Here is a 55826-nt window from a genome sequence, read left to right as displayed (position 1 = left end):
CGGCTCCTCGCACGAACATGTCCAGACGCCTGCTGTACCAGGGCTTCAGCGCATAGAGTCCGCGCACGCGATCTCCTCTCCGTCCCGGACCGCATCGTACGCGACGGTCGTCTCAGAGCGACGGAGCCCGCGGCACGACGAGCGGGGTCCCGGTCTCCGGATCGTCGATGACGACGCACCGGAGTCCGAAGACCTCTTCGACCAGGTGCGCGGTCACGACCTCCCGCGCCACGCCGGACGCGCGGATCTGACCGTCTCGCATCGCGATGACATGGCTGGCGTATCGGGCCGCGTGGTTGAGATCGTGCAGCACGGCCACCACCGTCACGCCGCGGCGGTTGAGAGCCGCGAAGAGATCCATGAGCTCGACCTGATGGGCGATGTCGAGGAAGGTCGTGGGCTCGTCGAGCAGCAGGATGCCGGCCTGCTGGGCAAGTGCCATCGCGACCCACACGCGTTGACGCTGGCCGCCCGACAGCTCGTCGACGCGGCGATCTGCCAGTGCAGTGGTGTCCGTCTGCTCCAGCGCGAGATCGACGGCCGCGGCGTCCTCGGAGGTCGACGGTCGCCACCAGGTCTGGTGCGGGAATCGGCCCCGGCCGACGAGCTCGCGCACGGTGATGCCGTCGGGGGCCGACGCCGTCTGCGGCAACAACCCCACCTGCCGGGCGAAGTCCTTCGGTGGATGGTCGCCGGCGGCCCGGCCGTCGAGCACGACGGTGCCCGCCTTCGGGCTGAGCAGACGCGCCAGAGCACGCAGCAGTGTCGACTTACCGCACGCATTCGGACCGACGATCGCCGTGAATCCTCCGTCGGGCACCGCTACGGACAGATTCTCGGCGACGATGCGGCGCTCGTAACCGAGGGTCAGCTCCTCGGCGACGAGACGAGCGGGTGACGAGGACATTCAGCGCCTCCTGGTTTCCGCGGCGAGCAGCCACACGAGGTAGCAGCCGCCGATGACGACGGTGACGGTGCCGACGGGAACTCCCCCAGGCAGCGCATGCTGCGCGACCCCATCGGCGAGCACCAGGACGAGTGCGCCGACGGCGGCCGATGCGATGAGCGGAAGCCCTGCCGAGCGGGTGATGCGTGCGGCGACCTGAGGTGCCGCGAGAGCGATGAAGGCGATCGGTCCGACCAGCGCGGTAGGCACCGCCACGAGCACGACGCCGATGACGAGCAGCGCGAGACGGGCTGGTTCAACCCGCACGCCGTGGGCGCGCGAGGTGTCGTCACCGAGTTCCAGCTGTCGCAGGCTCGGTGCGACGGCCCGCAGTGTCGCGGTCGCCAGCAGAAGCGTGCCGCCGAGCACCCACGCATCGGTCGCATTGGTGAGCGAGAAGGAGCCGGCTCCCCAGATCGCGGCACCCAATGCCACCTCGAGCTGGGCGCGCATCAACAGCCAGGTGTTCAACGCCGACATCATCGCGGTGACGCCGACGCCGACGACCACCAGCCGGAAGCCGAGCACCCCCTGGCGGAAGGCGAGGACATAGACGATGGCGGCCGTGCCGAGACCGCCCACGATGGCCCCGACGGTGGCTCCGCCGAGGCCCAGGCCGAGCACCGTCATCGCGATCAGCGCACCGGTGTAGGCGCCAGTCGAGAAGCCGATGACATCCGGGGACCCGAGCGGATTGGCCGTGAGGCTCTGGAAGATCGCACCCGACACCCCGAGACAGGCACCGACGAGCAAAGCTGAGACCACACGTGGAAGCCGCCACTCGACCACGACGGTGTGATCGAATCCCGTCGACGGGTCGACGAGTGCCCGCACCACCTGGGGCACCGACATCGGATAGTCGCCGAGGCCGAGCATCACGATCGCGGCCACCAGCGCCACGCTCAACAACAGGGTGGTGGCCGCTCGAGTGCGCAGCAGCGTGTTCACAGCGAGACCACCTGACGGCGACGGACGATCGCGATCAGCACAGGCGCTCCGAGGAAGGCGGTGACGACTCCGACAGGCAACTCGCCATTGGGCAGCGCGATCCTGCCCAGGATGTCCGATGCCAGTACCAGGACCGGTCCGAGCACGGCGCTCACCCCGATGATCCAGCGTTGATCGAGCCCGACGAGCGCGCGTGCCGCGTGGGGGATCATCAGTCCGACGAACACGATGGGCCCGGCCACCGCTGTCGCGCTCCCCGCCAGCAGGGTGATGGACAGGAGGGACACCACGCGTGTCCGCAGCAATCGGGCCCCGAGGGCACGTGCCGTGTCGTCCCCGAGGGCGGTCGCATTGAGGCTGGGCGTGATCGCCATGGCCATGGCGAGACCGAGCAGGACGAAGGCGATGACGGGAGCAGCGTGCTCCCATCCCCGTCCCTCCAGCGATCCGGCGTTCCACGCACGCATCGTGTTGAAGGCCTTCGGGTCGCTCAGCACGATCGCTCGGGTGATGCCGGCGAGAACGGCTCCGAAGGCGACGCCGGCGAGGACCAGACGAGCCGAGGATGTCCCCGATCCACCGATCGCGAAGACCGCGACCGCGGTCACGAGCGCCCCGGCGAAGGCGAACGGCAGGGTGCCGAGGGTGCCCGAGACGCCGAGGAATCCCACCCCCAGGGCGACGGCGAAGGCCGAGCCCGCGCTGACACCGAGGATGCCGGGGTCGGCGAGCGGGTTGCGGGTCATCGCCTGGATCACCGCGCCGGCGACAGCGAGACCGGCACCCACCAGGATCGCCGCCACCGTCCGCGGCACCCGGGACTCACGAACGATCGTCGTGGCCGTCGGGTCATCCGATGCTCCCGAGAGCGCCTCGATCACCCGCTGCACCGAGAGAGTCTCCGCACCAACCGCGATGCTCACCGCCGCGGCGGCCGCCAGGGCTGACATCGCCACGACGACGGCGAGCCACCGGCGCCGTCGGCTGGACGGTCGTCCGGTGGCGATGGGAGGGGACGAAACAGACATCAGGCAATGAGTTTAGGCTTGCCTACGTCAGAGTTCGCTCCCGGGCAGTCTCCAGGGCGAGCTATCACCCCATCGGAGGGAAACCCGCACCCATGCACTATCGACTCACGGCGGTTGTAGCCGGACTCGCCCTCACCCTCGGACTCGCCGCCTGCGGCGCTGAGGACAATGACGAGAGCGCGAGCGCCGGCGCGGCGGGCGACGCCTTCCCCGCGACCGTCCCCACCGAGTTCGGCGATGTCACGGTCGAGGAGGCGCCCGAGCGAGTCGTCGCCCTCGGCTGGGGCGATGCCGAGACGGCTCTCGCCCTCGGCGTGCAGCCGGTCGGCGCCTCGGACTGGCTCGGTTTCGGGGGCGAGGGTGTCGGCCCGTGGGCGGACGGTCTGTACGACGAGGCTCCCGAGATCATCGAGACCCTGGAGCCGTCCTATGAGCAGATCGCGTCGCTGAAGCCTGATCTCATCCTCGATGTCAAGAGTTCCGGCGAGCAGGAGCGCTATGACCGGCTCTCCCAGATCGCGCCGACCGTGGCGATCCCCGAGGGCAAGCAGTCCTACCTCACCTCGATGGAGGAGCAGGTGACCATGATCTCCACGGCCCTCGGGGCGCCGGAGAAGGGTGAGGAGCTGCTCGCGGACGTAGAGCAACAGTTCGCCGATGCGGCCGAGGACCATCCGGAGTTCGACGGCAAGACCATCTCCGTCGCCGCCTTCACCTCCGAGGGATGGGGCGCCTATATCGAGGGCAATGAGCGGGTGGCCTTCATGGAGCGGCTGGGCTTCGAGCAGAACCCGGCCATCGAGGAGCTGACCCCGGAGGGCTTCACCGCCAAGATCGCCAATGAGCACATCGGGGTGCTCGATGCGGACCTCGTCGTGGTGTTCCCGATCTGGTTGCCAGCCACCGATGTGACTGATCAGCCCCTGTTCCAGCAGATCCCGGCGGTGCAGGATGGTCGTGCCATCGTCTTCGATGACGATGACGAGGACATCCGGCAGTCGTACTCGGCGAACACTGTGCTGTCGGTGCCCTTCGCCTTGGAGTCGGTGGTGCCGATGCTGGCCGAAGCCGTCGACTGACGGATGGGCGACGAGCCGTCGACGAGCGTTCGGGCGCAAGCCGGCGGCCGCTCGCGTCCGTCGAGCCCGCGTAGTCCGTCGTGAGGAGGTGTCCCCTTCCTTCCTCCGGTTGACCCTCGGACCGGACGAGCCGGGTGCGCCTCCTTCCCTGACGCCGGTCGGTGCCGACCAGTGGTTCCGGCTTCCGACGGCTCTGTCTTGCGCCTGCCGGCGTGCGGTGCCGACGGCTGGTACGTCCGATGGCAGGAGGTGCTCGATGACGAGCGTCCGGCGGTGCGTAACTACACCGCTCGCCGGGTGGGTCTGGGTGACAGCGGTTGGTGGATCGAGGTCGGCTTTCTCTTGCATCGTGACGCTGAGGGGACTTCGAGGGGTTGCGGCGCGGTGGGCCACGGTCGAGACGGCGCTCCGCGAGCTTCTGGTGTCCGCCGAGGCGACAGTGGTGGCCGATGTCCCCAGCGTCGCCCGCGACGGTGCGGGAGAGGTGGGCCGTTCAGGAGGACGGAACCGGCTGGTCCGATCTGATCGGGGAGGTCGATCTCGAGGTCGACTATGTCTATGCCGTCGGCAGTTCCACGCTGACTCTCGACATCCGCCCGAGCGCTCGCGGCCGGCGTGGACCCTCAGCGTGTCGACTTCTGTAGCTACTGGCGCCCGCCCAAGGCTTGAGACTCCCCCAGCCTGGCCGTGATGCCCGCGCGCCACGTATCGTGCTGGGGTCCCAGCGCGAACCATCCTCCCACGCATGGCGCGGCCAGATGTGGGCGTGGAGGAACGGATTCGGTATTGCCGAGGATCTCGATACTCACTCGAAGGAAGGCCCCGTCGAGGGCTCGGAGGTCGAGGTCGTCCAGGCAGGTCCGTCGCCGGCGGCGAGGCAGGTCGGACAGGCGCTCAACCGCGGGGTCGTCAGTGAGCAGCACACTGTATCCGGGCAGGAACTGCACATCACCGATCGCCGCGAACTCGCTTTGAGACGGGTGGGGTTCTCCTCGCGGAGGGCGCTTCCGACGCAGTCGGACCGCCAATCACTCGTCATGAATGCCAGCAGATCAGCTGGGTCGGTCAGCTGGCGTGGGGGTAGGTCTGGTGGCGGAGGACGCGTTGGGGCTCGAGTGCTCGTCGTCGGTGGCGTGGGTGGCTGCCGGGCAGGGTCCGGTGGTGCTTGTCGACGAACTCATGAGTCTCGGGTTCGATAACGATATCGCCCGCATGAACGCTTCTGTGCTCCATCGCGGCTATGCCCCTGGTGCGATGGCTCCATTTCGGGGACAGAGCCCGATCAGATTCGCGAGGTCGGTCGTGCCGCCGTGTGACCACCAGATCACATGGTGGATGTGGATGACGGGTGCCCGACATCCCGGGGAGGCGCATTGATGTCCTTGTCGAGCCAGGATGGCGGCGCGTTGCCTCGGTGTGGCGAGTCGACTCGATCTGCCGACGTCCAGGATGCCGGTCTTGCCTGCGGTGGCGATGGGGGTGAGGTCGGCTTCGCAGAGCATCTCCTGCAGTTGCCGTGTCCCGATAGTCCCGAATCCGATGAGTTCGCCGGTCCCGGCATCGTCCATCAGAGTGCTGGCGTCCACGGTGAGGGTCAGGTGCGGGCGGACGCCCTTGTCCCCGGGAAGGCCATTGCTCAGCACCGAATCCAAGAGTCGCTCGAGGCCGTCGACGCGGCGTTGCGCACAGGTGCGGGGATCCTGCGCACCGGCAGGCGCGGACAATGCCTGCAAGAGCGTGTTGAGCTTGGCGCCGGTGGTCGAGTTGAGGAAGCCATGCACATGGAACCCGTCAGGGACCGGACTGACCTGGAAATCTTCTCTGGCCATGCCGTCGATCCATGCCTGATCGAGTTCATCCGGGTAGACCGCATCGCGCAACGTCTGGACCACCTGCCGCAACGCCGAGGGTTCATTCGTGACGGCAACGTCGAGGAGTTGAGGTAGCAGGTCACGTGTGTGGGAAGCGCCCACATGCGTGACCGCATAGGACAGGTGTTTGACATGGTCCAGGGACATCTGCCCCGCCTCCGCGAGTGCAGATGCCTCGGGGATCTGGCGCAACGTCACACCGGTTCTCACCAGCTCGTTCGCACGACGCGAGCTCAACCGCAGCTGACCGCGCAACCACGCCTTAAGCGTCGAATACCCCTCGGACTCATGCTCCAAGGTCTCGGCCATCTCAGCGGTCAACTGAGCCTGCGCCGCCTCGATCGCGTTACGTGTCTCTTCCAGCACCCGCAACGCGTCCGTCGATGGAGGGAAGGCATCGAGCAATGCTGCGATGTCCCGCAACCGCTGCGCCAGATCCCCCGAACTCATACCCCCACCATATCGAACACATGTTCGACACGATAGGAACGACACGCCCGCCCGTTGCACACGCGCGCCACCGCCACGCACTTCGCTCTCACACTCCCCAGCCGCGCGCCCAGGCCACCACTCGGCGCACCTGCGGATCGGGGTCGCCGGCGAGACGGTCCGACAGCTCGGCCGGGATATACGGCTGTGCCGCGACCCAACCCCGCACGTGGGGATCGCCGTCATCGGCCAGCCGGGCGAGGGACGACTCCGGCGTGCCGGGATTGCGGGCGACGCAACAGCGCACGCTCGGCACACCATCGTCGGTCAGCGCCCGCAGCACGTCCGGCGGCGCGTGGACCGCGAGGGCGGCGCTCTCGCGGATGCGGTGGTCCGGGTCGAGCGCCATCAACCGGATACGCCGCAGCTTGCCTTCGGTAGCCGGCGGGGAGATGAACCGCGAGAGCGGTCCGCCTCCCCCGGCACGCCGCAGGGCGGCTCGCTGCCCGGGCGTCAGGAAGGAGACACAACTCATCGTCAGGCCTTCGCGTTGACCTCATAGGAGGTGTTGATCGACTCGAAGAAGTTGACGAGCTGCAGCGTGTCGTTGGCCGTCGCCATCCACTTGGCCGGATTGCCGACACCGTAGTGCGGCTCGAAGCCGAGCTCCTCGAGTCGGCGGTCGGCCAGGTAGCGGACGTATTGATTGATGTAGTCCGCGTTGAGACCGAGGATGCCGTTCGGCAGCAGGTCGTGGTTGTACGCCTCCTCCATCTCCACCGCATCGAGCACCATCTGCTGGATCTCCGCAGCGAACTCCGGGGTGGCGACATCGGGATTCTCGTCGAGCACGGTGAGGATCAGGTTGATGCCGAACTTCAGGTGCAGACTCTCGTCACGCACGATCCAGTCGATGAGGGATCCGAAGTTGCGCAGCAGGTTCCGTTGCCGGAAGCTCAACGCCACCATGAAGCCCGAGTAGAACCAGATGCCCTCCAAGATGACGTTGTAGGCCACCAGATTGCGCACGAAGTCCTGTTTGCCCTCGGTCGTGGTGATGTCGAGGGTCTGCTCGGTCATCCGCTTGATGTAGCGGATCTCGAAAGCCTCCTTTGCCGCCATCGACGGCACCGTCACGTGGGACTCGTAGGCCGCCTCGCGGTCGATCGGGAAGGTCTCCAGCACGTACTCGAAGCTCATGCAGTGGTTGGCCTCTTCCCACATCTGCTTGGCGAGGTAGAGGTGGCACTCAGCGGCGTTGACATACGGATAGACGCCGAAGGCGAGCGCCTTGTTGACCAGCAGCTCGTTCGGGTTGAAGTAGCTCATCAGGTGGGTGAGCGCGTGCCGCTCGTCATCACTCATCCGCTCGAAGTCGCCGAGGTCCTCCCCCAGCTGCACCTCATTGGGGAACCACGTGTTCGCCACCGCCTGGTCGTACAGCTCCATCGCCCACGGATAGGTGACCGGCTTGAGCAGCAGCCCCTCCTCGATCCCCGTTCCCAGGATCCCTCGCGTCATCATGCCCTTACTTTCACGGTGAGTGTGACGTTTGGACGGCGAAAAGGCCCATTCCACCGTCCAAACGTCACACTCAACGCGGGGGTGGGCCGGAAGTTCACTGGCAGGAGTCGCACTGGAGGCGCTCTTGGGGGTCGATGGGGCAGGCGGCACCGTCGACGACCTCGAGCTCCTGCACCTCCTCGGGCACCACGGGCTCGACCTCCGCCACCGGCGCCGCGACCGCGCCGAAACCACGACGCGCCGGGGCCGCGGCACCGAAGCCACGACGCTGTGCACCGCTCGATACAGACGCTACGGCCTCGGACTTGTTGACCTTGACCGTGCTCTGCTCCGCGGTATGCCGCGGCATCATGTGCAGGTAGTAGGTGGTCTTGACACCTTTGCGCCACGCCGCGCTGTAGAGGTCGACCATGCCGTCGACCTCGCGGCTCGCGAGGTAGATGTTGCGGCTGATCGCCTGGTCGATCCATTTCTGCGCACGCGCCGCGACCTCGACGAAGGCATGGGGTGTGAGTTGGAAGCTCGTCTGATAGATCTCCACCAGGTCCGTCGGAGCCCCTTCGACCTGCGACAGATCGCCCTGCTGGCGCAGCAGCTCGTCGCGCAGCTCATCCCAGAGCCCGCGCTCACGCAGGTCCTCCACCAGATTGCGGTTGACCTCCAGGAACTTGCCCGCGCTCGTGGCACGGCTGAAGATCTGGCTGAACTGCGGGTCGAGGCCCGGCGTGGTGCCGGCGACGAGTCCGATCGACGCGGTCGGAGCGATCGCCATCAGCGTCGAGTTGCGCATCCCGCCGGCCACCTTGTGGCGCAGAGCGTCCCAGTCCAGACGAGTCGTGCGGTCGACCTCCAGCGGCACACCGCGGTCGGCCTCGAGGCGGTCGAGCGTGTCGACGGGCACGAGCCCCTTGCTCCAACCCGACCCGGCGAAGTTCGGGTACGCCCCGCGCTCTGCGGCGAGATCGGCCGAGGCATCGATCGCGTGCCAGCTGACGAACTCCAGCAGCCGGTCGATCAGCTCATAGGACTGCTCGCTCGCATACGACCAGCCGAAGCGCTCCACCACGTCGGTGAAGCCCATGACGCCCAGGCCAAGGGCCCGGTTGCGCTCATTGGAGTGCTCCGACTCGGGCACCGAGCTGATGGTGATGTCGATGAGATTGTCGAGCTGGCGCACGGCACGCCGCACCGAGGCCGCCAATCGGTCCCACTCGACCACCGCGTCGCCGCGACGGCCGGTGACGTGCCGAGCGAGGTTGATCGAGGCGAGATTGCACACGGCGATGTTCTCGCGATCCTGCGGAAGGGTGATCTCGGTGCAGAGATTAGACAGGTGGATCGTGCCGGTGTTGTCATTGAGGGCACGGGTGTTGATCGTGTCCTTCCAGGTGATCCACGGGTGCGAGGTGGTCTGCAGGCTGATGAGGATGGCCCTCCACTGCTCGCGCGCGCTGAGCTTCTTGTGGCGCAGCTCCCCCGCCTCGGCCTTGGCGGCGTACTCGGCATAGCGACGGCTGAACTCGCGACCGGTGAGCTCGACCAGATCGGGTACCTCGAGCGGATCGAAGAGGTACCAGGGTTCGTCATGCGCGACCCGCTTCATGAACTCGTCGCTGATCCACACCGCGGTGTTGGCTGTGCGGGTGCGTCGATAGGGATCGCCGGAGTTCTGCCGCAGGTCCAGGAACTGGGCGAAGTCGAGGTGCCAGTTCTCCAGGTAGAAGCACAGGGCGCCGAACTTCTTGCCACCACGGCTGACGGCGCGCAGCGTGGAGTCGATGGTGTGCATGAACGGGATCGGGCCCGTGCTGCGCGTGTTATTGGAGCGGATCGGCGAGCCCTCCGAGCGCAGCTTGGTCATCGACAGGCCGATGCCCCCCGTGCCCTTGGTGAGCCACATGACATCGCGCACCGTCTTGGCGATGTGCTCGATATCGTCCTCGGTCTGCATGACGAAGCAGTTCGAGAGCTGTGCGTAGGCGGTACCGGCGTTGACGAGGGTCGAACCGGCGGCAAGGTACTCCAGCCGCGACATCGAGTCGTAGAACGCCAAAGCCGCCTGCGTGGGCTCATCCTCATTGAGTGAGAGACCCATCGCGACCCGCATCCAGAAGAACTGCGGGGTCTCCAGCGGGGTGCCGTCGGGCTCGGTCATCATGTAGCGATTGCGCATGGTCTGAGCCCCGATGTAGCGCAGCAGGTCGTCGCGATCGGGATCGAGCGCGGATCCCAGCAGGTCGAGGTCGAACAGCTCTGCGAGGCGCGAGTCGAGCAGCCCGAGCTCGACGCCCCGCGTGATGGAGCGGACGAAGGCCGGACCGCAGAGGGCGTACACCTCGTCGCGGGTGACGCCTTCGCCGAAGATCTTCTTGTAGAGGCTCTTGATGAGCAGTCGTGCGGCGATCGTGTCGAAAGCTGGATCGTCCTTGACGTTCTGCAATGCGACACCGATGACGGCCTCGTCGAGCTGCTCGCTCGTGATGCCGTCGAAGAGCGTGATCTCCAGCTCCGAGCGCAGCTGCGTGGCGCGGGTGACGGGATCGGGCAGGCCCGTGGCAGCCTCTTCGATCGACTGCGCGATCTGGTAGCCGTCGTAGGGGACGCGGGTGCCGTCGCGCTTGACGACGGTGAGTGCAGTGGACATCGGTTCACCCCTCGTGAACGAGTACTCGCGGCGATCCGCTCACGGAGGGTAGGGACGACGGCCGTGCCGTTTCGAGCCCTGGATCGTCCCTCGCGATCGCGGACCCTCGGCATCATCGGGATGCCGAGGCACTGGCAGGTCTTCGGACTCGTGGGCACTGGTGTTCCTACTGGGTGTCGCTTCCCAGGCCGTCGGCCCAGTGCTGATGACACCGGTCGTTCCCACTCACCGCTGCGGGGCAGTTCCGGTCTCTCACCGGATTCCCTCTTACGACGACCCCTCCGGGGAGGAGCCGAACCAGCTGCGGACATCACTATATACGCAAATCACATGCATGTAACCCCCAACATCTTGTGGTCGCGCCATGCCAGGGCGAACTCACCGTGCCACCTGCTTCGGGGCGGTCGGGGAGCCTCCGTCACGACGTGACATGGACGCTCGTGTACCGCCCAGGCCGAGGAACCTGCTAGCGTGCGCTACGCCAGTCGTACCCCTCTGGGGTCAGGGAACCCGGTGCGAATCCGGGACTGACGCGCAGCGGTGAGGGAGACGGGGTGTGCACGATGCCACTGGACGGGTTCCGGGAAGGCGCACGCCTCGGACGACCCCGAGTCCGAAGACCTGCTGGCCCTCACGGCGACCGCCGGGAGGTCTCACCGGGCTCCGCGACAGAGCCCCGACCTCGAAAGGTGCTGGCCCATGCCCGCCCCCGTCCGCTCATTCACGTCCCTCGCGCTCATCGGCTCGCTCGCCCTGGTGGCATGTTCCGGCTCGACCGATGACAGCGACTCCACCTCATCCGCCGACGGCTATCCGGTGACGATCGACAACTGCGGACGCGAGGTGACCGTCGACGCGCCGCCGGAGCGGGCGGTCTCCCTCAACCAGGGATCGACCGAGATCCTGCTCTCACTGGGACTCGCCGATCGCATGGTCGGCACCGCGACCTGGACCGATCCCGTCCGTGAGGGACTAGAAGAGGAGAACGACAAGGTCGAACGCCTCGCCGACAACGCGCCGTCCTATGAGCGTGTGCTGGAGACAGAGCCCGATCTCGTGACCGCCTCCTTCCTCGGCACGCTCGGCGAGGGCGGCGTGACCACACCCGAGGCGCTGGAGGAGCTCGGCGTCCCTTCGTATCTCTCCCCCGCCGAGTGCGGCAAGGGCGATGCGACCAGCGAGGACGGGTCCCGTGACGATGTCCTCGAGATCGACACCGTCTACCAGGAGATCTCGGACCTCGCCGAGATCTTCGGTGTGCAGCAGGAAGGCGAGCAGCTGGTCGAGGAACTCCGCTCGCGCATGGAGGCCGCCGCCGAGGAGGCACCCGGCGGCGATGTGAGCGTCCTGTACTGGTTCGCCAACAGCGAATCGCCCTATATGGCCGGCTGCTGTGGCGCCCCGGGCATCATCAACCGGACCCTCGGGCTGGACAACGTCTTCGACGACAGCCAGGAGGAGTGGCCTCAGATCAACTGGGAGACCGTCGCCACGCGGGATCCCGATGTCATCGTCATCGGCGATCTGACGCGCAAGAGCCAGACGGCCGAGACCGCCGAGGCCAAGATCGACTTCCTGAAGAGCCATCCGGTGACCAGCGAGATGACGGCGGTCAAGGAGGACCGGTTCATCGAGCTGACCGGTGCGGCGATGAATCCCTCGATCCGCACGGTCGACGGTGTCGAGCAGGTCGCCGCCGGTCTGCGCGAGCTCGGCCTCTCGCAGTGACCCTCACACGGCGCGCCTGGCTCCTGGGCGCCGTCGGCATCACCGCGCTGTTGTGCTCGATCGCGGTCGCGGTGACGATCGGGCCCTCGCAGATCAGCCCCCGCGAGGTGCTCGATGTCGTGTGGTCGAAGCTCGCCGGGGGTCCCTCGGGGCTCAGCCGGATCCAGGACGGCATCGTCTGGAATCTGCGACTGCCCCGGACACTGCTCGCCGCTGCGTGCGGGGCAGGACTGGCCGTGTGCGGGGTGATCCTCCAGTCGCTGCTGCGCAATCCGCTGGCCGATCCCTTCATCCTCGGAGTGTCCTCCGGCGCATCGACCGGTGCGGTGCTCGTCGTGGTGCTCGGTATCGGTGCGGGGAGCATCGGCTTGGCGGGCGGAGCCTTCCTCGGCGCGATCGCAGCCTTCGCACTCGTCCTGCTTCTCGCGACGGCCGCGGGTGGCACCACCGACCGCGTGGTGCTCGCGGGAGTGGCGGCGACGCAGCTGTTCTCAGCGCTGACGTCGTTCATCGTCTTCACCGCCGCCGATGCCGAGCAGACCCGTGGCGTGCTGTTCTGGTTGCTGGGGTCCCTGTCGAGCGCTTCGTGGCGCGACGTCACCGTCGTGTCGCTGGTCGTGGTCATCGGGCTCGTGGCGTGTGTCGCCTGTGCGGCTTCACTCGATGCCTTCGCCTTCGGGGAGAAGGCCGCGGCCTCCCTAGGTGTCAATGTCACGGCGATCCGCCTGCTGCTGTTGCTGTTGACCGCACTGATGACCGCGGTCGTCGTCAGCACCTCGGGCGCGATCGGCTTCGTGGGCCTCGTGCTGCCGCATATCGCGCGCGGCCTCGTGGGCGCGGGGCATCGACGGCTCGTGCCGATCGCCGCCATCACCGGGGCCGTGTTCCTCGTCTGGGTCGATACTGCCGCACGGACTCTGCTCGATCCGCAGGAACTCCCTGTCGGCGTCGCCACCGCCCTCATCGGCGTGCCGGTGTTCGCCGTCATCCTGCTGCGGCGTCGAGCGACGCGCTGAGCGACGACTGCCAGATCGTACGGTCGCTGGGAATCCCGAGTCGGCAGTGACAGGGATGAGACGGTAGAGCCATGACGATCGACGACATCATCGCCCACGTCACCGCCCACGAGAATGTCGTGACCATGCGGCCGCGGGAGGGTGACGGCACACCCGAGCTGGCCTGGGGCGACGTGTTCTTCTTCTACTCCCCCAGCGGCAGCATCCCGCCGACCCAGCCCTTCGCCACCATCGTCACGAAGGACTACCCCGACGACACAGGTTCACGGCTCGATCCTCCCGGCCGCTTCCGGCTCAACATCGCCGCCGGGCGAGAGGCCTTCGAACGGCACGTGGGAGCCGCTCCGCGCGAACACATCCCCGAGCCCATTCCCCACGGCGAGGACCGGATCTTCGCTCATCCCGTGTACGGCGCCCACGGGTGGCTGGCAGTCGTGGAGCCGGGAGAGGCCAGCGACGCCGCCGTCCGCGATCTGCTGGACACGGCCTACGAGGCAGCACGACGCCGCCGCGAACGACGCGACGACACGGGGGCTTGAGACGCGGCGACCGGTGAAACACATGCGCCGGCAGATCGGGACCCGCGGAAGCGATCGAGGGCGGTGACATCGGCCCCTGGCAGCCTCCTGACGGGGGTCGTTCACGAGCCGAGTGCGAGCGCAACGGCGGACGCGGCCAGCAACGCGCTGGTCGGCGTCATCGCCCAGCGTTCGGCCGGACTGCGTGAGAACGCATTGAGCGGCACGCTCAGCGCGAAGAAGGCGGCCGCCGCCCAGGTGAGGACGACCACCGCGGTGCTGTCGCCGCCGGGAAGGGCACGCCCGCGGCTGAGGAGCACGACCGCGATGACGGCGTAGACGAGCACGGATGTGGCGCTGGCGAGCCGGAGCCGGCGGGGCAGAACACGATGTGCGCCGCTCCACATGACGCGGCCGACCGGCAGGCCGGATGCCGCGAGCAGCTGAAGCACGGCCAGTGCGGCCAGCACCGCGAGCGCGACGCCGAGAGCGATCTCAGTCATCGTCGCTCCAGCTCATCGAGCCACTGCGTCATCAGCGTGTGGACACGGATGCCGTAGTCCAAGGTGGCCCTCCGGTATCGGTAGACCTCGCGGAGGTCACCGGGGATCTCCGTCTCGTCGAGCCCCGTGGCGAGCGATGCGAGCGCCTCCTCATCGCCCACGATCCGCTCACGCAACAGCCGCAGGCACTCACCGCGGTCCTGGTCCGGAAGCCTCCCGAGGAGGTAGACCTTCGCCAGCATCGTCGGCTCCGGATCCGTCCCGGTGATCGGCGAGAGCATCCATTCGCGCCAGGCGCTCCGCCCCGACTCCTCGATCACATAGAGCTTCTTGCGACGACGTGAGTCGTCCGCATCCACCCGTGTCGCCCAGCCATTCGACTCCAGATGCCCCAAGGCTCGCTGGATGCTCCCGAAGCTGGCGGCATAGAACAGCGAGATGCCCGACGCGAACCGCTTGCGCAGATCGTAGAGCGAGAGCGGCCCGTCCAGCAGAAGTCCGAGGATCAAGAACTGCATGACCAGCAATATACCTCAGAGGTATATTGCTGGTCCACCCTTCGCGCGGCGGAGCTGCACGGACGAGGACGGATCACCGTCGCCCTCTACGCTCGGGATATGGCCACCCCCGATTTCGTCCTCGAGCTCCGCGACAAGATCGGGACCGCGCCGTTGTGGCTGTGCGGGGTGACGGCCGTGGTCGTCAAGGGCGACCAGGTGCTCATGGTCAAGCGCGCCGACAATGGCGCGTGGACCCCGGTCACGGGCATCGTCGATCCGGGCGAGCATCCCGCGACCGCGGCCATGCGTGAGACGCTGGAGGAAGCCGGGGTCGTCGCCCAGGTCATCCGTTTGGCACGGGTCGGCGTCACCGATCTGGTCACCTACGACAACGGCGACCAGACCCAGTACGTCGACCTCACCTGGCGGCTGGAATGGCGATCGGGGGAACCGCATCCGGCCGACGGAGAGAACACCGAAGCCCGGTGGTTCGCCGCCCGGAGCCTTCCACCCCTGAGCGATGACATGGCTCGGCGCATCGGCGCCGCACTCCTCCCACACGGTGAAGCCGAGTTCTGATCACCCGCTTCACCCACCGCCCGGCCATCGCCGCGCCCGCGACATCACGCGCGAGACCCTGACGTGAAACGCATGACAGCGCCCGCCTCGCCGGCTGGCGTCCTCCGGCACAGGTGGGACGCTGGACCCATGAGCGAGTACACCTGGAACGAGCTGCTCCGCGACCAGATCGACTGGCATTGGACGCATCAGCTCCGCGCGCGCCTCCAGGGGTTGTCCGATGACGAGTACTTCTGGGAGCCGGTGCCGGACTGCTGGAACGTCCGCCCCCGCGGCACGGGCACGGCCCCAGTGCAGGCCGGTTCCGGCGAGCTGACCATCGACTTCGCCTTCCCGGCCCCCGAGCCCGCACCGTTCACGACGATCGCCTGGCGCCTCGGGCACGTGATCGTCGGCGTCCTCTCGATGCGGAATGCCTCGCACTTCGGCGGCCCGCCCGTGGACTACGATTCCTTCGAGTACGCCACCACCGCGCAGGCCGCCCTCGACCAGCTGGACCGCGAGTACGCGTCCTGGATCGCCGGCGTGGAGTCACTCGGCGAAGACCGGCTCTCCGATCCGTGCGGCGATGCTGAAGGGCCCTTCTCCGAGGACCCCCTGGCCCGGCTGGTGCTCCATATCCACCGCGAGCTGATCCACCATCTCTCGGAGGTGTGCCTCCTGCGCGACCTGCATGTCCACACGCATCATTGAGCACCCTCGCCAGTCTGGGTTCTGCGCCGATCCCGCGAACGCATCGAGAAGGTGATCGGCGATCCGCTCAGGGACTGGTCATCGGCCGGAGATAACCGTAGTTGAACAATCCCAGGATGCCCTTGACCAGGACCGGGCTCACTCAGTGGACCCCCGTCGGGGATCGCCTGGTCGATCGCGTGCCTCCAATGCGCTTCATAGCGCTCGCGCCCCGCCAGCACGACGTCTCGCCGCTACCTGCGAGGGCATAGAACACTGGAAGAAGACGGTCCGCTCGGTCCAATGCTCGGCGATATTGCACAGGAGAGACTCAGCCAGGACATGGAGCCGCTTCACCGGATCCGACCGCCGCGCCGCGTCCGCGACTCACCCCACCACCTCCAGGTGAGAGACCCCTGGGGGCCGCGTCGCATCTCATAAGAACACGATATGAGCCGATCGCACGCAGGCTTTTGGACCTTTCGGTACGGATCATGCTTGTCCTGTAGAGCCTTTGTCGCAGGCTTGAGTCAGCATCAAGCACTTTTCAAACGATTCGGTATCGCGATTCCCCTCAGCGATGCCGCCACCGCGGAGAACGCCGCTCCGCAAAGGCCGCCATTCCCTCACGCTGATCCTCCGTCGCGAAGAGCGAGTGGAAGATCCGTCGCTCGAAGACGAGTCCCTGTTCCAGACCGGTTTCGAAGGCTGCGGACACGGCCTCCTTGGCCATCTGCGCGGCAGGTTTCGACGCACCGGCGATGGCCGCGGCCACCGCGCGGGCCGCCTCATCGAGCTCGTCATCGGCGACCACCCGAGAGACCAGCCCGATGCGCTCGGCCTCATCCGCGTCGATCTGGCGACCGGTGAGGATCATGTCCATGGCCTTGGCCTTGCCCACGGCGCGCACCAGCCGTTGCGTGCCACCCATGCCAGGAATGACCCCCAGAGCAATCTCCGGCTGCCCGAAGCGCGCACTCTCGGCCGCCACGATCACATCGGCCATCATCGCCAGTTCGCAACCGCCCCCGAGGGCGTAACCCGCCACCGCCGCGACGATAGGAGTTCGCAGCCGCCCGAGCAGCTGCCAGCGGGAGAACCAATCCTGGGCGTACATCGCCGCGAACTCCTTCCCGGACATCTCCGCGATATCGCCACCCGCGGCGAAGACATTCGGCGAGCCCCGGAGGAGGATCACGCCCACCGCAGGATCGGTGTCCATCCGCTCGGCGACCGAGACGAGTTCCTCCATGACCTGGCTGTTGAGGACGTTGAGCGCCTTCGACCGATCCAGTCCGATCCTCCCGATCCGGTCCTCCACGGAGACCGTGATGGTCGCATAGTCACCCTCGTACACCGATGTCGTCATGTCATGCCCTCTCGTCGCTGAAGTCTCGGCAACCGGTCAGAGTGACCAACCGCCGTCCACCGACAGGACACTGCCGGTGCAGTAGGTGGCGTCCTCGGAGAGGAACACCGCGGCCTTGGCGATCTCGTCGGCCGTGCCGAAGCGCCGCAGGACCGTCTCGTCGTAGATCCGCTCACGAGCCGTGTCGGGCACGGCCGATGTCATATCGGTGTCGACGAAGCCCGGTGCCAGGACGTTGACGCGGATGCCGTCGCGCCCGACCTCCTTCGCCAGGGAACGCGCGAAGCCGACCATGGCCGCCTTTGCCGCTCCATAGGCCGTGTCCCCGGCGTGACCGATCAACCCCACGACGGAGGCCACCAGAACGATGCTGGGATCCTTCGCTTGCCGCAAGGACGGCAGGACGGCACGTGCCATATACGACAGCGAGCTCACATTGGCGTCGATGACGCTCCACCATTCCTCGTGGGAGACCCGCTCGATCAACCCGCCCTTCCAGAACCCGGCGTTCACGATCACCGCGTCGAGCCCCCCGAAGGTCGATGTCATCGCGGAGACCGCATCCCGCGCGGACGACTCCGAACCGAGACGGTAGTGGACCGGAGCGACGCGATCGCCCAGTTCCACCGCGAGCTCCTCGGCCTGCTGGGGACTGGAGTTGAAGCTGGCGCCGACCTGAACGCCCCGCTCGGCCAGGCGGCGGACGATCTGCGCTCCGATACCACGGGAGCCGCCCGTGACCAGGACCGTTCGGTGTTCGCCACCGGGATGTGCTGACGATGATGGGTTCATGAAGGTAGTGTATCGATCGGTACATTTTTACGATATGCGACTGCGATGGGAACCGCGATGAGCACTGCAGGGACCGACCACGCCACACCTCCTCCAGGCCCCCTCAACGGCCTACGGGCCCTCGAGCTAGGTGGGATCGGCCCGGGGCCCTTCTGTGGCATGCTGCTCGCCGACCTGGGCGTCGAGGTGATTCGCGTCGAGCGTCCCGCAGACGCCGGCACCGAGCAGCGCGAGGAAGTGCTCAACCGCGGGCGCCGCTCATTGACACTGGATCTGAAAAGCGACTCCGGCCGCGAGATCGCCTTGGACATCGCCGCCCGCTGCGACATCGTCTTCGAGGGGTTCCGTCCGGGGGTCGCCGAACGGCTGGGCGTGGGACCTCATGACTGCGCGGCGCGCAACCTGCGGATCGTCTACGGGCGGATGACCGGATGGGGCCAGGACGGCCCCCTCTCCTCGCTCGCCGGACACGACATCAATTACATCGCGATGACCGGCGCCCTCGACGCGATCGGCGAACGCGGCGGGCCTCCCGTCGCTCCGCTCAACCTGCTGGGCGACTTCGGCGGCGGTGGTGCCTATCTGGCGCTCGGTCTGATCAGCGCTGTCTGGGAGGCCGCCCGATCCGGGCACGGTCAGGTCGTCGACGCGGCGATCGTCGACGGCACTTCGTCGTTGATGGCCATGCTGCTGGGGATGCGCAGCACCGGACGATGGGAGGGACGGCGCGGCGAGAACCTGCTCGACGGCGGGGCCCACTTCTACGGTGTCTACGAATCCGCCGACGGACGATATCTCGCCGCCGGGCCCATCGAACCACAGTTCTACGCGCAGTTCCTCGAAGCGCTGGGATTGGAGGACCCGCCCGGGATCGACCGGCTCTCCCCCGCCCAGTGGCAGCGACTGCGAGGAGAGGTGGAACGTGCCTTCCTCGGTCGCACCCGCGAAGAGTGGCTGGAGATCTTCTCGACCCGCGACGCCTGCGTGACGCCGGTGCTCACCATCGAGGAGGCACGGGACCATCCACACAACCACGCACGCGGCTACCTTCAGGAGCATGAGGGCGTTCTGCAGCCAGGAGCGGCACCGCGGTTCTCCCGCAGCCAGGCCCAGGGCGCGCGGTCGGTGCCGCACATCGGCGAGCACACCGACGAGGTGTTGCGATGGATCGGCCGGACGGACTCCCAGATCGATGCGTTGCGATCCTCGGGCGTCATCGGCTGACGAGGACGACCTCCGCTCGCACTCATCGCGTGGACGGGGCCGTCCTCGGCCGCTACTTCGGTTCCAGCCGCACCGCACCGTCGAGACGGATGACCTCACCGTTGAGCATCGGATTCTCCGCGATATGGCGGACCAGCAGCGCGTAATCCTCGGCTCGACCGAGGCGCGCCGGGTGCGGGGTCTTCGCGGTGAGCGCCGAACGCGCCTCCTCGGGCAGACCGCTCATCATCGGCGTCTCGAATAGGCCAGGAGCGATCGTGACAACGCGGATCTGCGAGGACGCGAGCTCGCGCGCAGCGGGCAGAGTCAACGCGGTCACCCCGCCCTTGGACGCGGCATAGGCGATCTGTCCCACCTGTCCGCCGAAGGCCACGATCGAGGCGGTGTTGATCAGCACACCGCGGTCCTCCCCCGCGCTTCATTGGTTCGCATCACCGCGGCGGCATGGGACATCACATTGACCGTGCCACCGACATTGATCGCCAGGACCCGCATCACGGTCTCACAACACAGCGGCTCTACACGGCCTACCAGCTTGCCGGGCGTGGCCACTCCGGCACAGCTCACCACCGCCCGCAGCGGTGCCAGCACCGTCGCCTGGTCCACCGCGGCCGCGGCGGTCACCGGATCGCTCACGTCGCCGGGGCGAAGCGAGCCCGCGCGCCCAGCGCTACCACCGTGTCGGCCCTGCCGCTCGAGGCTTCATCGGGCAAGTCGACGACCACCACCTGCGCGCCCGCTTCCAGCAGTACCCGCACCGCGGCCAGGCCGAGGCCGGAAGCCCCGCCCGTGACGATCGCACTGGCATCGGAGAGACCGATGGACATCCGTGTTCCTGCTGTTGACGTTCGTGTCTCGACCCGGGGGTCGCACACCCGGGCTCAACTGGCGGCACGCAGCACGAGCGCCTGCCCCTGGCCGCCTCCGCCGCATAGCGCCACCACACCACGCGAAGCGCCGCGGCGGCCCAGCTCACGGGCCAGATGCAGGCTGATCCGGGCACCGGATGTGCCGATCGGGTGACCTAGCGCGATGGCTCCGCCGTTGACATTGAGCTGATCCTGATCCAGTCCCAGACGATCCCGGGATGCCAGCACGACAGCCGCGAATGCCTCGTTGATCTCCACGAGATCCACATCGCCGACAGCGAGGTTCTCCCGTGAACAGGCCTTCGCGATGGCATTCGCCGGCTGCTCGTGCAGGCCCGAGTCGGGCCCGGCGACCACCGCACCGGCCCCCAGTTCCGCGAGCCAGGGGACACCGAGCTTCTCAGCGACGCTGCGCCGCGCGACGACCACCGCGGCCGCGCCGTCGGAGATCGGCGAGGAGTTGCCGGCGGTCAACGAGCCGTCCGGCGCGAACGCCGGGCGCAGCCCGGCCAGACCCTCAGCCGTGACATCGGCGCGGATGCCCTCGTCGGCATCCACCACCTGGTCGCCGCCACGACCGCTGATGGTAACCGGCACGATCTCCCCGTCGAACAGTCCCGCCGCCGCGGCCTGTGCCGCTCGCCGGTGTGACTCGACGGCGTAGGCATCCTGCTGTTCCCGCAAGACACCGTACTCGGCGTTGCGCGACTCGGTCAGTGCGCCCATCGACTGTTCGGTGAAGGCATCCTGCAGTCCGTCGAACTCGAGATGGTCGATCAGCGGCGCGGTACCGTAGCGGAACCCACGGCGGCTGCCGGGAAGGAGATGCGGAGCGTTGCTCATCGATTCCTGGCCCGCCGCAACGATCACATCGGCCTGGCCGGTGGCGATGGTCTGCTGCGCGAGCATGATCGCGTCCACCCCGGACAGGCACATGCGATTGATATTGAGGGCAGGCGTGCCCATCGGAATACCGGCCTCCGTGGCGGCCACCCGCGCCGTGAGCTGACCACCCCCGGCGGTCAGTACCTGACCTACGATCACCTGGTCGACGCGGGCCGGATCGATCGCCGCGCGACCCAAGGCACCCGCGATGGCCCGCGCACCGAGCTGCTGGGCACTCAGGCTCGACAGCGCGCCGCCGAAACGGCCGAACGGCGTACGGGCCCCATCGATCAAGACGATCGCATCATCCTGCGACGGCATCAGCGGGTCTCCCCGCCGAAGGAGTCGTCGAAGGTGTAACCGTCCAGCAACTCGCGTGCGGCCACCGCGTACTGGATGGTGGGGGTGCCCTCCTCGAGCCAGTTCAGTCGCGCGTCCCGGTACAACCGCTCGATCGGCAGGGCACGGGTGTAGCCGATACCGCCGTGCACCAGGAGCGCACGATCGGTGACTCGACCTACCGCCTCGAGGCCGAACAGCTTGATCATGCTGGCCTCCGCCGGGATGCGGCGTCCGCCGTCCCATTTGTCGGCGGCATCGGCGAGGAGGTTGCGCAGTGCGTAGACATCGGTGGCCATCTCGGCGAGGTAGCGCTGCACCGCCTGTCGCGCACCAATCGGCTTGCCGAACGTGACCCGTTCCCGGGCGTGCTTCAAGGAGAGCTCCAGAGCACGCTCGGAGGTGCCCAGAGAGCTGGCGGCGATGAAGACCCGGCTGATCTCCAGCGCGCGTTCCAAGTGAGCCCCGCCCTGGCCCTCCGCGCCGATCATCGCGGAAGCCGGCACCCGCACGCCGTCCAGGGTGATCCGTCCGTGCTCACCGCCCTTGCATCCCATGGTCTCGGGAAGGCGCTCGATCGACAGGCCACTGGTCTCACGAGGAACGAGGAAGGCGGAGACTTCCTTCTGGGCGGTCTTGGCGAAGACGATGAAGTGCGAGGCGATATCGGAGTTGGTGATGAGCCACTTCTCACCGCGGATCACGTACTCGTCACCGTCACGCTCAGCGTGGGAGCCGAGGTCGGCGCCGGTACCGTGGTCCGGCTCGGTGAGCGCGAAGGCGACCGACTTCTCTCCGGTCGCGGCACCCGGCAATACCGCCGCGCGCTGCTCCGCGTTGCCGATCTCCGAGAGCGCATGAGCGAAGGAGTTGTGCACGTGCACGATCACACGGATCCCGCCTTGGATCTTGGCGAACTCCGCGAGGATCGGCAGGTACTGGCGCATCGACAGTCCACTGCCGCCGTACTCGCGGGGCACCAGCAGGCCGAAGGCGCCGATACGACTGAGGATCGGCAGCACCGTCTCGTTGGGGATGCGCTCCTCGTCCTCGATCTGCTGTTCCAACGGATCGAGATCGGTCCAGATCGCCTCGAAGATCTGCTCACGCAGTACCTGGTAATCGTCCTCGCGAAGGCCTTCGGCCTGGCCGCTCGTCGTCATTCTCATCACGCCTCGGATTTCGTGGATCAACGGTCGTCGGGGTTCGCCCCTCGAGCGCGACTATACCGATCATTCCATTCTTTTAACAGCTCTCACCCCTGTCCCATGCACAACCATTGCAATAGCAAGCTTTGGAGAATCAGAGCAGTCGACAAATATCGTACCTAACGATCCATTCCTCTTGACACCCCCGTGATGAAAGCTCAGGATGTGATGCACGGCACAACGCCTCACGCGGCCGCGGCTTCCCCCCATCGAGGCCGGGAACATGAAGCAGCCCGGGCATCCAGCGAACGGAGACATCCACGTGACGACCAGCAACGACCCTCAGGTTCAGGACGGGCGGGCCGGTATGCCTACCGTGAGTCCCCGCCGGGTCGCCATCGCCAGCTTCTCGGGGACTGCCATCGAGTGGTACGACTTCTTCATCTTCGGCACGGCGGCGGCACTCGTCTTCAATACGGCGTTCTTCCCCGACCTCTCACCGGTAATCGGCACGCTCGCCTCCTTCGCCACCTTCGGCGTCGCCTTCTTCGCCAGGCCCGTGGGAGCCATCGTCTTCGGCCACTTCGGCGACCGCATCGGACGCAAGCGGATGCTCGTCCTGTCGCTCCTGTTGATGGGAGCGGCGACGGTGTGCATCGGACTCATCCCGACCTACCACCAGATCGGCATCGCGGCCCCCATCCTCCTGGTCATCTGCCGGATGATCCAGGGATTCGCCGTGGGCGGCGAATGGGGCGGAGCAGTCCTCATGGCCGTGGAACACGCTCCCCCGCGCAAGCGCGCCTTCTACGGCAGCTTCCCCCAAGCGGGCGTCCCGGCTGGCCTGTTGCTGGCCACCGGCGCCTTCCTCCTCGTGGAGCTGATGCCCGAGGCCGAGATGATGTCCTGGGGGTGGCGCATCCCCTTCTGGGCGAGCGGCCTGCTGGTGATCATCGGCCTCTATGTCCGACTGAAGATCGTGGAGTCCCCGGAATTCCAAAAGGTCAAGGACGAGAACCGGGTCGCGGACTTCCCGATCCTCGAGGTTCTCAGGACCCAGCGGCCGGCCTTCCTCGTCGGTGTGTTCACCCAGGCGACCTCACTCGTGCCGTTCTACCTCGTCACGGTCTTCCTACTCTCCTATGGCCCCAGCGACCTCGACCTCTCCCGACAGACGCTCCTGCTGTCGTTGCTGGTCGCCTGCGCAATCGACATCTTCACGGTCCCCGCCGCTTCTATCCTGGCCGACCGCATCGGCCCGCGCAGGATGCTGATCTACGGCGCGGTCTATATGGCTCTCATCGCCTACCCGTTCTTCTGGCTGCTGGGCACAGGTAGCGACTTGGCGGTCCTCGCGGCCATGATCCTGATCGTGACGATCGGCCACGCGGTGACGTACTCGGCCGTGGCCGCCTATGTCAGCGCCCTCTTCCCGGCAGCCGTCCGTTACACGGGTGCCTCGGTGGCGTACCAGATGGGCGGCGTCGTGTTCAGCGCGACGGCACCCTTCATTGCCGTGGCTATCTCCTCGGCGACCGACGGCGAGTGGGCCCTCGCGGTCTATCTCGCGGCCGCCTGTGTGGTGTCGATCATCGCGCTGACCGTGCCGCCAGCTGCGAAGGTCCAACACCACTGAGTCCGTGACAAGGACGCATCGGTGCCGTCGCACCTCTCTATTGGACCTAACGGTCCGATACAGAGGTGCGACGCGCTCCTCCCGGACCGCGGCATCTGAGCCCTCGGGAGCCGGCTCCGGCATCGGTACGATGACGACGCCGTCCGTCATTCATCGCCCCAGTCCAAAGGAGCACCCATGAGCACCGACCCCGCGCCGGCCCCACGCTCACATTCGCGGACCCGCAAAGGTTCACGGACCAAGCAACGAATCCTGCGCACCGCAGCCGATCTCTTCGCTCGCCAGGGCTACCACGCTACCGGTCTCAGCGAGCTGGGCGATGCCGTCGGCCTGGGCCGGGGGGCGCTCTATCACCACATCACCAATAAGGAACAGCTCCTCTACGAGATCAGCATCGAGCATGTCCAGGAGATGGTGGATTTCGGCGAGGAGTTGCTGAGCTCCCCGCTCGGTGTCGAGGAGCGCTTCCGGCGCATGAGCCGCAAGCTCATGCGGGTGATCGCCGACAACCGCGACGAATGGACGGTCTACTTCCGCGAGGCGGACTCATTGAGTGGGGAGCGCCGGGAACGCGTCGTCGAGCTCCGCTCGCGTTTCGAGGATCTCTGGCGGCAGATCCTCGACGAAGGGGAGACGGCCGGACTGTTTCACCACGGCGATTCCCTCGCCGTCAAGGCCGTGCTCGGCATGCACAACTACAGCTACCTGTGGATCGATCCCGAAGGCGACCTGTCCCCGGAAGAGATCGCCGATCGCTTCTGCGACATCCTGCTCCACGGCATCATGACGGCCCCACAACGCTGACGGTGACCTGCTTCACAAATCTTCCGCGCGTGAGTAACATACCGATCAGTCTGTTTTTGACGCATTGATATACGACTCCCCCGAGGAGGGCGGACCGTGGAGCAGAGGACGACCGACGAGGTCTGGCGCCAGATCACCGAGCGCCTGAACCAGGATTCAGACCACAGGTTCAACACATTCGACGAGGTGTGCGGCAAGTGGGCCCACGATCGCAGCAAACTCGCTCTGATCGTGCGTCACCCGGACGGCAGCACCGAGCATTGGACCTATCACCGGCTGGCGAAACAGGCCGCGAAGGCCTCGCGCATGTTCGCCGAAGCCGGGCTCAAGCCTGGCGACCGCGTGGCGGCGATGCTGACGCGCCAGGTCGAGGCGTGGGTCACCGCGCTGGCCGCCTGGAGGTCCGGTCTCGTCTACGTTCCCCTCTTCGTCGGTTTCGGCGCCGATGCGGTGGCGGACCGGTTGACCGCGGCAAAGGCGACGGCGGTCGTGGTCGACCACCGTTGGCGCGACGTGGTCGACGAGGCGAGTGAGCGCCTCGATGCCGACTTGGACGTCTTCACCGTCGCGGGAGGGCGCGGAGCCGGACTCCGCCGCGGAGACATCAGCTTCTGGGCGGAGATCGAGCGAGCTGCGCCCGACGGCCCCGTCGCCGACACGACCGGTGACACCCCGGCGACCCTGATGTTCACCAGCGGGACCACCAGCACGCCCAAAGGCTGCATCCTCCCGCATTCGGCCTTCGTCGCGCTGATGCCCTATGCCCTCGAGGTCTTCGGCGTCGATGAGAACGACCTGGTCTTCGCCACCAGCGACCCGGGTTGGTCCTACGGCCTCTATACCACCGGTGCGACACTGATGGCCCTCGGCGTGCCGCGCATCGTCTACACCGGCGACTTCGACCCCAAGGCATGGCTGCGCCTCATGGACGAGGAGGAAGTGACCTTCATCGCCGGGGCGCCCAGCGCCTATCGGCGGGTGCTCGAGGCCGCTCGACGTACCGGCTTCCCCGCCAGCCTGCGCGGCGCGAACACCGCCGGCGAGCCGCTGGATCGTGAGACCGCTCAGAAGTGGTCGGAGCTGGCGGGTTTCCCCCTGAGAGACGGTTATGGTCTGACGGAGGTCGGCATGGTGCTCGGCGACACGATCGGGTCGCCGGTCAACGAGCACGGGACGCTCTCGGGAACGGTGCCCGGCTTCGAGGTCGCCCTCGTCGACGACGATGGCGCGCCCGTCGAGTCGGGACGCGGGCGGGTCGCCGTCCGTCGGCCCCCCTTCCAACTCTCAATCGGCTACGCGAACGCACCGGACGCCTGGCAGCGGCGATGGATCGACGACTGGTTCGTCACCGACGATCTGATGGAGCGCACCGAGCAGGGAGGCTGGCGCTTCTACGGGCGCGCTGACGATGTGATCGTGACCTCCGGTTACAACGTAGGTCCCGCCGAGGTCGAGTCCACGCTACTGGAGGACCCTGGCGTGGCCGAGGTCGCGGTAGTCGCCGCGCCCGATGCGAGCCGTGGTCAGATCGTCCGGGCCGTTGTGGTCAAGTCGCGCGAGGCACCCTCCGACGATGAACTGATCAAGCGTCTTCAGGACCGGGTGCGCACCCATATCGGCCGGCATGCATATCCGCGCATTGTCGAGTTCCGCGACGAGCTTCCCCGTACGGCCACCGGCAAACTCCGCCGGGCCTCGCTGCGCCCCACGGAGTGACACGGTGGTGCTGTGGGGGTCGTGATCGCGACCCCTACAGCACCACCGTGCGCGATATACGTACCTCGACGAGCCATCGAGGGAGCTCAGCGGCAACTGTCGCGGCAATGCCGGCGTCTCACGGCCGAGGAACTTTGTCCGGGAGTCCCCGGCGCTCCGGGTAGACGTATGCGGGCGGAGACCGAAGAACCCTCCGACCTGCGTTCTCGCTGGCCGAAGGGTTCCTCACTGGGTGGGCGATACTGGGTTCGAACCAGTGACCTCTTCGGTGTGAACGAAGCGCGCTACCACTGCGCCAATCGCCCATCAGTGCGTTGGCAACTCTAGCGCATCCTCCCCCAGCGACCGTCAACCGGCCTCCACCTCCCGATCATGGCTCCCGCCGCAGCCCATCGCCGACCGGGGCGTCCAGGCTGATCCGCTCGCCATAGCGCTCGGACGCGCCGAAGTCGATCACCAGCACGGTGACCCGCTCCGGACTCGCCTCGATGATCTGCACGGCGAGGTCACCGTCGGTCAGCCGCCAGCGGTCCACCAGATAGGCCAGCCCCGAGGCGGCCAGGGAGGTCTCGGCGTCCGCCCGATAGTCGAATCGGTCAAGCTCGTGGCCGAAAACGGTCTCGGTCACCCAGCCTCCTCCGGCGGGCCTTACGAAGCCGACCAGCTCCCCGTCGTCGCGGTGGACCTCATGTCGCGTGTTCATGTCCAGGAACGTAGGACCTCACGCCACGTCAGGTGCAAATGTCACGGGTCGATCTGCTGGGCCTGCGCACGCGCCCAGATCTCCTGTGCGGCCCTGGCGAGTGGACCCGGCGCCGGCACCTCGCGATCGTCGACCCGTTCGATCGCCTGCACATTGCGTGTCGTACCCAGCAGGATCACCTCATCGGCCTCCTGGAGCACCTCGATCGGCGCGTCGCGCTCGACCACGTCGAGTTCGGCACCGAGCCACTCGATCGCGAGCGCCCGGGTCACCCCGGCCAGGCACCCGGACTCGAGGGTGGGCGTCACCAGCTGCCCGTCGATGGCGTACATGATGTTCGATCCCGTGCCCTCGCACAGCTCGCCACGCGTGTTCGCCATTACCGCCTCGGAACCGCCGCGCGCTCGCGCGTACTCCACCATGAGCGCGTTCTCGGCGTAGCTCGTGGTCTTCAGCCCAGCCAGCGCGCCCCGCTCGTTGCGCACCCAGGGCACCGTCACGATCGAGCTCACCGATGCCGCACGCTCCGCGGGTTCGGTCACCACGATGACGGTCTGCGGGCCGTCCCCGCGCGGCGAACCGAGCGGCCCCTCGCCGGAGGTGACCGTGATACGGATCCTCCCGAAGGGCATGTCCTGACCCTCACAGGTGGCCGCGACCCCCGTGCGCACGAGGTCGAGGTCGGGGCGGCCGATGCCGAGCCCCTCGGCCGAACGCATCAGTCGCTCGAGATGGCGCGTGAGCGCGAAAGGGCGGCCATCGACCACGGCCACAGTCTCGAACACCCCATCGCCGACGACGATGCCGTGGTCGAGCACATTCACCGCGGGATCGCGGGGAGAATCGAGCAATCGTCCATTCAGCCAGGCCTTCATGCTCCGACCCTACGCCGACCCCGCGTTGGGGGCTTGGGGGTGCTCGTGTAATGTTCTCAACGCCTGCTGATGAGGCAGCGCGGATGTGGCTCAGTGGTAGAGCATCACCTTGCCAAGGTGAGGGTCGCGGGTTCGAATCCCGTCATCCGCTCGGAGCGGGTCTCGCCGGACCCATCCAGTGGTGGGTTGGCCGAGAGGCGAGGCAACGGACTGCAAATCCGTTTACACGGGTTCAAATCCCGTACCCACCTCGCAGGACAACTCAATAGCACGGGCGATTGGCGCAGCGGTAGCGCGCTTCCCTGACACGGAAGAGGTCACTGGTTCAAACCCAGTATCGCCCACCATCGAGCGGCCCCCGGATTCGTCCGGGGGCCGTTTCTCGTCTCTTCGACCGGACCCGGCCTGGACCGACACGTCCTACCCTCGACCTCCTCGACAACCCGCCGAGTGCCACCTCGTCGACCGCGTTGTCCTGACACTCGTACGATCGACCCATGTCGCTGGAGATCGCCCGCGCCCACCTCGCCGCGCACGGACGCGCCGAGGACATCATCCTCACCGCCGAGTCCAGCGCCACGGTCGAACTGGCCGCCGCCGCGCTCGGTGTCGAACCGGCCCGGATCGCCAAGACGCTGAGCTTCCGCGGCCCCGAGCCGGACACCGCGATCTTGGTGGTGATGGCCGGCGACGCCCGGCTGGACAATGCCGCCTTCAAGCGCGAGTTCGGGCTGAAGGCCTCGATGCTGAAGGGAGACGACGTGGAGCGCCTCACCGGGCATGCGCCCGGCGGCGTGTGCCCCTTCGGCAATCCCGACTCCGCGACGGTGCACCTCGACACCTCGATGCGGCGCTTCCCGAGCGTCTTCCCCGCCTGCGGCACCGGCAACTCGGCCATCGAGTTGACCTGTGAGGAGCTCGAGAAGGTCACCGACGGCGCTCCCTGGGTGACCGTCTCCAAGCTCCCGGAGTAGTCCCGCTGCGTCTCACGGGTCGGATACCTCCCGCAGACACGCGACCTTTGTCCGATTGTGGCCCTTCGGACCTCCGACAGAGGGGCCATAACCGGACACATCTCGGACCCGGAGGGTCAGGTCGGACCCGGGTGTCAGACGCGATCGGGGCGCTCGTGGAGGACACCGGACACCGACGCATTGAGAGCCGCGCCGATGAGCACCGAGATCGCGATCACGAAGAGCCACAGCAGCAACGCGATCGGCGCCGCCAGCGGGCCGAAGATCGACATACCCCCGTCGCTGAAGTCCAGGACCCAGCGCACTAACCAGCTTCCCAGGATCCACATCGTGACGGTGAACACCGCACCGGGCAGAGCCACGCGCCAGGGCTGCCGCACGGGCACCGAGACGTGGTAGAGCAGCGCGAGGAATCCCGTCGACAGCAGGAGGACACCCGGCCAGTAGAGGACGCTGAGCCAGCGCCAGTTCTCCGGTATCCACTGACCCACCAGGACCGGGCCGACCAGCACGAGCGGCACCAGTACGATCCCGATCGCCAAGGCGACGACGTAGAGCCCGAAGGAGAGCACTCGTGTCTTGACGATCCCGCGGTGACCACCGAGCCCGTACATGATCGAGATGGTGTCGATGAAGACGTTCAGGGCTCGCGATCCCGACCACAGCGCCAGCACGAAACCCACCGAGATGACATCGATCCGCCCTCCCCCGCTGAGCACCTCGTCGAGGGTCGGGACGATGATCGCATCCACCGTCGGGTCATTGAGAGCCTGCGAAGTCAGGTCGATGATCCGCTGGCGGAAGAGGTCCAGCTGCGCCACGTCGTAACGAGCGGCGATGAAGCCGATCGACCCGGCGAGGCCGAAGATCAACGGCGGCAACGACAAGATCGCGAAGAACGCCGCCTCGGCCGCCATCCCGGTCACGCGATAGCGGATGCACGCGGCGAAGGTACGCGCGACCACACGTTTGAGGTCGTCCACCACACCCGGGCGGCCGACCGAGTCGCTGGTGGCCATGGCTCCCACGGTAGCGAGGCGAGGAGCACGAATCCGGCAGGCGCGATTCGATCGCGCATCGAGGCGCGAGGGCCGTCTACGGTGTGCGGTATGGAAACTCAGTCCCGCCGGCTGCCACGCCGTTCGTTTCGGACGGTCGGCACGTGATCGCGCCACTCGGTCGCCGGCTCCTGATGGCGGGCACGACCTCCTTCGTGCTCACCATCGCCGCGATCCTGGCGCTGCACGCCGCCTCGTCCGTGCTCACCGTGGCTGCCGTCGCAGCGACCACCGTGCTGCTGGCCTGGTTCGGACATAGCGCGAGCAGTGCCGAGCACTCGGGATTGGCGGAGGTCAACGCCGCCTGGGCGCTTCCCCTCGCCCTGGTCGGCCGGGCCCGGTTCGGTGAGTTCCTGCCCACGCTGGTTGTGCAACTCGGTGCCGCACTCGTGGCCGGGTTCGGTGCCTCAGCCCTCGGTCCGCGGATCGGGGAACCGCTGCTGTTCGCCGATCCGACCTTCTGGCATGTGGGCCTGATCACACTTCTCACTGGCGTGCTCACGGCCTGGGTGGTCCTCGCGGTCGACGGTGCGGCAAGTGAAGCACTGATAGCCGTCCCGGCCATCGCGGCCGGCTCCGGACCCTCGATCGTCCTCGTCATCGCAGCGAATCCGGCGGTCACACTGGGCGCGGCGGCGGGCGGACTCCTGCCCTGGACGATCGCGGCGATAACGGCCGTCGGACTGCTGGCCGTGACCGCGGCGGCCGCCTTCGCGATCTCGCTCGTGGCGCCGGAGACATCCAGCTGATCTCATTCTTCGGACATAGTGTCCACAATGTGAGAGTCGAGTTTGTGTCGGACCCCCGGCGGCAACACACTGGTCCCATGCTCACCGCACAGACCGTCTGGCTCGTGGAACGCCTCCACGTGGACCTCGGCCGTGCGCGTTCGATGATGTGTCGCTGAATCCAGCGACCCCTTCTGCCTCCCCGCAAACCGGTCGCGCGGCATCTCCCCGCGTCTGAGCCCTGCCGTGCGCTCCTGTCCCGAAAGAGACTCATGGCATCTGCATCCGGCACCGACACCCGCCCCCGCACGCCGCGCCGCAAGCGTGGCGAGGGACAGTGGGCGCTCGGCTACCGCGAGCCCCTGAACGCCAACGAGCAGTCCAAGAAGGACGACAACCCGCTCAATGTCCGTGCTCGCATCGAGAACATCTACGCACACCGCGGCTTCGACTCCATCGACCCGGGCGACCTGCGCGGACGCTTCCGCTGGTGGGGCCTCTACACCCAGCGCAAGCCCGGCATCGACGGCGGCAAGACCGCGACCCTCGAGCCCGAGCAGCTCGATGACCGCTACTTCATGCTCCGCGTGCGCATCGACGGCGGTCAGCTCACCGTCGCCCAGTTGCGCACGATCGCCGACCTGTCGACGCGCTACGCCCGCGACACCGCGGACCTCACGGATCGCCAGAACATCCAGTTCCACTGGATCGACGTCCGCGACGTCCCGACGATCTGGCAGGAACTGGAGGCCGTCGGGCTCTCCACGCAGGAGGCCTGCGGCGATTGCCCCCGGGTCATCCTCGGCAGCCCCGTCGCGGGCGTCGCCGCCGACGAGATCATCGACGGCCGGCCCGCGATCGACGCGATCGAGAGCCGCTACATCGGCGACCAGGCCTTCTCGAACCTCCCCCGCAAGTTCAAGTCGGCGATCAGCGGCCACCCCGGCCACGATGTCGTCCCCCAAATCAACGACATCGCCTTCATCGGCGCCGTGCACCCCGAACACGGGCCCGGCTTCGACCTCTGGGTGGGCGGCGGTCTCTCAACCAATCCGATGCTCGCCAAGCGGCTCGGCGTCTGGGTCCCGCTCGACGAGGTCCCCGAGGTGTGGGAGGGCGTCACCAGCATCTTCCGCGACTACGGTTACCGCCGCCTGCGCTCGCGCGCCCGGCTGAAGTTCCTCGTGGCCGACTGGGGCATCGAGAAGTTCCGTGAGGTGCTGCAGGACGAGTACCTGAAGCGCGAGCTCATCGATCTCGACGATCCGGGCGCCCCCACCACCCCGTCCGATCACGTCGGCGTCCACCAGCAGAAGGACGGACGCTACTACGTCGGCGCCGCGCCGAGCGTGGGCCGCGTGTCGGGCACGCTGCTGCGACAGATCGCCGATGTCGCCGAGGCCCACGGCTCGGACCGCCTCGCGACGACGCCGATGCAGAAGCTGCTCGTGCTCGATGTCGAGGAGGACCGTGTCGAGTCCCTCGTGGCGGCCCTCGACGAGCTCGGCATGCGGGCACGCCCCTCGCAGTGGCGGCGCAACACGATGGCGTGCACCGGCATCGAATACTGCAAGCTCGCGATCGTCGAGACCAAGCAGCGCGCCGCCGAACTGGTCACCGAGCTCGAGGACCGCGTCCCGGAGCTCGACAGCCCGATCACGGTCAATGTCAACGGTTGCCCCAACTCCTGCGCTCGCATCCAGACCGCCGATATCGGCCTGAAGGGTCAGCTCGTCGTCGACGAGAACGGCCAGCAGGTCGAGGGCTTCCAGGTCCACCTGGGTGGAGCGCTCGGACTCGACGCGGGCTTCGGTCGCAAGCTGCGGGCCCACAAGGTCACCGCCGACCAGCTCCCGGACTATGTCGAGAAGCTCGCGCGCACCTATCTGGAGCAACGCGACGGCGATGAGACCTTCGCCGGCTGGGTCGCCCGAGCAGATGAGGAGCTCTTGCGATGACCACGAGGGCCATGCCGTACCACTGCCCGTACTGCGCCGACGAGGATCTGCGTCCGCACGGCGAGACCCACGGGGCCTGGGAGTGTCGCAGCTGTCTGCGCGCCTTCAGCCTGAAGTTCATCGGACAACTCAATCCATCCACCATCACCACCCATCCCGGAAGGAGGGAAGCATGACCGCACCAGCACTCGTTGCTCTTGCCCACGGCAGCCGCGATCCCCGATCGGCCGCCACTATCAATGCCCTGACGGAGCTCGCCCGCTGCATGCGCCCCGATCTCCGGATCGAGACAGCCTTTCTCGACCTGTGCGAGCCCGGTTTCGACGAGGTCGTCGACGGACTCGTCGCCGAGGGGTACTCGGAGATCGTCGTGGTGCCGCTGTTGTTGACCGAGGCCTATCACGCCAAGGTCGACGTGCCCCAGGCCGCGCAGGCGGCCACCGATCGCCACAGCGGACTGTCCATCCATGTCACGAAGGTGCTCGGCATCGAGTCGGCCTTCTTCCATGTGCTGGACCGGCGGCTGCGCGAGTCGCTGCGGAAGAACCGGGTCCGCGAGCTCGACGCGCTCGTCCTGGCCGGCGCCGGCTCCTCCGATCCGCTCGCGAATGCGATGATCTCTCGCGCGGCGCGCGCGTGGGGCGCCCATCACCGGCTCCCGACGATCGCCGCCTTCGCGTCGAGCGTGCCGCCCGCCGCGGGTGAGGCCGTGCGCCAGCACCGTGCGGACGGACGCCGGCACATCGCGGTCGGCATGCTGTTCCTCGCGCCGGGCGTCCTGCCCGATCGCGTCGCGGAGCTGGCCACCGAGGCCGGAGCCGTCGCGGTCGCGGAGCCGCTCGGGGCCGAGCAGGAGATCGCTCAGGTCCTCCTGGCCCGCTACGCCGTCGGCGCTGTGGAGTTGGTCCCGCTGGAGGCCATGTTCGCCTAAGCATCACCCGGCGAGCCCGTCGTACCGGGGCACCTGTGCCCTGGTACGACGGGTTCGTTAGTTTCACCGAGTGAGACGTGTCGGGAGGGTGCTGCTGCTCGCGGCGATCGTCGCGGCGCTCATCGGCATCCTGGAACTCCTGCACGTCTCGGCCGCCATGCTGATCGGCGCCCTCGGCGGCGCTCTCGTCTTCTCGCTCCTCCTGCGCCAGGACCTGCGATTCCCCGAGCCGCTCTACCTGCTGGGGCAGGCGCTCCTCGGGGCCTCTATCGGCGCCAGCATCGACCTCGACACCCTCCGCAGCATCGGCGGCGACTGGCCGATCGTCCTGCTCGTGAGCCTAGCCACGATCATCGGCAGCGTCCTCCTCGGACTCATGCTGAGCGCCCGCGGCACCATCACCCCCGAGACGGCGATCTTCTCCTCTGTTCCCGGCGGTGCCTCGGGTCTGACCGTCATGTCGCGGGATCTGGGCGCCGATGACCGGGTGGTGACCGTCCTGCAGTACCTGCGGGTCGTCATCATCGTGGCATCGCTGCCGTTCATCGTGAACCTCGTCTTCCACCCGTCGGGCGCGGGAACCTCGGCCCGGACCCCCAGCACCGAGCACCTCGTGCCGGCCCTCGCCTTCACCGCCGTCAGCGTCGCGGTGGGGTTGCTGCTGGGACGGTTCGCCCGGCTGCCCGCGGGAGGAGTCTTCGGGCCGATGATCGTCGCCGCGGTCACACACGGCTGGTTCGGCACCGTGGGCGTGCCGCAGGTGCTCCAGCAGGCGGCCTTCGTCTTGATCGGACTCTCGGTGGGCCTGCGGTTCACCCGTGCGGCCTTGGCGACGATCCGATCGCTGTTGCCGCTCGCGCTGCTGAACATCGTCATCGTCATGACCATGTGCGCGGCGATGGGCGCATGGCTCGCCCAGATGACCGGGCTGAATTCTCTGGACGGCTATCTCGCGACCACCCCGGGTGGCTTCTCCGCCGTGCTCGCCATCGCCACCACGACCGGCGGCGATCTCACCTTCGTGACGGCGGCGCAGCTGGTGCGGCTGCTCATCATCCTGGCGGGCGCGCCAGTCTTCGTCTGGTTCCTGCGTCGCCGCTGATCCCACGCCTTCGACGGCGGTACCCCAGCAACCTCTCGCCTCCCCTAGCGGTACTCCATCAACCCGACCGACGCCCGATAACGTTGACCAGCTACCGCCACCCGGGAGGCCACGTTGACCAGGCACCGCTGCGGACGGCGGGGCGCGCTTCTAGGCTGTCCTCATGCTCGACACGGTCGATCTGGCACGCCGCTACGCCTATCCCGAAGGCCTGGACCGTCCCTGGGTCCGGATGAACTTCGCCTCCTCGGTCGATGGCTCGGCCACCACCGAGGACGGAGTGTCCGGCGCTCTCGGCGGGGACCCTGATGCCACCGTCTTCGCCCTCCTGCGATCGCTGTGCGATGTCATCCTGGTGGCTGCCGGGACGGTGCGGGCGGAAGGCTACGAGCCGGTCAAGCCCGACGAGGTGCATGCGGAGCTCAGGGCAGAGCTCGGCCTCGACCCCGTGCCGCCGATCGCGGTCGTGAGCCGAAGTCTCGACCTGCCCGAGGCTCTCATCGCACCCGGGCAGATTGTCATCACCTCCGCCGCGTCACCCCCGGAGCGCCGCTCGGAACTGGCCGAGGTGGCGGAGGTCGTGGTCGCCGGCGAGGAGGTGGTCCACCTGCCGACCGCGCTGAAGGCACTGGACGACCGCGGCCTGCGCCGCGTGCTCTGCGAAGGCGGGCCTTCGCTGCACGGGGCACTCGCGGACGAGGACCTCATCGACGAGCTGTGTCTGACGATCGCCCCGGTGCTCGCAGCCGGTCACGGGCCTCGTATAGCGCACTCCGACCATTTCGCCGGAAGATCGCTGACACTCGGTCATCTATTGGAGGCCGAGGACGTCCTGCTCACCCGCTGGCTCCGCCGCCGCGGCTGAGCCTTGGCTGGCGGTCATTCCCCTTCGGCGTCCAGCCGCTCCGCGAACTCGTCCCAGAACGCCAGCGCCGCCTCCGTCATGGCGATACCGAGGTCTAGCGGCACCAGGCGGGGAGCCACGTCCTCGCGTCCGCCGAAACGCTTCTGGATCGCGCGGTACTCCTCCAGCCGCTCGGTGTGCTGACGGATCTGATCGCGCGCCATACGGCGCTTGGTATCAAGACTCAGCAGTTCGCTGAAGAACAGCTTGAGCTCGGCGACATCGCGGATCTGCATGGGCTCCGTGATGGGCTGATCGAGCCACTCGGCCAAGGCCTCGCGCCCCTCGGCGGTGATCGAGAAGGTGCGTCGCCGGCGGCCGTCGGCTTCCTCCTGCACGGTCAACAGGCCCGCCTCGACCAGGCGCCGCGGTTCCGAATAGAGCTGGGCATGCGGAAATGGCCAGAAATAGCCGATCGAGTGCCCCGTGGCCCGCTTCAGGTCGTACGACGTGGACGGTCCGCGTAACGCGATCAAGCCCAGGACCACGAACGAGGTGGCACTGAGGCGTTCGGTTGACATGCCATCATCCTAGGCCTACGGTCTTGTTCACACCGTATGTTTCAGACGGTGTGAACAAGACGATGAAGGATGGTGCATGAACCCCGTGAGCACGATGGCCAGGCTCGAGGATGCCCGACTCGTCACCGGCAAGGGCGCGTTCCTCGACGATCTGGACCCCTTGCCGGGCACGCTGGTGGCGGCCGTGGTCCGCAGTCCGCACGCTCACGCCTACATCACCTCGGTCGATCTCACCCGCGCTCGCGAGCACCCGGGTGTCGCGGCCGTGATCGGGCCGGAGGAGGTCGCCGAGGCCTTGAGCCCCTTCCCGCTCTCGCTGCGAGCGCCGATGGACTACTACCCCACCGGCACCGACAAGGTGCGCTACGTGGGAGAGCCGGTGGCGGTCGTCGTCGCCACCGATCGCTATACGGCCGAGGACGCCGCCGAACTGGTGGACATCGGCTACGACCTGGAACCCGTCGTGGTCGACGCGCTCGAGGCCACCGCGCCCGACGCACCCCTGCTGCACGAGGGTGCCGGCACCAATGTGGCCAGCGACCGCACCTTCGTCTTCGGCGAGGTGGACGATGCCTTCGCCGCCGCCGAGCACATCGTGGAGGGCGACTACTACTTCCCGCGGTACTCCTCCACCCCGATGGAGTGCTACAGCGTCGTGGCCACCTGGATCGACGACCCGGAGCGGCCCGAGGTCGAGATCTGGTCCAACTTCCACGGCCCCTTCTCCATGATCCCGGTCCTGTGTGGCGCTCTCGGCGTCACCACCTCCCAATTGCGGCTCCACGTGCCGGCCGACAACGGAGGATCCTTCGGCATCAAGTCCGGGATCTATCCCTATATGGCCCTCATGGCGCTCGCATCGCGTCACGCCCAGCGCCCGGTGCGGTGGTCCGAGGACCGCTCGGAGCACCTGCTGTCCAGCTCGGCGGGATCGGACCGGCACATGAAGGTTCGCGCCGCCGTCGACGCGGACGGGATCATCGAGGCGATCGACATCGACTTCGTCGAGAACGTCGGCGCCTATCTGCGTCCCCCGGAGCCGGCGACGCTCTACCGCTGCTTCGGCAACATGACCGGCGCCTATCGCATCGACACCGTCCGGCTCCGCTCCCGCGCCGTGGTCACCAATAAGTGCCCTACGGGCCTGAACCGGGGATTCGGCGGGCAACAGCTCTACTTCGCGCTGGAACGGATCATGGACGCCGCGGCGCGCACCATGGACATGGACCGGCTGGACTTCCGCAAGCGCAACCTGATCCACGCCGATGCCTTTCCCTATGCCACACCGACCGGTGGCATCTACGACTCCGGCGACTACCAGCGCGCGGTCGAGCTGCTGGAGGAACGGTCCGACTATCGTGCCCTCCTCGCGCGGCAGGAGGAGGCGCGATCCCGTGGCGAGCTGGTCGGAACCGGTGTCGCCCTCATCGTCGAGCCCTCGGGAACCAATATCGGCTACGTGGGCCTCGCGACACCCGCCGAGAACCGGCCCCCAGGTCGCGGGAAGTCCGGCTCCACCGAGCACGTACACCTCAGCGTCGACCCCCAGGGCATCGTCGGCATCACCCTCGGCACCGTGCCTCAGGGCCAAGGCCACGCCACCGTCGCACGACAAGTGGTCGCCAAGGAGCTGGACCTGCCCGAGGGTCAGGTGGTCCCCACCGTCGAGATGGACACCGCGACCACCGCGTGGACGATCACCTCGGGCAGCTACTCCTCGCGGTTCTCCCCGCTGCTCACCTCGGCCCTCGTCGACGCCTCGCGCGAGATCGCCCACCGCATCAAGAAGGCCGCCGCGGTGATCCTCGGCACCACCGAGGACGTCCTGGAGCTGCATCAGGGCACCGTCCGCGTCATCGGCGACCCCGACAAGTCCGTGCTGTTCAAACACGCGGCAGGCCTCATCCATTGGGATCCGGGCCGCCTTCCCGAGGGCGAGGAGGCCACGCTCGAGGTCAACGTGGCCTTCACTCCCCCGCAGGCGAAGGCGCCGTCGCGCACCGACCAGGTCAACTCCTCGCTCTGCTACGGCTTCGTCGCCGACCTTGTCAGCGTCCGGATCGATCCGGAGACGCTCGACATCACGATCGACGATGTCGTCAGCATCCACGATCCGGGGACGATCCTGAACCCGACCTTGTTCGAGGGACAGGTGCACGGCGCCATGGTGCAGGCCCTGGGCGGCGCCATGTACGAGGAGATGGCCTACTCCGACGCCGGTCAGCCGGTGTCCACCTTCATGGACTACCTGATCCCCACCACGGCGGAGTCGATGTTCCCCCTCACGATGGCGCATCTCGAGACCCCGTCACCGATGACACGGCTCGGCGCGAAGGGCGCCGGCGAGGGCGCGAGCATGAGCTTCCCGGTCGCCTTCGCCAATGCGGTCGAGGACGCCTTGCACCACCGCGGGGTCCGGATCGACTCGCTCCCGCTCCATCCGAATGTTCTCCACGAACTGCTGCATCTCAACGACTGAAAGGACCAGCATGCCCACCACCGGAGGCACCATCCATTTCGAGCGCAGCCACGACGGGCGCGTGGCCAATCTGACGCTCGACCACGGACGGCTCAATGTCGTGACGATGGAGATGCGCGCCCTGATGGCCGAGCGCTTCGCCGAGATCGACGCCGACCGGGACATCCGCGTCGTCGTGATCCGCGGCGACGGCGAGCACTTCACGTCCGGCGGCGATATCGCTGGTTTCATGGAGGTCGCCCCCTTCGACCTCACCGATCTCGGCCACGACATCACCGCGGCCTCGCGCTCGCAGAAACCCGTGATCTCCGCGATCGACGGCTACTGCTTCGGCGTGGGCCTCGAGCTCGTCCTCTCCACCGATATCCGCCTGGCCACCCAACGCTCCTCCTTCGCTCTGCCGGAGATGAAGCTGGGCATGATGCCGGGGTCCGGCGGCACCCAGCGGCTCTCGCGGCTGATCGGCCTCTCGCGCGCCAAGTACCACATCCTCACCGGTGAACGCTTCAGCGCGCAGCAGGCCTTCGACTGGGGTCTCGTCGCCAGCGCCCCGGAGGACCGCGAGGGGCTGGAGAGCGAGGTGGATCGCGTGGTGTCCACGCTGCTGGGCTTCTCGGCGGTCTCACTGCGCACCGCCAAGGAAGTGCTCGACCGTGGTGTCGACGGCCCGCTCGCGACGGGAGTGGAGCTGGAGCGCAAGGCCTACTCGATGCTGCGGGCCACCGAGGACTTCGCCGAGGGCGTGGCCGCCTTCGGTGAGAAGCGCACACCGCAGTTCCGGGACCGCTGACATGAAGGCTGCCCCGTTCTCCTACGTGCGCCCGACCTCACCGGAGGGAGTGCTCGCCGAGCTGTCCCTCGCGGAGGGAGAGGCCAAGATCATCGCCGGCGGTCAGTCGCTGATGCCGGTGCTGGCGATGCGCCTCGGCCGGCCGCCGACCCTCGTGGACATCTCACGGGTCCCGGCCTGGCAGAGCATCGACGTCGGCACGCACGAGGTGCGGATCGGAGCAGCCGTTCGTCAGCGTGCCGTGGAACGGCACCGCGATCTACGGGTTCCCCTGCTGTCCCGGGCATTGCCGTGGATCGGGCACCGGGAGATCCGGAGCCGGGGCACGGTGTGCGGCTCGCTCGCCCACGCCGACCCGGCCTCCGAGCTGCCCGCCGTGATGGTGACTCTCGGCGCACGGCTCGGGATCACCGGTCCCGGAGGCGATCGTGAGCTGCCCGCCGACGAGTTCTTCCGGGGAGCCATGACCACCGCCCTGGAACCCGGCGAGGTGCTGCGGCACGTCACCGTACCCCGGGCTCGCCGCGGACAGGGCTTCGGTTTCGCCGAGATGGCGCGGCGCCACGGCGATTTCGCTCTCGTCGGCATCACGACGATGGTGCAGACGGAGGGCGACCGTGTCGTGCGCGCGCTGCTCGGCGCGTTCGGGGTGGCAGATCGTCCCCGGCTCCTCGATGTGACCGAGACCGTCGCCGAGCCGCTGCGCGCGGCGGAGGAGGACGGCGCCTCCGCCGCCGTAGCCGAGGCTCTCGCCGATGCGGCCCGCGACCTCGTGACCACCGGCGGCGACAAGCACGCCAGCGCCGGCTACCGGCGTCGTCTGGTCCGCGTGCTGGGCGGCCGCGAACTCGTCGCCGCCTTCCGCGACAGCAGGAAAGGAGAATCCCGATGACCCTGCTCCTCGATCAGGCTGCCTCGGTCGTCGACCGCTGGCGACGGCGACGTGAGGACGCGGACACCGCGGTCACACGGTGCGAGGCCGATGAGCTGCTCCGGGTCGACCTCACCGTCAACGGCCGCCCCGCCACCGTGCACGTCGCACCCCGGGTCACGCTGGCGGACGCCCTGCGCGATCACCTGGGCCTCACGGGCACACACCTCGGCTGTGAGCACGGAGTCTGCGGTCTGTGCACCGTCATGGTCGACGGCGACGCAGCACGCTCCTGTCTGATCCTGGCCTGCCAGGTGGACGGCTCGGAGGTGGTGACGGTCGAGGGCATGGGCACGCCGACCGATCTCCACCCGCTCCAGGAGTCCTTCGGTGCCCATCACGCGCTGCAGTGCGGCTTCTGTACGCCGGGGCAGATCATGAGCGCCTACGACCTGCTCAGTTCCGAACCCGGTATCGAGGCGGCGGAGCTCCCCGACCGGCTCTCCGGTGTGCTGTGCCGCTGCACCGGTTACCGCAATATCGTCGACGCGGTCGCCGATGTCGCGGATCGGTATCCGCAGGGCGTGCCGGGTCCCAGGAACTGCGGCCATGCCGAGCCCCGGCTCCCACGGGCGACCTTGGGCGGCGCCGGCACACCCGCGACGCTGGAGGCGGCCGAGGCGGCATCCGGACCCGCCGAGATCGCCGTGCCCTCCGGCGAGCCGACGGCGGTGGTCACCGTCGACACCCACGCCGAGGCTCCCATCGACGCCATCTGGGAGATCATCGAGGACACCGAGGCGCTGGCGACCTGTCTGCCGGGAGCCGAGATCATCGCCGATTTCGGCGACGACCAGTACAAGGGCCGCATGCGCGTCAGCCTGGGTCCCGTGCGGCTCGCCTTCCTCGGCGACGTCAAGATCCTCGAACGCGACGATGCGACGCATCGGGTGAAGGTCATCGGCCAGGCCGCCGACGCCTCCTCCGGGGACGTGGCCGCGGTCGTCGACCTCACCGCGGAGTCGCGGCGGGACGGCGGCACCGACCTGCGCGCGGTCGCCGAGTTGCACATGGTGGGCCGCATCGCTCAATTCGGACGCGGTCTCGTCAACGACGTCAGCACGGACATGTTCCACCAGTTCGCGGCCAATATCGATGCCGCGTCCCGCGGCGAGGCTCCCGTCGAGGCAGCCCCCGCCAGCGCTCTCTCTATCGTGTTCACCCTCATTCGATCCCGGATCAAGGCGCTCGTGCGCCGGATCACTGGAAGGAACTGATCATGGACCTCGGCACGACCCTCACCTGGACGGCCGAACGCTTCCCTGAACGGGTCGCCTTCGCCGGCCAGCGACGGCTGACCTATCGGGAGCTCGACCGACGAACCGATCAGATCGCGAACCTGATGACCTCGCTCGGTGTGGAGCGCGGCGACCGAGTGGGACTCTTCCTATCCAACAGCGAGGAGATGGCCTCGACCCATCTGGCGCTCCAGAAGCTCGGTGTCATGTCCACGCCCTACAACATCCGGCTGGGCGAGTCCGAGCTGTCGCACTGCCTGACGGACTCGGCACCGAAGGTGGTCGTCGTGGACACGGTGGCGGCGGAGCTGGCCCGACGCGTGCTCGCGGAGGCCGCGATCCGGCCGGTGGTACTCACCGTCGGCGCCTGCGACATCGCGGGCAGCCTCGACTTCGAGGAGTCGGTCGCCGCCGCGGACATCTCCTCCCCCGGTATCAAGGTCGGCCCCGGTGACCACAGCGTGATGCTCTACACCAGCGGGACCACCGGACGGCCCAAAGGCGTCCCCCGTACCCAGCGCAACGAGCATGCCGCCTCCGTCGCACATGTCATCCAGGCCCGCTACCAGCCGGGCGAGGTCACGCTGGGCGCCATGCCGATGTACCACACCATGGGCCTGCGCTCGCTGTTGTCGATGATCGTCGTCGGTGGGACCTTCGTCGTCCAGCCGGTGTTCCGTCCCGATGAGGCGGTCGATCTCATCGAACAGGAGTCGGTGACGGCCCTGTATCTGGTGCCCACGGCCTTCTGGTCCATCGTCAACGGCGGTGGCGACATGGATCGCGTGGCACGCAGCGTCCGCAAGCTGGCCTTCGCCGGGGCGCCGATGACGTCCTCCTTGTGCGAGCAGCTGGTCGACCGGCTCCGGCCCGAGGTGTTCATCAACCACTACGGCTCCAGCGAGGTCTATACCTTCTCGATCGCCGACGACGCCGCGGCCAAGCCAGGCTCGGCCGGCCGTCCCGGCGTGTTCGGCAGGTGGCGTGTCGTCGACCCGGCGAGCGATGAGGTCCATGAGCCGCTGCCCCCAGGCCAGGAAGGCGAGATCGCCGTGGACCTGTGCTCCGACGAGGCCTTCTCCGGCTACTGGCAGCGACCTGATGCGGATGCGAAGTCGATCCGTCACGGCTGGTACCACACCGGCGATATCGGTCGAGTCGATGAGGACGGTGACCTATGGGTTGAGGGCCGGGTCGACGACATGATCCTCACCGGCGGTGAGAACGTGCATCCGGTCGAGGTCGAGGACATCCTCGCCCGTCATCCCGATATCGCGGAGGTCAGCGTCGTAGGCCTCCCGGACGAGAAGTGGGGACAGGCTGTCACCGCCTTCATCGTCCCGTCCCGCGAGGACGAGGACCCCGCGGCCCTGACCGATCGCGTCACGGACTGGATCAGGACCGAGGCCCCGCTCTCGCCCTACAAGCGTCCCAAGCGGGTCATCGTCATCGGGGCGATCCCCAAGTCCCCGGTGGGCAAGATCCTGCGCCGCAAGCTCGTCGCGGGCGAATACGACGCGCCCGCCATGACCGGCCCCGCGGCCGAGTCCCCCGTCACCACCTGAACCACCCCGGCCCAGCACCAGGGTCGTCGACAGAGATGAGCAATCATGACCACATCTGACAGCCACGGCGATGCCCAGCCGACGACGAAGCAGCCTCTCATCGAGCGCGGGCCCGGCTTCCGCACCGGTCTGCGTGATCTACCGGGTCATCTCAATCTCGCGACGATCGGTGCGGGCGTCATCGCCACGATCTTCGGTTGCACCGGCCCGGCGCTGATCGTCATCGGCGGGGCGAGCGCCGCCGGCCTCAGCGCCGAGATCATCGCCTCGTGGATCTTCGGGATCTACGTCTTCGGCGGGCTGATCTCCATCGTGATGGCACTCTACTATCAACAGCCCATCAACGGCGCCTACTCGATCCCCGGGGCGGCACTGGTGGCCGCGGCCCTGCCGAATTTCAGCTTCGCCGAGATGGTGGGGGCCTTCCTCATGGCCGGCCTCATCGTCCTGGTGATCGGCATGAGCGGTCTGGTGCGCAAACTGGCCGACTCGATCCCCTTCCCCATCGTCATGGCGATGATCGCCGGCGCCCTGATCCGCTTCGGCATCGACATCATCGACTCTGCGATCGCCGCACCTGCGGTCGTCGGAGCGGCGCTGGTCGGCTATGTGGTCCTGAGCCGTTTCCTCCCCCGCGTGCCCGGTGTGCTCGGCGCGCTGGCCCTTGGGGTGCTCGTCGCAGCATTCCTGGGCGACTTCGGGAGCCTCGAGGGCGGGATCGGACTCAGCGCACCGGTGTTGATCATGCCCGCCTTCGATATCGGCGCCATGCTGGCGGTGGCCGTGCCCCTCGCCTTGCTGGTCATCGGGGCCGAGAACGCCCAGGCCATGGGCGTCCTCATGGCGGAGCGGTACGATCCGCCGTTCAACATGATGACGATCATCAGCGGTATCGGCGGTCTGATCGCCCCGATCTTCGGCGGTCACAACGCCAACATCGCCGGTCCGATGACCGCGATCTGCTCCTCGGACCAGGCGGGGGAAGACCCGGCCGGACGCTATGCGGCCTCAGTGGTCAACGGCGTGCTCTTCGGTCTGTTCGGCATCTTCGCCGGGGTCACGGTGGCGCTGGTGACCATCCTGCCGGCCGAGCTGATCGCCACGGTGGCCGGTCTGGCGATGATCGGTGTCCTCGTGCGGTCCTTCCAGGAGAGCTTCTCGGCGCCGCGCTTCCAGCTGGGAGCATTCTTCGCCCTCATCATCGCGATGAGCGGTATCACGGTGTTCAACATCTCCGCACCGTTCTGGTCGCTGGTCGGTGGTGTCCTCGCCTCACTGTTGCTGGAGCCGGGGCACTTCCGCGCTCGTGAGCAGGAGACGACCACCGCCGACTAGGATCGGTACATGTACAACGTGGTGCTGTTGATCGAACGTCAGCTGATCGAACTGGATGCGAATCAGATCGTGTCTCTGCAGGAGGGCGTCGATGACGAGGTCACCTATCACCTCCTCCTGCCCATCGAGGGCTCGGCGGCGGTCCTCGGGTCGTCGATGAGCGCCCTCGGCGGCGGACAGTTCGTGCCGATGACCGAGCCGGACACCATGGCCGTCGTCGATCAAGAACTCCGCCAGGCCGGCGAGGCTGAACTCGAGGAAAGCGCCCGACTACTGCGTGAGCGCGACCAGCAGGTGACCGCCCGCCTCACCGATCTCGATCCGATCGACGCTCTCAAGGAGCTGGTGACGGAGACCTCGGCCGACGAGGTCATCATCCTCACCGAGCCGCACCTCGTGCGCGAGTTCCTCAAGCTGGACTGGACCTCGCGTGCCCGGCGTTCCCTCGATGTCCCCACCTTGCACCTGCTCGAACATCTGCCCTTCGAAGCACAGACGGAGATCTGATTCCCATGTCCGCACCCGATGCGAGCCGCGACTACCAGGTCGCGAAGTCCGACGACCAGTGGCGCCAGGAGCTCAGCGCGGCCGAGTTCCACGTACTGCGCCAGGGCGGCACCGAGCGCCCCTTCTCCAGCTCCTATGAGACCGATCCGACCGTGGGCGTCTACCGCTGCCGGGCCTGCGGGAATGAGCTGTTCCGCAGCGAGACCAAGTTCGACGCCCACTGCGGCTGGCCCGCCTTCTACGCCCCCCTCGCCGAGGACCGTGTCGAGTACATCGAGGACCGTTCGATGGGGATGCTGCGCACCGAGGTCCGCTGCGCGAACTGCGGATCGCACCTCGGCCACGTCTTCGGCGGCGAGGGCTACGACACCCCCACCGACCAGCGCTACTGCATCAACGGCATCGCCCTGGACCTCCAGGCCGACTGAGGCCGGTCAGCCGTGCTCGGGCGCCCGGGCGGTGGAATAGGCACCTCTCACCGCGCTTGAGACGTGCGCAACCCACCGGACCTGGGACCGAGGGGTGTGTAACTCACCGCCCACCCGGGCTACTCGACCACGGAGGCCGAACGACACGAGGATCAGGGCCAGAGATCGGTGAGCTCGGCCCAACTGCGCTTGCGTCCCGTGTAGAAGGGGGTCTCCTCCCGCACATGGCGACGCGCCCGGCTTGAGCGGAGCTCGCGCATCAGATCGACGATGCGGTGCAGCTCATCGGCTTCGAAGGCCAGCATCCACTCGTAGTCCCCCAGCGCGAAGGACGCCACCGTGTTGGCGCGCACATCCGGGTACGGCCGCGCCTGCATGCCGTGCTCGCGCAGCATGTCGCGGCGCTCGTCCTCCGGCAGCAGGTACCACTCATAGGAGCGCACGAAGGGGTAGACGCAGACCCAGTCGCGGACCTCCTCCTCGGCCATGAAAGCCGGGATGTGCGAGCGGTTGAACTCGGCCGGCCGGTGCAGAGCCGTCTGCGACCACACTGGGACCATCCGCGAGCCGAGCGCGGTACGCCGGAAGGCGTTGTAGGCCGCCTGCAAGGCCTCGGCCGTTGACGCGTGCCACCAGATCATCAGATCGGCGTCGGCGCGCATGCCGCTGACGTCATAGGTGCCTCGCACCACGACATCGCCCTCGGCGAGCCGTGCCACCAAGTCGTCGACCTCCGCGGCCTCCGACGTGCGATCGCCAGAGCCCAGCGGACGATCGAGTCGGAAGACCGACCACATGGTGTAACGGATCGTCTCGTTGATCTCCTTGGCCAGCTTCCCCTGATTCGGCACGCTCATACTGTTCGCTCGCTCCGCTCGTTCATATGTCCATTGTCCCTTCCGTCGTGATGGCGCGCGCAGCCTGGCGGGCAGAGGCGATGACGGCCGGGATGCCCACGCCGTCGTAGGCCGCTCCGCAGACGGCCAGCCCGGGCACCGAGGCGATATCGGCCTTGATCCGGGCCACCAGGTCCTGATGGCCGATGTCGTACTGAGGCAGCCCTCCGCCCCATCTCTGCACGCGGGAGGCTGTCACGGTGCCCAGGGTGCCGGCACCAGCGAGCGCAGATCCGAGATCGCTGAGCGCGAGCCCCACGAGCTCCTCATCGGAGCGCTGCAATGCCGTGGCATCGCCCGCGCGTCCCAGAGAGGCCCGCACGACACTCGCTCCGCCTGCCTCCCTGGCCAGCCATGCCCACTTATTGGTCGCGAAGGTCGCCGCCTTGATCGAGCGTCCGTCGACCGGGGGCACGAGAAAGCCCGAGCCCTCGGGCAGCTCGGCGCCGTCGAGCACGAGCGTGACCAGCGCCATCGAGGCGTAGTCGATGCCGGCGAGAGCGAAGGACGCGGCCGGCGCGATATCGCCGAGCAGCCGCGACGCCGCCGGGGCGGGAACCGCCAGCACCAGCGCATCGCACCGCTCTCGCACGGCGCGGGTCGTCGGGCCGACCACCAGCGTCCAGCCCCCGTCGTTCTCGCGCCGCACTCCTCGGACGGTGGAGTTCAGCCGGATGTCGAGATCGCGGGCGAGCGCCTTCGGCAGATTCCCCATACCGCCGTCCAGTCCGACGAGCACCGGCGCCGCCGGCCCGGCGGCGAGCTGCCCGGCACGGCGTTCGATCGCCGCACCGATCGGGTCCGAGCCGAGGGCGCCGATCATGGGAGCCGTGGCCTTCAAGGACAGCCGATCGGCGTGCCCCGCGTAGACGCCGCCGAGGAGAGGCTCCACCAGCCGGTCGACGACCTCGCGTCCGGCTCGCTGGGTCACGAAGTCGGCCACCGACACGTCATCCTCGGGCACCGGGACATCCCGACGCTCGACGGTCCCCTCCAGGACCCCAGACGCCTCCAGAGCCTCGAGATCCGACGGAATCCCCATCACGGTCGGCGGCATCGGCCGCAATGCTCCGCGGGTCCACAGCGTCGCGGGCGCCGGCTCGGGGTGGACCACTCGGCCGCCGAGGCCGAGGCACTCGACGAGCTCCAGGCCTTCGGTCCGACGAGCCAGCATCGACTCGGCGCCCTGGTCCAGGACCAGACCCCCGACCTCCTCGAGGCGCAGCTTGCCGCCCACCCGGTCGCCGGTCTCCCAGACCACGACCTCGATACCTGCCTCACGCAGCGCATGGGCACAGGCCAGCCCCGCGATCCCGGCACCGACGACCGCTACACGCATCAGCCGACCGGGTACTCGTGCACGAAGTCGACCAGCCGCGCGAGCGCATCCGGGTCGGTGTCGGGGAGGACCCCGTGCCCCAGATTGAAGATGTGCCCCGGCGCGGCCGTGCCGGCCTCGATAACCCGCGCCGCACGCTCATGCACGACCTCGGTCGGCGCGAAGACCACGGTGGGATCGAGATTGCCCTGCACCGCGCGTTCCGGTCCGATGCGTCGTGTCGCCACGTCCAGCGGCACCCGCCAGTCGACGCCGACGACATCGGCACCCGCCTCACCCATCGCGCCGAGCAGCTCGCCCGTGCCGACTCCGAAGTGGATACGGGGCACGCCGAGATCGGCGACGTCCGCGAGCACCGCGGCCGAGTGAGGCTGGACGAAGGTCCGGTACTCCTCCAGCGACAGCGTTCCTGCCCACGAGTCGAAGAGCTGGATCGCACGAGCACCGTGCTGCACCTGCAGGCGCAGGAACTGCCCGCCGATCCGCGCGATGCGTCCGAGAAGCGCGTGCCAGAGCTCGGGGTCGCTGTACATGAGCTGCTTGGTGCGACGGTGATCGCGCGAGGGGCCGCCCTCGATGAGATAGGAGGCCAATGTGAAGGGGGCGCCGGCGAAGCCGATGAGCGGGGTCGGTCCGAGCTCGTCCACGAGCGCCTCGACCGCGGCGGTGATCGTGCTGACATCGTCGGGCTCCAGGTCGCGCAACGCGGTGAGCTGTTCGGCTGAACGGATGGGCTCGGCGACCACCGGACCGGTACCGGGCACGATGTCCAGATCCACCCCGATCGCCTTGAGCGGAACCACGATGTCGGAGAAGAAGATCGCGGCGTCGACACCGTAACGGCGTACCGGCTGCATCGTGATCTCCACGACCAGATCGGTGCGGAAGCAGGATTCGAGCATCGGCACCTCGGCACGGACCGCGCGATACTCCGGCAGCGAGCGGCCGGCTTGACGCATGAACCACACGGGCGTGTGGTCGGGACGCTCGCCCCGACAGGCTTGCAGGAAAGGGCTGGCGGGCATCGAGGTGGTCACGGTATCGAGTCTGTCAGGTGTCGCCGCGTGTCGAAGACCCCAGGTCGACCTCTTTCCACCTAGGATCACCGGTGTGGCTGCGCGAACCGACGTCGACGGCACGCCCGCAGCATTCACGCGGGCGGTCGAGCAGATCATGCGCGTCGATGCCCGCCCGGAGCTGACCATCCACGTGATGCCTCCACCGCAGCGCATCGCGCCCTATGCCCATGCGATCAGCGGTGATCTCGCGGTCGCCGGGGAGGATGTCGCCACCGGCCGCTTCATCTGCCTGTACGACCCGGCCGGCCATGAGGCGTGGGAGGGCAGCTTTCGCTGTGTAACCTTCGCCAAGGCCGATATCGAGCCGGAGATGGCCTCGGATCCAGTGCTGACCGAGGTCGGATGGAGCTGGCTGACCGATGCCCTCGACGCCGAGGGGGCCGGATACCACGCGGCGAGCGGCAGCGTCACCGTCGTGCGCACCGACAGCTTCGGTCAGATGGCCGAGGACGGCAGCTCGGCGCAGGTCGAGGTGCGCGCCTCCTGGTCTCCCGATACCGATACCGATACCGGATGTCACGCCCAGGCCTGGATGCATCTGCTGGCTGAGCTCGCCGGTCTCCCGCCGCTGACACCGGGTGTGATCCCGCTGCGCCGTACCGCCCATGACCGACGGGGGTCTCACGGGTGACCGACGATGTCCCTGAGACCGTGCCCGAGCCGGCTCTCCCGCGGTTGGGTCTGCGTGAGCCTCTCGGTCACGTGATCGATGACGATAATGAGCTCGCCCGGGCCGTGGCCGAGCTGTCTCTGGCCTACGGACCGGTCGCCCTCGATGCCGAGCGCGCCTCCGGCTACCGGTACTCGCAGCGGGCCTATCTCGTGCAGATCCGCCGCGAGGGGGCCGGCACCTTCCTGGTCGATCCGATCGCCTTCGACGACCTGACCTCCCTCGACGAGGCCTTCGGCGATGCGCAGTGGATCCTGCACGCCGCCACCCAGGACCTCCCCTGTCTCGCCGAGGTGGGGCTGCGCCCCTCCTCGCTCTTCGACACCGAGCTGGCCGGGCGGCTGCTCAACCTGCCGCGGGTGGGCCTCGCCGGTCTCGTCGAGCACTACCTGCAGATGAGCCTCGCCAAGGAGTTCTCCGCGGCCGACTGGTCCACGCGCCCGTTGCCCGAGCCGTGGCTCGAGTACGCCGCCCTGGACGTCGAAGTCCTGGTCGAGCTGCGCACGATGGTCGAGGCCGACCTCGAACGCACCGGCAAAGCCGGCTGGGCCCAGGAGGAGTTCGAGGCGCTGCTGAGCTTCACCGGTCCCCCCGAGCGCAGTGAGCCCTGGCGCCGCACCTCGGGTCTGCACAAGGCCCGAGGCCGCCGCTCGCTCGCCATCGTCCGCTCCCTCTGGTATGCCCGTGACCGCATCGCCGCGGCCCGCGATGTCACCCCCGGACGCATCCTGCCTGACTCAGCGATCCTGGAGATCGCGGCAGAGGCCCCCGCCTCGCGCACGGCACTGCGTGAGACGCGTGCCATGCGCGGTCGCGGTCCCCGTCGCTTCTTCGACGACTGGCACGCGGCCGTCGAGGAGGCCCTCGCCCTCGACGAGAAGGACCTGCCGACGAGCTCGCAACGTCACGACGGTCCTCCTCCGCCGCGCGCCTGGCCCGAGAAGCGACCCGAGGCCGCCGAACGCCTCGCCAAAGCCAAGCCGGTCGTGACCGAGCTCGCCGAGCAGCACGATCTGCCCAGCGAGAACCTCATCTCTCCCGGACTCATCCGTCAACTCGCTTGGGACCCGCCCGCGCGCATCGACTCGGTGTCCGTCGGCGATGCTCTCTTGGAGCAGGGAGCGCGCTCGTGGCAGGTCGGCATCGTCGCCGCGCCTATCGCTGCCGCCATGACCCGGTGACGAGCCACTAGGCTGTCCGGGTGGCTCTCGGCACGCGGCCCTCTCTCGACGCCCCGCCCGGCGTCGACATCGGCGCGGAGTCGCGGCGTACCATCCCCGTCTTGACCGGTTCGCTAATGTCGTCCCCCTGCCGAAGGGAGGACTTCGATGGCGGACTTCGATAAGCCGGCGCTGCCGGGCGCCGGTCTGTTCGAGGCGCAAGCCGATGATCGTCCCGATCCCGCCGAGGTCACCGCGGCGGGGCACCGGGTGGCACACCTTCTCGTACGCGGCCCCCGCGATCACGAGGATGTCGACCTGGTCGAACGGGTCCTCCACCTCGCCGACTCCGAGGGCCTGGGCGTGATCGCCGAGCTGTGGGCGCTAGCCTCCCCGGACTCCCTCGCCGGTGCGCTCTGGCGGCTCTATGTGCTGCGCACGTGGGTCCACCGCGAGCCGGTACGGGCGGCACACGAGTTCGCGATCGGCAAGACCTACGCACCGGTCCAGGAGGTGCTGGCCGGGGTTGTGGATCCGCCGGGCCCCGAGGAGGTCGTCCGGCTGGTCGACATCGTCGTACGCGGCATCGTCGGCGAGCACCTGGACATCACGCTCGACCGGGCAGCCGCCTTCGCGCATATCGTGGGCGTGGGGCGCGGTCAGTGCGAGGACGGCGACGTGCTCAGCGGAGCCCGCTTGGTGGAGACCGCGCGCGATCTGCGCCGCGCGGCCGAGCTCGAGCGCGCAGGCACTCTGCAGTAGACCTCGAGAGGATCGCGTGCGATGGGGCCACGCCCGCCGCCCTTGATCATGACCCCATGGCCGATACGCTGGTCACTGCGCCGGGTTGCGGCAAGCCCCGGGTCCCAACATTAGCCGCTACGAGCGGCCACGCGCCGTGAGGCGCTTCCCAACCCGGCGCACTACCTCGCACCTGACGCAGCGACGATGATGCGTCGCGGTGGTTATGGCCGCCTGAACGCCTCGCCATCGGTCCCTGGCGTGGGAGCGTCGGGTGGTCAGGGGGCAAAGGTGGTGTAGCTGTGCCGGGGCCGGCCAATCTGGTCGAGCTCCTCACGATCGGCATCGCTCGGCACCCACCGGCCGGCCTTCACATTGGCCGCGATCTGCTCGGGCCGGGTTGCACCGGCGATCACGCTCGCCACCTGCGGTTGCGCGGCCAGACCGCCGATCGCGACATCGAGCAGCGAGATCCCCCGCGCATCGGCGAATCGCTGGAGCGCCTCGATCGTGTCCCAGTCCGCGGCATCGTAGCGACGACGCTGGTTCTCCTCGGCCAGCCGCGTGCCCTCCTCGGGCGGGCTGTCGCGACGGTACTTCCCGGTCAACAGTCCGTAGGCGAGCGGGAAATAAGGCAATAACCCCACACCCAGCTCCGCGCAGGCGGGTGTGAGCTCGACTTCGGCAGTACGGTTGTAGAGCGAATACTCGTTCTGAGCCGTGGCGAACGATGCGAGATCCCGGATCCGCGACACCCAGTGCGCGTCGACCAGCTGCCACGCCTGGAAATTCGAGCAGCCGATCGCCCGCACCTTTCCCTCGCGCACCAACTCGTCGAGAGCCCCCAGCGTGTCCTCGATGGGCGTCGAGGGGTCGGGAGTGTGCAACTGGTAGAGGTCGATCACCTCCGTGCCGAGTCGTCGAAGACTGGCCTCACACGCCCTCCGGACATAGTCCGGGCGGCCGCGTGATCCCCCGTCGTCACCGTTCAGGCCCTGCAGGTCCATGCCGAACTTGGTCGCGACGATCACCTCGTCGCGACGGTTACCTAAGGCGCGGCCGAGCAGCTCCTCGCTCTGCCCCCGGCCATAGACATCGGCCGTGTCGAAGAAAGTCACACCGTGCTCGAAACAGGCGTCGACCACCTGCTGAGTGCGCTCGGCGTCGATGCGGGCGCCGAAGGCATTGCAGCCGAGCCCCACGACGCTGACGTCGATCCCACTGGTTCCCAGAGTGCCTGCGGTCATGTCGCCACCCTAGTGTCCGATCACGACTACCACGTGGCAACGGGCACCGGATTCACGCCGGGCGGCGAGCTATCACGCACGTGACCGGGATAGGTACGTGATAACCCACCTCTCGCGTACGGAAAGTCACGTCACGTCCCGACCGCCGCCGGATCATCCCCGCTCGTACGGGGAGCACCTCGGCAGTGACGCCAAGCTCGCGTGCCAGCAGGGATCATCCCCGCTCGTACGGGGAGCACCGCACAGAACAGGTCGAGAAGAAGTCCGGCGAGGGATCATCCCCGCTCGTACGGGGAGCACGTCTCCCGTCCGACGACAGCGCCGTTCTCGTCCGGATCATCCCCGCTCGTACGGGGAGCACTCGAGGGCGAAGAGCTGCACGATGGGCGGTCTTGGAATCATCCCCGCTCGTGCGGGGAGCACGTAGATCGCTCGACCGACAGTCTGGTCCACCCGGGATCATCCCCGCTCGTGCGGGGAGCACAACTCGGTCGCCAGCGCGTCCCTCGCGGCCACGGGATCATCCCGCTCGCGCGGGGAGCACGGGAGCTTGTTCAGGTTGTGGATCAGTTTGTCGGGATCATCCCCGCTCGTGCGGGGAGCACGCGTGGATGGCGGTGCCGACCGTGGCCTTCCAGGGATCATCCCCGCTCGTGCGGGGAGCACTTCGCATCGTGGCTGATCGACCGTATCCGTCCCGGATCATCCCCGCTCGTGCGGGGAGCACATCCCCGAGCGGGTGATCTGGTGCGACCTGACAGGATCATCCCCCCTCGTGCGGGGAGCACACCTCGGCATGACGCTCGCGGGTGATGCCGTCGGGATCATCCCCGCTCGTGCGGGGAGCACATGGAAGAGGGCGGGGATAGGCTGGGGAGAACCGGATCATCCCCGCTCGTGCGGGGAGCACACCGCGGGGGAGGGAAAAAAAGTGCGCGGCGGGGGATCATCCCCGCTCGTGCGGGGAGCACGCTGTCGGCGAGGACGCCGCCACCCATGTCGGCGGATCATCCCCGCTCGTGCGGGGAGCACTGAGGCTGACCCCGAGCCGCTCAGCAGCTTCTAGGGATCATCCCCGCTCGTGCGGGGAGCACAAGTGATTCTCGGGGCCCAGGTCGGCGGTCTCGGGATCATCCCCGCTCGTGCGGGGAGCACTCTTCGGAAACCGCCTGGTGCGTGGATCGGGAAGGATCATCCCCGCTCGTGCGGGGAGCACCACCCCGGTCTGGGTGAGGGGCGTTTTCGTCGTGGATCATCCCCGCTCGTGCGGGGAGCACACTTGCTGACCTGGGCAAACATCCGGCGTTCACCGGGTTCAGCATCACTTTTCTACCACGCCCCGATCACCCACGGGACCCGTTTGGGGTGGGTGTGGATGACGGCAGAAAGTGTCAGCGGACTCCTCTAAAGTAGGAACCAGATCGAACACCAGTTCGATCACCGATAGGTTTCTTAATCGGGGGTGAACAGAGATGGCCGCAGTACTCAACGAACCCACACCACTGGGTGCCGAGCTTGCCGCGTTGGCTGCGGTGATCGACCGACTCGACCCCCTCGTCCGCGCCGGGCTCGCCCCCGCCGACGCGCAACAGTTGAGTGCCGCGGTCGGTCGGGTCAAGAACCGACTCGACGCGTTGGCTGTCCGTGCGGCCAGGGTGATCCACGACAGCCGCCTCGCCCGCCGCCACGGCGCCGCCTCGACCGGGGACCTGCTCGGCAGGGATCTGGGCAACGACCGCACCGCCGGAAACCGGTTGCTCGGTGTTGCCCGCGAAGTGCCCGAGGAGTCGCTCACCGCCCAAGCACTCTCTTCCGGTGATCTGACGTTGAATCAGGCCCGGATCATCACCGACGGACTCAACAACCTCCCCACCAACACCACACCCGAACAACGCACCCTGGCCGAACAGGCCCTGATCGCCGACGCCCGCCGGTACACGCCCAAGGACCTGCGCGCCCGGGCGGACCGGATCGCCGACCAATGGGCCGACAAGACCACCGTCGACCGCCACGAATCCGAACTCCTGGTCGAACGGGAACAGCACGCCTGGGAACAGACGAGACTGTCCATGTGGGCGAACGGGGACGGCACCACCAGTGGCCGGTTCACCATCCCCGACGCGCAGGCAGCCATGCTCAAGACCGTGCTCGACGCCTACGCCTCACCCCGCCGCGCGTCCATGCTCGGACGCGAGATCGACGACTACACCACCCGGGTCGGACAGGGATTCTGTGAACTGATCGAACGCGTCCCCACCGACCGGCTCCCGAACCACGGCGGAAACAACGTCCTCGTCACCGTCAACATGAACCTCACCGACCTCCAACAGCGCATCGAGGACGCCGCCCCCGGCACCATCACCACCGACGGCACCCGCCTCTCGCCCGGACAGACCCGCCGGCTGGCATGCGATGCGAAGTTACTCCCGCAAGTCTTCGCTGGCGAATCGGTTCCCCTCGACCTCGGACGCGAAGAACGCCTCTTCACCCGATATCAGCGGATCGCGATCGCCAACCGCGACGGCGGCTGCGCCGCAACCCCGGACTGCGATCGCCCACCCGGAATGGAGCCGTCGCACCACGGGCATAGCCGCGACGGAGTGCGAAGCGCACCACGGAGACGAGACCTGGGCAGACGGCGGAACCACCAACCTCAAAGACGCCATCCCCATCTGCGCCGAACATCACCGACAAATCCACACCGGACACCTCCAATGCCGTCTGAACCCACGAGACGGCACCCCCGAATTCCGCACACCCAGAACCACCCAATGGAAACGCAACCACCGACGGCGCCCCACATAACTTTGGCGGGGGCGCCGGCGATGGCGGCCCCGCTCGGGACGGCACACCCCCTCCCTCGCCGGCACTCATCAGCCATCCCAGCACCCCTGCCGAGG

The 55826-nt window shown here is 67.8% G+C and carries 54 protein-coding genes, 4 tRNA genes, 1 CRISPR repeat array and 2 riboswitches (1 of these 61 running past the window's edge); of the genes, 32 read left to right on the top strand and 26 right to left on the bottom strand.

The annotated features are described in order from the left end of the window. The 4 genes in view from BHE97_RS09550 to BHE97_RS09535 are tightly spaced (at most 45 nt apart) and all read right to left on the bottom strand, a layout consistent with a single transcriptional unit that may run on beyond the window. On the bottom strand, positions 1-67 hold the beginning of the coding sequence (locus BHE97_RS09550) for a CDP-alcohol phosphatidyltransferase family protein (RefSeq protein ID WP_087623803.1). It extends 524 nt beyond the left edge of the window; 67 of the gene's 591 nt are visible here — the first part of the coding sequence; the start codon lies at positions 65-67; the stop codon falls past the left edge of the window. A gap of 45 nt (positions 68-112) precedes the next feature. After that, entirely contained in the window at positions 113-907 is a 795-nt protein-coding gene (locus BHE97_RS09545; protein WP_087623802.1) for an ABC transporter ATP-binding protein, read from the bottom strand. After that, positions 908-1894, bottom strand: a complete 987-nt coding sequence (locus tag BHE97_RS09540; RefSeq protein ID WP_236757619.1) for an iron chelate uptake ABC transporter family permease subunit — start codon at positions 1892-1894, stop codon at positions 908-910. After that, on the bottom strand, positions 1891-2922 hold the full coding sequence (locus tag BHE97_RS09535) for an iron chelate uptake ABC transporter family permease subunit (protein WP_087623801.1): 1032 nt from the start codon (positions 2920-2922) through the stop codon (positions 1891-1893). The genes BHE97_RS09540 and BHE97_RS09535 overlap by 4 nt, the downstream gene beginning before the upstream one ends. 92 nt (positions 2923-3014) lie before the next feature. Here BHE97_RS09535 and BHE97_RS09530 point away from each other — a divergent pair, with 92 nt between their 5' ends. Continuing rightward, a complete protein-coding gene (locus BHE97_RS09530; RefSeq protein WP_087623800.1) occupies positions 3015-4001 on the top strand; it encodes an iron-siderophore ABC transporter substrate-binding protein in 987 nt (328 codons plus the stop codon). Between the two features lie 1238 nt (positions 4002-5239). On the opposite strand, the gene BHE97_RS09515 is transcribed toward BHE97_RS09530, so the two are convergent. The 4 genes from BHE97_RS09515 to BHE97_RS09505 form a co-directional block, all read right to left on the bottom strand. Then, positions 5240-6322 carry an HNH endonuclease signature motif containing protein gene (locus BHE97_RS09515; RefSeq protein WP_170931356.1) on the bottom strand — a complete coding sequence of 361 codons (1083 nt, stop codon included), beginning with the start codon at positions 6320-6322 and terminating at the stop codon, positions 5240-5242. A gap of 88 nt (positions 6323-6410) precedes the next feature. Further along, entirely contained in the window at positions 6411-6836 is a 426-nt protein-coding gene (locus BHE97_RS20115; RefSeq protein ID WP_170931355.1) for a hypothetical protein, read from the bottom strand. A gap of 2 nt (positions 6837-6838) precedes the next feature. Further along, positions 6839-7822, bottom strand: a complete 984-nt coding sequence (locus BHE97_RS09510) for a ribonucleotide-diphosphate reductase subunit beta (RefSeq protein ID WP_087623885.1) — start codon at positions 7820-7822, stop codon at positions 6839-6841. A 97-nt stretch (positions 7823-7919) separates the two neighbouring features. Further along, on the bottom strand, positions 7920-10469 hold the full coding sequence (locus BHE97_RS09505; protein ID WP_087623797.1) for a ribonucleoside-diphosphate reductase subunit alpha: 2550 nt from the start codon (positions 10467-10469) through the stop codon (positions 7920-7922). 115 nt (positions 10470-10584) lie between these two features. Next, a riboswitch (cobalamin riboswitch) is annotated at positions 10585-10786 on the bottom strand. A 148-nt stretch (positions 10787-10934) separates the two neighbouring features. Then, a riboswitch (cobalamin riboswitch) is annotated at positions 10935-11113 on the top strand. A gap of 55 nt (positions 11114-11168) precedes the next feature. On the opposite strand from BHE97_RS09505, the gene BHE97_RS09500 reads away from it, so the two are divergent. From BHE97_RS09500 to BHE97_RS09490, 3 genes are all read left to right on the top strand, one after another. Beyond that, entirely contained in the window at positions 11169-12197 is a 1029-nt protein-coding gene (locus tag BHE97_RS09500; RefSeq protein ID WP_087623796.1) for an ABC transporter substrate-binding protein, read from the top strand. After that, complete coding sequence (locus BHE97_RS09495; protein ID WP_140400076.1) at positions 12194-13213, top strand: iron chelate uptake ABC transporter family permease subunit; 1020 nt, start codon at positions 12194-12196, stop codon at positions 13211-13213. The genes BHE97_RS09500 and BHE97_RS09495 overlap by 4 nt, the downstream gene beginning before the upstream one ends. A 71-nt stretch (positions 13214-13284) precedes the next feature. Further along, entirely contained in the window at positions 13285-13752 is a 468-nt protein-coding gene (locus tag BHE97_RS09490) for a DUF6194 family protein (protein WP_087623795.1), read from the top strand. A gap of 101 nt (positions 13753-13853) precedes the next feature. Here BHE97_RS09490 and BHE97_RS09485 read toward each other — a convergent pair whose 3' ends face one another. Then, a complete protein-coding gene (locus BHE97_RS09485; RefSeq protein WP_087623794.1) occupies positions 13854-14234 on the bottom strand; it encodes a hypothetical protein in 381 nt (126 codons plus the stop codon). After that, on the bottom strand, positions 14231-14752 hold the full coding sequence (locus BHE97_RS09480) for a helix-turn-helix transcriptional regulator (protein WP_087623793.1): 522 nt from the start codon (positions 14750-14752) through the stop codon (positions 14231-14233). The genes BHE97_RS09485 and BHE97_RS09480 overlap by 4 nt, the downstream gene beginning before the upstream one ends. Before the next feature lie 99 nt (positions 14753-14851). Here BHE97_RS09480 and BHE97_RS09475 point away from each other — a divergent pair, with 99 nt between their 5' ends. Then, positions 14852-15313 (top strand): NUDIX domain-containing protein, encoded by a 462-nt coding sequence (locus tag BHE97_RS09475; protein WP_087623792.1) that lies wholly within the window; start codon positions 14852-14854, stop codon positions 15311-15313. Positions 15314-15442: 129 nt separating this feature from the next. Beyond that, positions 15443-16006 carry a DinB family protein gene (locus BHE97_RS09470; RefSeq protein WP_087623791.1) on the top strand — a complete coding sequence of 188 codons (564 nt, stop codon included), beginning with the start codon at positions 15443-15445 and terminating at the stop codon, positions 16004-16006. A 553-nt stretch (positions 16007-16559) separates the two neighbouring features. Here BHE97_RS09470 and BHE97_RS09465 read toward each other — a convergent pair. Beyond that, complete coding sequence (locus BHE97_RS09465) at positions 16560-17354, bottom strand: enoyl-CoA hydratase-related protein (protein ID WP_087623790.1); 795 nt, start codon at positions 17352-17354, stop codon at positions 16560-16562. Positions 17355-17390: 36 nt separating this feature from the next. Continuing rightward, positions 17391-18146, bottom strand: coding sequence for an SDR family NAD(P)-dependent oxidoreductase (locus BHE97_RS09460; RefSeq protein WP_087623789.1), 756 nt, complete (start codon positions 18144-18146; stop codon positions 17391-17393). Between the two features lie 57 nt (positions 18147-18203). On the opposite strand from BHE97_RS09460, the gene BHE97_RS09455 reads away from it, so the two are divergent. Then, complete coding sequence (locus tag BHE97_RS09455; protein WP_087623883.1) at positions 18204-19370, top strand: CaiB/BaiF CoA-transferase family protein; 1167 nt, start codon at positions 18204-18206, stop codon at positions 19368-19370. A 52-nt stretch (positions 19371-19422) separates the two neighbouring features. Here the strand turns inward: BHE97_RS09455 and BHE97_RS20705 are convergent, their stop codons facing one another. The 5 genes from BHE97_RS20705 to BHE97_RS09440 are packed head-to-tail and all read right to left on the bottom strand — an operon-like array spanning position 19423 to position 22626. Next, complete coding sequence (locus BHE97_RS20705) at positions 19423-19767, bottom strand: SDR family NAD(P)-dependent oxidoreductase (protein ID WP_236757618.1); 345 nt, start codon at positions 19765-19767, stop codon at positions 19423-19425. After that, a complete protein-coding gene (locus BHE97_RS20700; RefSeq protein ID WP_236757617.1) occupies positions 19761-20006 on the bottom strand; it encodes a hypothetical protein in 246 nt (81 codons plus the stop codon). The genes BHE97_RS20705 and BHE97_RS20700 overlap by 7 nt, the downstream gene beginning before the upstream one ends. Further along, on the bottom strand, positions 20003-20197 hold the full coding sequence (locus tag BHE97_RS20695; protein ID WP_236757616.1) for an SDR family NAD(P)-dependent oxidoreductase: 195 nt from the start codon (positions 20195-20197) through the stop codon (positions 20003-20005). Before BHE97_RS20695 ends, BHE97_RS20700 begins: the two co-directional genes overlap by 4 nt. Before the next feature lie 54 nt (positions 20198-20251). Beyond that, the gene (locus BHE97_RS09445) at positions 20252-21445 is read right to left on the bottom strand and encodes an acetyl-CoA C-acetyltransferase (RefSeq protein ID WP_087623788.1); all 1194 of its coding nucleotides are present in this window, start codon (positions 21443-21445) and stop codon (positions 20252-20254) included. Next, positions 21445-22626 carry an acyl-CoA dehydrogenase family protein gene (locus BHE97_RS09440; RefSeq protein ID WP_087623787.1) on the bottom strand — a complete coding sequence of 394 codons (1182 nt, stop codon included), beginning with the start codon at positions 22624-22626 and terminating at the stop codon, positions 21445-21447. Before BHE97_RS09440 ends, BHE97_RS09445 begins: the two co-directional genes overlap by 1 nt. 307 nt (positions 22627-22933) lie before the next feature. On the opposite strand from BHE97_RS09440, the gene BHE97_RS09435 reads away from it, so the two are divergent. The 3 genes from BHE97_RS09435 (at position 22934) to BHE97_RS09425 (ending at position 26767) form a co-directional block, all read left to right on the top strand. Beyond that, on the top strand, positions 22934-24247 hold the full coding sequence (locus BHE97_RS09435; RefSeq protein WP_201791396.1) for an MFS transporter: 1314 nt from the start codon (positions 22934-22936) through the stop codon (positions 24245-24247). A 177-nt stretch (positions 24248-24424) separates the two neighbouring features. Next, a complete protein-coding gene (locus BHE97_RS09430; protein ID WP_087623786.1) occupies positions 24425-25051 on the top strand; it encodes a TetR/AcrR family transcriptional regulator in 627 nt (208 codons plus the stop codon). Between the two features lie 96 nt (positions 25052-25147). After that, complete coding sequence (locus BHE97_RS09425; protein WP_087623785.1) at positions 25148-26767, top strand: AMP-binding protein; 1620 nt, start codon at positions 25148-25150, stop codon at positions 26765-26767. Between the two features lie 233 nt (positions 26768-27000). Here the strand turns inward: BHE97_RS09425 and BHE97_RS09420 are convergent. The 3 genes from BHE97_RS09420 to BHE97_RS09410 form a co-directional block, all read right to left on the bottom strand. Then, positions 27001-27072: transfer RNA gene (locus BHE97_RS09420), tRNA-Val, on the bottom strand. A 65-nt stretch (positions 27073-27137) separates the two neighbouring features. Then, the gene (locus BHE97_RS09415; RefSeq protein WP_087623784.1) at positions 27138-27470 is read right to left on the bottom strand and encodes a hypothetical protein; all 333 of its coding nucleotides are present in this window, start codon (positions 27468-27470) and stop codon (positions 27138-27140) included. Positions 27471-27511: 41 nt separating this feature from the next. Beyond that, positions 27512-28345 carry an aminotransferase class IV gene (locus BHE97_RS09410; protein WP_087623783.1) on the bottom strand — a complete coding sequence of 278 codons (834 nt, stop codon included), beginning with the start codon at positions 28343-28345 and terminating at the stop codon, positions 27512-27514. A gap of 79 nt (positions 28346-28424) precedes the next feature. Between BHE97_RS09410 and BHE97_RS09405 the strand changes: the two genes are divergently transcribed. The 4 genes from BHE97_RS09405 (at position 28425) to BHE97_RS09390 (ending at position 29319) form a co-directional block, all read left to right on the top strand. Further along, positions 28425-28496 (top strand) — tRNA-Gly (locus BHE97_RS09405). A gap of 29 nt (positions 28497-28525) precedes the next feature. Further along, positions 28526-28596, top strand: a tRNA-Cys gene (locus BHE97_RS09400). 21 nt (positions 28597-28617) lie between these two features. Then, positions 28618-28692, top strand: a tRNA-Val gene (locus BHE97_RS09395). Between the two features lie 150 nt (positions 28693-28842). Further along, the gene (locus tag BHE97_RS09390; RefSeq protein WP_087623782.1) at positions 28843-29319 is read left to right on the top strand and encodes a YbaK/EbsC family protein; all 477 of its coding nucleotides are present in this window, start codon (positions 28843-28845) and stop codon (positions 29317-29319) included. A gap of 134 nt (positions 29320-29453) precedes the next feature. Here the strand turns inward: BHE97_RS09390 and BHE97_RS09385 are convergent, their stop codons facing one another. Continuing rightward, positions 29454-30338 carry a YihY/virulence factor BrkB family protein gene (locus BHE97_RS09385; RefSeq protein WP_087623781.1) on the bottom strand — a complete coding sequence of 295 codons (885 nt, stop codon included), beginning with the start codon at positions 30336-30338 and terminating at the stop codon, positions 29454-29456. 143 nt (positions 30339-30481) lie between these two features. Here BHE97_RS09385 and BHE97_RS09380 point away from each other — a divergent pair, with 143 nt between their 5' ends. The 6 genes from BHE97_RS09380 (at position 30482) to BHE97_RS09350 (ending at position 35961) form a co-directional block, all read left to right on the top strand. Next, entirely contained in the window at positions 30482-31126 is a 645-nt protein-coding gene (locus BHE97_RS09380) for a hypothetical protein (protein WP_087623780.1), read from the top strand. Between the two features lie 251 nt (positions 31127-31377). Beyond that, on the top strand, positions 31378-33063 hold the full coding sequence (locus BHE97_RS09370) for a nitrite/sulfite reductase (protein ID WP_087623778.1): 1686 nt from the start codon (positions 31378-31380) through the stop codon (positions 33061-33063). After that, positions 33060-33239: a hypothetical protein gene (locus BHE97_RS09365; RefSeq protein WP_087623777.1), complete on the top strand. Its 180-nt coding sequence runs from the start codon at positions 33060-33062 to the stop codon at positions 33237-33239. Before BHE97_RS09370 ends, BHE97_RS09365 begins: the two co-directional genes overlap by 4 nt. Continuing rightward, entirely contained in the window at positions 33236-33994 is a 759-nt protein-coding gene (locus tag BHE97_RS09360) for a sirohydrochlorin chelatase (protein ID WP_087623776.1), read from the top strand. Before BHE97_RS09365 ends, BHE97_RS09360 begins: the two co-directional genes overlap by 4 nt. A 70-nt stretch (positions 33995-34064) precedes the next feature. Further along, positions 34065-35096: an AbrB family transcriptional regulator gene (locus tag BHE97_RS09355; RefSeq protein ID WP_087623775.1), complete on the top strand. Its 1032-nt coding sequence runs from the start codon at positions 34065-34067 to the stop codon at positions 35094-35096. 163 nt (positions 35097-35259) lie between these two features. Beyond that, positions 35260-35961 carry a pyrimidine reductase family protein gene (locus tag BHE97_RS09350; protein WP_087623774.1) on the top strand — a complete coding sequence of 234 codons (702 nt, stop codon included), beginning with the start codon at positions 35260-35262 and terminating at the stop codon, positions 35959-35961. A 14-nt stretch (positions 35962-35975) separates the two neighbouring features. On the opposite strand, the gene BHE97_RS09345 is transcribed toward BHE97_RS09350, so the two are convergent. Next, positions 35976-36521: a PadR family transcriptional regulator gene (locus tag BHE97_RS09345; RefSeq protein WP_087623773.1), complete on the bottom strand. Its 546-nt coding sequence runs from the start codon at positions 36519-36521 to the stop codon at positions 35976-35978. A 76-nt stretch (positions 36522-36597) separates the two neighbouring features. On the opposite strand from BHE97_RS09345, the gene BHE97_RS09340 reads away from it, so the two are divergent. Genes BHE97_RS09340 through msrB form a run of 8 tightly spaced genes read left to right on the top strand, consistent with a single transcriptional unit; the run spans position 36598 to position 45794 of the window. After that, the gene (locus tag BHE97_RS09340) at positions 36598-39000 is read left to right on the top strand and encodes a xanthine dehydrogenase family protein molybdopterin-binding subunit (RefSeq protein ID WP_087623772.1); all 2403 of its coding nucleotides are present in this window, start codon (positions 36598-36600) and stop codon (positions 38998-39000) included. A gap of 10 nt (positions 39001-39010) precedes the next feature. Continuing rightward, a complete protein-coding gene (locus tag BHE97_RS09335; protein ID WP_087623771.1) occupies positions 39011-39790 on the top strand; it encodes an enoyl-CoA hydratase/isomerase family protein in 780 nt (259 codons plus the stop codon). Position 39791: 1 nt separating this feature from the next. Beyond that, on the top strand, positions 39792-40682 hold the full coding sequence (locus BHE97_RS09330; protein ID WP_087623770.1) for an FAD binding domain-containing protein: 891 nt from the start codon (positions 39792-39794) through the stop codon (positions 40680-40682). Beyond that, positions 40679-41938 (top strand): 2Fe-2S iron-sulfur cluster-binding protein, encoded by a 1260-nt coding sequence (locus BHE97_RS09325; RefSeq protein WP_087623769.1) that lies wholly within the window; start codon positions 40679-40681, stop codon positions 41936-41938. The genes BHE97_RS09330 and BHE97_RS09325 overlap by 4 nt, the downstream gene beginning before the upstream one ends. Before the next feature lie 2 nt (positions 41939-41940). Next, positions 41941-43524, top strand: a complete 1584-nt coding sequence (locus BHE97_RS09320; protein WP_087623768.1) for a class I adenylate-forming enzyme family protein — start codon at positions 41941-41943, stop codon at positions 43522-43524. Positions 43525-43569: 45 nt separating this feature from the next. Then, the gene (locus tag BHE97_RS09315) at positions 43570-44859 is read left to right on the top strand and encodes a benzoate/H(+) symporter BenE family transporter (RefSeq protein ID WP_087623767.1); all 1290 of its coding nucleotides are present in this window, start codon (positions 43570-43572) and stop codon (positions 44857-44859) included. A 9-nt stretch (positions 44860-44868) separates the two neighbouring features. Then, positions 44869-45366 carry a hypothetical protein gene (locus BHE97_RS09310; RefSeq protein ID WP_087623766.1) on the top strand — a complete coding sequence of 166 codons (498 nt, stop codon included), beginning with the start codon at positions 44869-44871 and terminating at the stop codon, positions 45364-45366. A 5-nt stretch (positions 45367-45371) separates the two neighbouring features. Further along, on the top strand, positions 45372-45794 hold the full coding sequence (gene msrB, locus BHE97_RS09305) for a peptide-methionine (R)-S-oxide reductase MsrB (protein WP_087623765.1): 423 nt from the start codon (positions 45372-45374) through the stop codon (positions 45792-45794). A gap of 152 nt (positions 45795-45946) precedes the next feature. On the opposite strand, the gene hemQ is transcribed toward msrB, so the two are convergent. The 3 genes from hemQ to hemE are packed head-to-tail and all read right to left on the bottom strand — an operon-like array spanning position 45947 to position 49054. Continuing rightward, positions 45947-46651: a hydrogen peroxide-dependent heme synthase gene (gene hemQ / locus BHE97_RS09300; protein WP_087623764.1), complete on the bottom strand. Its 705-nt coding sequence runs from the start codon at positions 46649-46651 to the stop codon at positions 45947-45949. Between the two features lie 22 nt (positions 46652-46673). Further along, positions 46674-48029, bottom strand: coding sequence for a protoporphyrinogen oxidase (gene hemG / locus BHE97_RS09295; RefSeq protein WP_087623763.1), 1356 nt, complete (start codon positions 48027-48029; stop codon positions 46674-46676). Then, on the bottom strand, positions 48029-49054 hold the full coding sequence (gene hemE / locus BHE97_RS09290) for a uroporphyrinogen decarboxylase (RefSeq protein WP_087623881.1): 1026 nt from the start codon (positions 49052-49054) through the stop codon (positions 48029-48031). The genes hemG and hemE overlap by 1 nt, the downstream gene beginning before the upstream one ends. 85 nt (positions 49055-49139) lie before the next feature. Here hemE and BHE97_RS09285 point away from each other — a divergent pair, with 85 nt between their 5' ends. The 3 genes from BHE97_RS09285 (at position 49140) to BHE97_RS09275 (ending at position 51700) form a co-directional block, all read left to right on the top strand. After that, a complete protein-coding gene (locus tag BHE97_RS09285; RefSeq protein ID WP_087623762.1) occupies positions 49140-49739 on the top strand; it encodes a DUF3000 domain-containing protein in 600 nt (199 codons plus the stop codon). Further along, positions 49736-50959, top strand: a complete 1224-nt coding sequence (locus BHE97_RS09280; RefSeq protein ID WP_087623761.1) for an HRDC domain-containing protein — start codon at positions 49736-49738, stop codon at positions 50957-50959. The genes BHE97_RS09285 and BHE97_RS09280 overlap by 4 nt, the downstream gene beginning before the upstream one ends. A 147-nt stretch (positions 50960-51106) precedes the next feature. Then, on the top strand, positions 51107-51700 hold the full coding sequence (locus tag BHE97_RS09275; RefSeq protein ID WP_087623760.1) for a hypothetical protein: 594 nt from the start codon (positions 51107-51109) through the stop codon (positions 51698-51700). Positions 51701-51957: 257 nt separating this feature from the next. Here the strand turns inward: BHE97_RS09275 and BHE97_RS09270 are convergent, their stop codons facing one another. After that, positions 51958-52926 (bottom strand): aldo/keto reductase, encoded by a 969-nt coding sequence (locus BHE97_RS09270; RefSeq protein ID WP_087623759.1) that lies wholly within the window; start codon positions 52924-52926, stop codon positions 51958-51960. 150 nt (positions 52927-53076) lie between these two features. Next, a CRISPR array of direct repeats spans positions 53077-54203; the repeat unit is 28 nt; unit sequence GGATCATCCCCGCTCGTGCGGGGAGCAC. Positions 54204-54398: 195 nt separating this feature from the next. Between BHE97_RS09270 and BHE97_RS09265 the strand changes: the two genes are divergently transcribed. Then, positions 54399-55826 (top strand): DUF222 domain-containing protein (locus tag BHE97_RS09265; RefSeq protein WP_087623758.1); only part of this gene is annotated, 1428 nt, incomplete at its 3' end.

This window comes from Aeromicrobium sp. PE09-221, from assembly GCF_002174305.1.
Lineage (GTDB): Bacteria > Actinomycetota > Actinomycetes > Propionibacteriales > Nocardioidaceae > Aeromicrobium.
The sequence above is the reverse complement of the archived record's forward strand: the minus strand, read 5'-3'. Positions and strand labels throughout refer to the sequence as shown.

Bases quoted from the DNA above. Each gene is read 5' to 3' on its own strand.
- BHE97_RS09445 (WP_087623788.1), bottom strand. From the start codon at position 21,445: ATGCCGTCGCAGGATGATGCGATCGTCTTGATCGATGGGGCCCGTACG.
- BHE97_RS09470 (WP_087623791.1), top strand. From the start codon at position 15,443: ATGAGCGAGTACACCTGGAACGAGCTGCTCCGCGACCAGATCGACTGG.
- BHE97_RS09465 (WP_087623790.1), bottom strand. From the start codon at position 17,354: ATGACGACATCGGTGTACGAGGGTGACTATGCGACCATCACGGTCTCC.
- BHE97_RS09310 (WP_087623766.1), top strand. From the start codon at position 44,869: ATGTACAACGTGGTGCTGTTGATCGAACGTCAGCTGATCGAACTGGAT.
- BHE97_RS09365 (WP_087623777.1), top strand. From the start codon at position 33,060: ATGACCACGAGGGCCATGCCGTACCACTGCCCGTACTGCGCCGACGAG.
- BHE97_RS20695 (WP_236757616.1), bottom strand. From the start codon at position 20,197: ATGTCCATCGGTCTCTCCGATGCCAGTGCGATCGTCACGGGCGGGGCT.
- BHE97_RS09480 (WP_087623793.1), bottom strand. From the start codon at position 14,752: ATGCAGTTCTTGATCCTCGGACTTCTGCTGGACGGGCCGCTCTCGCTC.
- hemG (WP_087623763.1), bottom strand. From the start codon at position 48,029: ATGCGTGTAGCGGTCGTCGGTGCCGGGATCGCGGGGCTGGCCTGTGCC.
- BHE97_RS09515 (WP_170931356.1), bottom strand. From the start codon at position 6,322: ATGAGTTCGGGGGATCTGGCGCAGCGGTTGCGGGACATCGCAGCATTG.
- BHE97_RS09440 (WP_087623787.1), bottom strand. From the start codon at position 22,626: ATGACGACGAGCGGCCAGGCCGAAGGCCTTCGCGAGGACGATTACCAG.
- BHE97_RS09345 (WP_087623773.1), bottom strand. From the start codon at position 36,521: ATGTCAACCGAACGCCTCAGTGCCACCTCGTTCGTGGTCCTGGGCTTG.
- BHE97_RS09460 (WP_087623789.1), bottom strand. From the start codon at position 18,146: ATGAACCCATCATCGTCAGCACATCCCGGTGGCGAACACCGAACGGTC.
- BHE97_RS09505 (WP_087623797.1), bottom strand. From the start codon at position 10,469: ATGTCCACTGCACTCACCGTCGTCAAGCGCGACGGCACCCGCGTCCCC.
- BHE97_RS20115 (WP_170931355.1), bottom strand. From the start codon at position 6,836: ATGAGTTGTGTCTCCTTCCTGACGCCCGGGCAGCGAGCCGCCCTGCGG.
- BHE97_RS09510 (WP_087623885.1), bottom strand. From the start codon at position 7,822: ATGACGCGAGGGATCCTGGGAACGGGGATCGAGGAGGGGCTGCTGCTC.
- BHE97_RS09410 (WP_087623783.1), bottom strand. From the start codon at position 28,345: ATGAAGGCCTGGCTGAATGGACGATTGCTCGATTCTCCCCGCGATCCC.
- BHE97_RS09490 (WP_087623795.1), top strand. From the start codon at position 13,285: ATGACGATCGACGACATCATCGCCCACGTCACCGCCCACGAGAATGTC.
- BHE97_RS09340 (WP_087623772.1), top strand. From the start codon at position 36,598: ATGAACCCCGTGAGCACGATGGCCAGGCTCGAGGATGCCCGACTCGTC.
- hemE (WP_087623881.1), bottom strand. From the start codon at position 49,054: ATGCCCGCCAGCCCTTTCCTGCAAGCCTGTCGGGGCGAGCGTCCCGAC.
- BHE97_RS09370 (WP_087623778.1), top strand. From the start codon at position 31,378: ATGGCATCTGCATCCGGCACCGACACCCGCCCCCGCACGCCGCGCCGC.
- BHE97_RS09325 (WP_087623769.1), top strand. From the start codon at position 40,679: ATGACCCTGCTCCTCGATCAGGCTGCCTCGGTCGTCGACCGCTGGCGA.
- hemQ (WP_087623764.1), bottom strand. From the start codon at position 46,651: ATGAGCGTGCCGAATCAGGGGAAGCTGGCCAAGGAGATCAACGAGACG.
- BHE97_RS09385 (WP_087623781.1), bottom strand. From the start codon at position 30,338: ATGGCCACCAGCGACTCGGTCGGCCGCCCGGGTGTGGTGGACGACCTC.
- BHE97_RS09330 (WP_087623770.1), top strand. From the start codon at position 39,792: ATGAAGGCTGCCCCGTTCTCCTACGTGCGCCCGACCTCACCGGAGGGA.
- BHE97_RS09535 (WP_087623801.1), bottom strand. From the start codon at position 2,922: ATGTCTGTTTCGTCCCCTCCCATCGCCACCGGACGACCGTCCAGCCGA.
- BHE97_RS09530 (WP_087623800.1), top strand. From the start codon at position 3,015: ATGCACTATCGACTCACGGCGGTTGTAGCCGGACTCGCCCTCACCCTC.
- BHE97_RS09270 (WP_087623759.1), bottom strand. From the start codon at position 52,926: ATGACCGCAGGCACTCTGGGAACCAGTGGGATCGACGTCAGCGTCGTG.
- BHE97_RS09320 (WP_087623768.1), top strand. From the start codon at position 41,941: ATGGACCTCGGCACGACCCTCACCTGGACGGCCGAACGCTTCCCTGAA.
- BHE97_RS09315 (WP_087623767.1), top strand. From the start codon at position 43,570: ATGACCACATCTGACAGCCACGGCGATGCCCAGCCGACGACGAAGCAG.
- BHE97_RS09430 (WP_087623786.1), top strand. From the start codon at position 24,425: ATGAGCACCGACCCCGCGCCGGCCCCACGCTCACATTCGCGGACCCGC.
- BHE97_RS09485 (WP_087623794.1), bottom strand. From the start codon at position 14,234: ATGACTGAGATCGCTCTCGGCGTCGCGCTCGCGGTGCTGGCCGCACTG.
- BHE97_RS09275 (WP_087623760.1), top strand. From the start codon at position 51,107: ATGGCGGACTTCGATAAGCCGGCGCTGCCGGGCGCCGGTCTGTTCGAG.
- BHE97_RS09475 (WP_087623792.1), top strand. From the start codon at position 14,852: ATGGCCACCCCCGATTTCGTCCTCGAGCTCCGCGACAAGATCGGGACC.
- BHE97_RS09335 (WP_087623771.1), top strand. From the start codon at position 39,011: ATGCCCACCACCGGAGGCACCATCCATTTCGAGCGCAGCCACGACGGG.
- BHE97_RS09415 (WP_087623784.1), bottom strand. From the start codon at position 27,470: ATGAACACGCGACATGAGGTCCACCGCGACGACGGGGAGCTGGTCGGC.
- msrB (WP_087623765.1), top strand. From the start codon at position 45,372: ATGTCCGCACCCGATGCGAGCCGCGACTACCAGGTCGCGAAGTCCGAC.
- BHE97_RS09390 (WP_087623782.1), top strand. From the start codon at position 28,843: ATGTCGCTGGAGATCGCCCGCGCCCACCTCGCCGCGCACGGACGCGCC.
- BHE97_RS09455 (WP_087623883.1), top strand. From the start codon at position 18,204: ATGAGCACTGCAGGGACCGACCACGCCACACCTCCTCCAGGCCCCCTC.
- BHE97_RS09350 (WP_087623774.1), top strand. From the start codon at position 35,260: ATGCTCGACACGGTCGATCTGGCACGCCGCTACGCCTATCCCGAAGGC.
- BHE97_RS09545 (WP_087623802.1), bottom strand. From the start codon at position 907: ATGTCCTCGTCACCCGCTCGTCTCGTCGCCGAGGAGCTGACCCTCGGT.
- BHE97_RS09500 (WP_087623796.1), top strand. From the start codon at position 11,169: ATGCCCGCCCCCGTCCGCTCATTCACGTCCCTCGCGCTCATCGGCTCG.
- BHE97_RS09360 (WP_087623776.1), top strand. From the start codon at position 33,236: ATGACCGCACCAGCACTCGTTGCTCTTGCCCACGGCAGCCGCGATCCC.